50 protein-coding genes and 1 tRNA gene (2 of these 51 running past the window's edge) are annotated in these 57,671 nt (G+C 56.0%); 26 read left to right on the top strand and 25 right to left on the bottom strand.

Annotated elements, in window-relative coordinates; genetic code table 11:
- The 5 genes from dppA to ABLU78_RS08170 all read right to left on the bottom strand — a co-directional run.
- Positions 1 to 475: the beginning of a dipeptide ABC transporter periplasmic-binding protein DppA gene (dppA, locus tag ABLU78_RS08150; protein WP_015369230.1), read on the bottom strand. Its footprint begins 1,133 nt before the window's first position; only the first 475 of its 1,608 coding nucleotides appear in the window; the start codon lies at positions 473 to 475; its stop codon lies off the left edge, out of view.
- A 756-nt stretch (positions 476 to 1,231) separates the two neighbouring features.
- A tRNA-Pro gene (locus tag ABLU78_RS08155) sits at positions 1,232 to 1,308 on the bottom strand.
- A gap of 91 nt (positions 1,309 to 1,399) precedes the next feature.
- Positions 1,400 to 3,091 (bottom strand): kdo(2)-lipid A phosphoethanolamine 7''-transferase, encoded by a 1,692-nt coding sequence (gene eptB / locus ABLU78_RS08160; protein ID WP_048229906.1) that lies wholly within the window; start codon positions 3,089 to 3,091, stop codon positions 1,400 to 1,402.
- A 222-nt stretch (positions 3,092 to 3,313) separates the two neighbouring features.
- Entirely contained in the window at positions 3,314 to 4,519 is a 1,206-nt protein-coding gene (locus ABLU78_RS08165) for an MFS transporter (protein ID WP_020077719.1), read from the bottom strand.
- Positions 4,520 to 4,759: 240 nt separating this feature from the next.
- Positions 4,760 to 5,344: an autotransporter outer membrane beta-barrel domain-containing protein gene (locus ABLU78_RS08170; RefSeq protein ID WP_161799885.1), complete on the bottom strand. Its 585-nt coding sequence runs from the start codon at positions 5,342 to 5,344 to the stop codon at positions 4,760 to 4,762.
- 257 nt (positions 5,345 to 5,601) lie between these two features.
- Between ABLU78_RS08170 and tag the strand changes: the two genes are divergently transcribed.
- Positions 5,602 to 6,165: a DNA-3-methyladenine glycosylase I gene (gene tag, locus ABLU78_RS08175; RefSeq protein ID WP_015703770.1), complete on the top strand. Its 564-nt coding sequence runs from the start codon at positions 5,602 to 5,604 to the stop codon at positions 6,163 to 6,165.
- Entirely contained in the window at positions 6,162 to 6,602 is a 441-nt protein-coding gene (locus ABLU78_RS08180) for an N-acetyltransferase (protein WP_015369224.1), read from the top strand. The genes tag and ABLU78_RS08180 overlap by 4 nt, the downstream gene beginning before the upstream one ends.
- Here ABLU78_RS08180 and ABLU78_RS08185 read toward each other — a convergent pair.
- Positions 6,571 to 8,901, bottom strand: coding sequence for a molybdopterin guanine dinucleotide-containing S/N-oxide reductase (locus ABLU78_RS08185; protein ID WP_032715297.1), 2,331 nt, complete (start codon positions 8,899 to 8,901; stop codon positions 6,571 to 6,573). The two genes, ABLU78_RS08180 and ABLU78_RS08185, sit on opposite strands and share 32 nt — an antisense overlap.
- A 168-nt stretch (positions 8,902 to 9,069) precedes the next feature.
- Here ABLU78_RS08185 and ABLU78_RS08190 point away from each other — a divergent pair, with 168 nt between their 5' ends.
- The 6 genes from ABLU78_RS08190 to ghrB all read left to right on the top strand — a co-directional run bounded on the left by ABLU78_RS08190 (position 9,070) and on the right by ghrB (position 15,026).
- Positions 9,070 to 9,732: an OmpA family lipoprotein gene (locus tag ABLU78_RS08190; protein ID WP_015369222.1), complete on the top strand. Its 663-nt coding sequence runs from the start codon at positions 9,070 to 9,072 to the stop codon at positions 9,730 to 9,732.
- Positions 9,733 to 9,834: 102 nt separating this feature from the next.
- Positions 9,835 to 10,851, top strand: a complete 1,017-nt coding sequence (locus ABLU78_RS08195; protein WP_015369221.1) for a LacI family DNA-binding transcriptional regulator — start codon at positions 9,835 to 9,837, stop codon at positions 10,849 to 10,851.
- Between the two features lie 109 nt (positions 10,852 to 10,960).
- Positions 10,961 to 11,710, top strand: a complete 750-nt coding sequence (locus ABLU78_RS08200; protein WP_020077714.1) for a hypothetical protein — start codon at positions 10,961 to 10,963, stop codon at positions 11,708 to 11,710.
- Positions 11,711 to 11,713: 3 nt separating this feature from the next.
- A complete protein-coding gene (locus ABLU78_RS08205; protein WP_032715299.1) occupies positions 11,714 to 12,649 on the top strand; it encodes a sugar kinase in 936 nt (311 codons plus the stop codon).
- Between the two features lie 100 nt (positions 12,650 to 12,749).
- Positions 12,750 to 14,030, top strand: a complete 1,281-nt coding sequence (locus ABLU78_RS08210) for an MFS transporter (RefSeq protein WP_015369218.1) — start codon at positions 12,750 to 12,752, stop codon at positions 14,028 to 14,030.
- 24 nt (positions 14,031 to 14,054) lie between these two features.
- Positions 14,055 to 15,026, top strand: coding sequence for a glyoxylate/hydroxypyruvate reductase GhrB (gene ghrB, locus ABLU78_RS08215; protein WP_015369217.1), 972 nt, complete (start codon positions 14,055 to 14,057; stop codon positions 15,024 to 15,026).
- A gap of 66 nt (positions 15,027 to 15,092) precedes the next feature.
- Here the strand turns inward: ghrB and ABLU78_RS08220 are convergent, their stop codons facing one another.
- Positions 15,093 to 15,803 (bottom strand): DUF3053 domain-containing protein, encoded by a 711-nt coding sequence (locus ABLU78_RS08220; protein WP_015369216.1) that lies wholly within the window; start codon positions 15,801 to 15,803, stop codon positions 15,093 to 15,095.
- 436 nt (positions 15,804 to 16,239) lie between these two features.
- On the opposite strand from ABLU78_RS08220, the gene ABLU78_RS08225 reads away from it, so the two are divergent.
- From ABLU78_RS08225 to cspA, 3 genes are all read left to right on the top strand, one after another.
- Complete coding sequence (locus ABLU78_RS08225) at positions 16,240 to 17,598, top strand: aromatic acid/H+ symport family MFS transporter (RefSeq protein WP_015703774.1); 1,359 nt, start codon at positions 16,240 to 16,242, stop codon at positions 17,596 to 17,598.
- Positions 17,599 to 17,844: 246 nt separating this feature from the next.
- The gene (locus tag ABLU78_RS08230) at positions 17,845 to 18,135 is read left to right on the top strand and encodes an HTH-type transcriptional regulator (protein WP_015369214.1); all 291 of its coding nucleotides are present in this window, start codon (positions 17,845 to 17,847) and stop codon (positions 18,133 to 18,135) included.
- A 264-nt stretch (positions 18,136 to 18,399) separates the two neighbouring features.
- Positions 18,400 to 18,612 (top strand): RNA chaperone/antiterminator CspA, encoded by a 213-nt coding sequence (cspA, locus tag ABLU78_RS08235; RefSeq protein ID WP_000014594.1) that lies wholly within the window; start codon positions 18,400 to 18,402, stop codon positions 18,610 to 18,612.
- A 97-nt stretch (positions 18,613 to 18,709) separates the two neighbouring features.
- Here the strand turns inward: cspA and ABLU78_RS08240 are convergent, their stop codons facing one another.
- From ABLU78_RS08240 to ABLU78_RS08255, 4 genes are all read right to left on the bottom strand, one after another.
- Positions 18,710 to 20,329 (bottom strand): ABC-F family ATP-binding cassette domain-containing protein, encoded by a 1,620-nt coding sequence (locus ABLU78_RS08240; protein WP_048229903.1) that lies wholly within the window; start codon positions 20,327 to 20,329, stop codon positions 18,710 to 18,712.
- Positions 20,330 to 20,561: 232 nt separating this feature from the next.
- Positions 20,562 to 22,631, bottom strand: a complete 2,070-nt coding sequence (gene glyS, locus ABLU78_RS08245; RefSeq protein WP_015703776.1) for a glycine--tRNA ligase subunit beta — start codon at positions 22,629 to 22,631, stop codon at positions 20,562 to 20,564.
- 9 nt (positions 22,632 to 22,640) lie between these two features.
- On the bottom strand, positions 22,641 to 23,552 hold the full coding sequence (glyQ, locus tag ABLU78_RS08250) for a glycine--tRNA ligase subunit alpha (protein WP_015369211.1): 912 nt from the start codon (positions 23,550 to 23,552) through the stop codon (positions 22,641 to 22,643).
- 138 nt (positions 23,553 to 23,690) lie between these two features.
- Positions 23,691 to 23,996, bottom strand: a complete 306-nt coding sequence (locus ABLU78_RS08255; protein ID WP_015369210.1) for a YsaB family lipoprotein — start codon at positions 23,994 to 23,996, stop codon at positions 23,691 to 23,693.
- 179 nt (positions 23,997 to 24,175) lie between these two features.
- On the opposite strand from ABLU78_RS08255, the gene ABLU78_RS08260 reads away from it, so the two are divergent.
- Positions 24,176 to 25,171, top strand: a complete 996-nt coding sequence (locus tag ABLU78_RS08260; RefSeq protein WP_048229900.1) for an acyltransferase — start codon at positions 24,176 to 24,178, stop codon at positions 25,169 to 25,171.
- A 105-nt stretch (positions 25,172 to 25,276) separates the two neighbouring features.
- On the opposite strand, the gene yiaB is transcribed toward ABLU78_RS08260, so the two are convergent.
- The 3 genes from yiaB to xylA form a co-directional block, all read right to left on the bottom strand.
- The gene (gene yiaB / locus ABLU78_RS08265) at positions 25,277 to 25,654 is read right to left on the bottom strand and encodes an inner membrane protein YiaB (RefSeq protein WP_015703778.1); all 378 of its coding nucleotides are present in this window, start codon (positions 25,652 to 25,654) and stop codon (positions 25,277 to 25,279) included.
- 169 nt (positions 25,655 to 25,823) lie between these two features.
- On the bottom strand, positions 25,824 to 27,278 hold the full coding sequence (xylB, locus tag ABLU78_RS08270) for a xylulokinase (protein ID WP_048229899.1): 1,455 nt from the start codon (positions 27,276 to 27,278) through the stop codon (positions 25,824 to 25,826).
- A 95-nt stretch (positions 27,279 to 27,373) separates the two neighbouring features.
- A complete protein-coding gene (gene xylA, locus ABLU78_RS08275) occupies positions 27,374 to 28,696 on the bottom strand; it encodes a xylose isomerase (protein WP_045386531.1) in 1,323 nt (440 codons plus the stop codon).
- A 372-nt stretch (positions 28,697 to 29,068) separates the two neighbouring features.
- On the opposite strand from xylA, the gene xylF reads away from it, so the two are divergent.
- The 4 genes from xylF (at position 29,069) to xylR (ending at position 34,131) form a co-directional block, all read left to right on the top strand.
- Positions 29,069 to 30,064 carry a D-xylose ABC transporter substrate-binding protein gene (gene xylF, locus ABLU78_RS08280; RefSeq protein WP_015703782.1) on the top strand — a complete coding sequence of 332 codons (996 nt, stop codon included), beginning with the start codon at positions 29,069 to 29,071 and terminating at the stop codon, positions 30,062 to 30,064.
- A gap of 64 nt (positions 30,065 to 30,128) precedes the next feature.
- Entirely contained in the window at positions 30,129 to 31,670 is a 1,542-nt protein-coding gene (locus tag ABLU78_RS08285) for a xylose ABC transporter ATP-binding protein (RefSeq protein ID WP_048229898.1), read from the top strand.
- The gene (xylH, locus tag ABLU78_RS08290) at positions 31,648 to 32,829 is read left to right on the top strand and encodes a xylose ABC transporter permease XylH (RefSeq protein WP_015369203.1); all 1,182 of its coding nucleotides are present in this window, start codon (positions 31,648 to 31,650) and stop codon (positions 32,827 to 32,829) included. Before ABLU78_RS08285 ends, xylH begins: the two co-directional genes overlap by 23 nt.
- A gap of 123 nt (positions 32,830 to 32,952) precedes the next feature.
- The gene (gene xylR, locus ABLU78_RS08295; protein WP_048229897.1) at positions 32,953 to 34,131 is read left to right on the top strand and encodes a D-xylose utilization transcriptional activator XylR; all 1,179 of its coding nucleotides are present in this window, start codon (positions 32,953 to 32,955) and stop codon (positions 34,129 to 34,131) included.
- Between the two features lie 43 nt (positions 34,132 to 34,174).
- Here xylR and ABLU78_RS08300 read toward each other — a convergent pair whose 3' ends face one another.
- Complete coding sequence (locus ABLU78_RS08300) at positions 34,175 to 35,002, bottom strand: protein bax (RefSeq protein WP_020077703.1); 828 nt, start codon at positions 35,000 to 35,002, stop codon at positions 34,175 to 34,177.
- Between the two features lie 315 nt (positions 35,003 to 35,317).
- On the opposite strand from ABLU78_RS08300, the gene ABLU78_RS08305 reads away from it, so the two are divergent.
- The gene (locus tag ABLU78_RS08305; protein ID WP_048229895.1) at positions 35,318 to 37,348 is read left to right on the top strand and encodes an alpha-amylase; all 2,031 of its coding nucleotides are present in this window, start codon (positions 35,318 to 35,320) and stop codon (positions 37,346 to 37,348) included.
- A 172-nt stretch (positions 37,349 to 37,520) separates the two neighbouring features.
- Positions 37,521 to 38,777 carry a valine--pyruvate transaminase gene (avtA, locus tag ABLU78_RS08310; RefSeq protein WP_048229893.1) on the top strand — a complete coding sequence of 419 codons (1,257 nt, stop codon included), beginning with the start codon at positions 37,521 to 37,523 and terminating at the stop codon, positions 38,775 to 38,777.
- A 37-nt stretch (positions 38,778 to 38,814) separates the two neighbouring features.
- Here avtA and ABLU78_RS08315 read toward each other — a convergent pair whose 3' ends face one another.
- The 7 genes from ABLU78_RS08315 to ABLU78_RS08345 form a co-directional block, all read right to left on the bottom strand.
- On the bottom strand, positions 38,815 to 39,303 hold the full coding sequence (locus tag ABLU78_RS08315) for a 4Fe-4S binding protein (RefSeq protein WP_015369198.1): 489 nt from the start codon (positions 39,301 to 39,303) through the stop codon (positions 38,815 to 38,817).
- A 170-nt stretch (positions 39,304 to 39,473) separates the two neighbouring features.
- Positions 39,474 to 40,625 (bottom strand): L-threonine dehydrogenase, encoded by a 1,152-nt coding sequence (gene yiaY, locus ABLU78_RS08320; RefSeq protein ID WP_015369197.1) that lies wholly within the window; start codon positions 40,623 to 40,625, stop codon positions 39,474 to 39,476.
- Between the two features lie 169 nt (positions 40,626 to 40,794).
- Positions 40,795 to 42,654: a selenocysteine-specific translation elongation factor gene (gene selB / locus ABLU78_RS08325; protein ID WP_323806278.1), complete on the bottom strand. Its 1,860-nt coding sequence runs from the start codon at positions 42,652 to 42,654 to the stop codon at positions 40,795 to 40,797.
- Positions 42,651 to 44,039, bottom strand: a complete 1,389-nt coding sequence (selA, locus tag ABLU78_RS08330) for an L-seryl-tRNA(Sec) selenium transferase (protein ID WP_048229889.1) — start codon at positions 44,037 to 44,039, stop codon at positions 42,651 to 42,653. The genes selB and selA overlap by 4 nt, the downstream gene beginning before the upstream one ends.
- A 105-nt stretch (positions 44,040 to 44,144) precedes the next feature.
- On the bottom strand, positions 44,145 to 44,753 hold the full coding sequence (locus ABLU78_RS08335; protein WP_015369194.1) for a glutathione S-transferase: 609 nt from the start codon (positions 44,751 to 44,753) through the stop codon (positions 44,145 to 44,147).
- A gap of 91 nt (positions 44,754 to 44,844) precedes the next feature.
- Positions 44,845 to 45,981 (bottom strand): HlyD family secretion protein, encoded by a 1,137-nt coding sequence (locus ABLU78_RS08340; protein ID WP_015369193.1) that lies wholly within the window; start codon positions 45,979 to 45,981, stop codon positions 44,845 to 44,847.
- A gap of 2 nt (positions 45,982 to 45,983) precedes the next feature.
- On the bottom strand, positions 45,984 to 46,349 hold the full coding sequence (locus tag ABLU78_RS08345; RefSeq protein ID WP_015369192.1) for a DUF3302 domain-containing protein: 366 nt from the start codon (positions 46,347 to 46,349) through the stop codon (positions 45,984 to 45,986).
- A gap of 538 nt (positions 46,350 to 46,887) precedes the next feature.
- On the opposite strand from ABLU78_RS08345, the gene mtlA reads away from it, so the two are divergent.
- The 3 genes from mtlA (at position 46,888) to mtlR (ending at position 50,644) form a co-directional block, all read left to right on the top strand.
- The gene (mtlA, locus tag ABLU78_RS08350; RefSeq protein WP_015369190.1) at positions 46,888 to 48,798 is read left to right on the top strand and encodes a PTS mannitol transporter subunit IICBA; all 1,911 of its coding nucleotides are present in this window, start codon (positions 46,888 to 46,890) and stop codon (positions 48,796 to 48,798) included.
- A 101-nt stretch (positions 48,799 to 48,899) separates the two neighbouring features.
- Complete coding sequence (mtlD, locus tag ABLU78_RS08355; RefSeq protein WP_015703789.1) at positions 48,900 to 50,048, top strand: mannitol-1-phosphate 5-dehydrogenase; 1,149 nt, start codon at positions 48,900 to 48,902, stop codon at positions 50,046 to 50,048.
- On the top strand, positions 50,048 to 50,644 hold the full coding sequence (gene mtlR / locus ABLU78_RS08360) for a mannitol operon repressor MtlR (RefSeq protein WP_020077694.1): 597 nt from the start codon (positions 50,048 to 50,050) through the stop codon (positions 50,642 to 50,644). Before mtlD ends, mtlR begins: the two co-directional genes overlap by 1 nt.
- Here mtlR and ABLU78_RS08365 read toward each other — a convergent pair.
- Positions 50,633 to 50,857, bottom strand: coding sequence for a hypothetical protein (locus ABLU78_RS08365; protein WP_015369187.1), 225 nt, complete (start codon positions 50,855 to 50,857; stop codon positions 50,633 to 50,635). The two genes, mtlR and ABLU78_RS08365, sit on opposite strands and share 12 nt — an antisense overlap.
- 275 nt (positions 50,858 to 51,132) lie before the next feature.
- Between ABLU78_RS08365 and ABLU78_RS08370 the strand changes: the two genes are divergently transcribed.
- From ABLU78_RS08370 to trmL, 5 genes are all read left to right on the top strand, one after another.
- Positions 51,133 to 51,495: a YibL family ribosome-associated protein gene (locus ABLU78_RS08370; protein ID WP_015369186.1), complete on the top strand. Its 363-nt coding sequence runs from the start codon at positions 51,133 to 51,135 to the stop codon at positions 51,493 to 51,495.
- A 299-nt stretch (positions 51,496 to 51,794) separates the two neighbouring features.
- The gene (gene lldP / locus ABLU78_RS08375) at positions 51,795 to 53,450 is read left to right on the top strand and encodes an L-lactate permease (protein WP_048229887.1); all 1,656 of its coding nucleotides are present in this window, start codon (positions 51,795 to 51,797) and stop codon (positions 53,448 to 53,450) included.
- Entirely contained in the window at positions 53,447 to 54,220 is a 774-nt protein-coding gene (gene lldR / locus ABLU78_RS08380; protein ID WP_015369184.1) for a transcriptional regulator LldR, read from the top strand. Before lldP ends, lldR begins: the two co-directional genes overlap by 4 nt.
- On the top strand, positions 54,220 to 55,404 hold the full coding sequence (gene lldD / locus ABLU78_RS08385; protein ID WP_015369183.1) for an FMN-dependent L-lactate dehydrogenase LldD: 1,185 nt from the start codon (positions 54,220 to 54,222) through the stop codon (positions 55,402 to 55,404). Before lldR ends, lldD begins: the two co-directional genes overlap by 1 nt.
- Positions 55,405 to 55,555: 151 nt before the next feature.
- On the top strand, positions 55,556 to 56,029 hold the full coding sequence (trmL, locus tag ABLU78_RS08390; RefSeq protein ID WP_045359275.1) for a tRNA (uridine(34)/cytosine(34)/5-carboxymethylaminomethyluridine(34)-2'-O)-methyltransferase TrmL: 474 nt from the start codon (positions 55,556 to 55,558) through the stop codon (positions 56,027 to 56,029).
- Positions 56,030 to 56,109: 80 nt separating this feature from the next.
- Here trmL and cysE read toward each other — a convergent pair whose 3' ends face one another.
- Together cysE and gpsA are read right to left on the bottom strand one after the other, a co-directional pair.
- Positions 56,110 to 56,931 carry a serine O-acetyltransferase gene (gene cysE, locus ABLU78_RS08395; protein ID WP_004106845.1) on the bottom strand — a complete coding sequence of 274 codons (822 nt, stop codon included), beginning with the start codon at positions 56,929 to 56,931 and terminating at the stop codon, positions 56,110 to 56,112.
- Positions 56,932 to 57,011: 80 nt separating this feature from the next.
- Positions 57,012 to 57,671 carry the 3' portion of an NAD(P)H-dependent glycerol-3-phosphate dehydrogenase gene (gpsA, locus tag ABLU78_RS08400; RefSeq protein WP_015369181.1) on the bottom strand. The gene runs 360 nt beyond the window's last position, so only the last 660 of its 1,020 coding nucleotides appear in the window; the start codon falls outside the window, past its right edge; its stop codon occupies positions 57,012 to 57,014.

Consider the following 57,671-nt stretch of genomic DNA (forward strand, 5'->3'; position numbering starts at 1 on the left):
CCACTTTCTTCACTTCGCTAATCAGGTCCTGCAGACCCATCCCTTCGAAGTACTCATAGCTGCCGCCAGAGACTTTATGGTACGGGTTTTTGTCATTTTTCTGGCGGTCGAAGGAGAACACCACGTCGTCGGCATTCAGCTCGCGCGTTGGTTTAAAGTCTTTATTATCCTGCCACTTCACACCTTTACGCAGGTGGAAGGTATAGGTTTTACCGTCCTCGCTGACATCCCACTTCTCAGCAAGACCAGGAATAACTTCAGTCGTACCGGTTTTGAATTCAACCAGACGGTTATAAATAGGCACCGAACTGGCGTCATAGGTGGTACCCGAGGTGAATAGCTGTGGGTTAAAGCCTTCCGGCGAACCTTCAGAACAATAAACCAGGGTTTTAGCTTGTACGCTTGCGGCAACGGTCATGGCGACCAGGCTCAGACCAAGCTTCAGCATCCCTGACTTTTTCAAGGAAATACTCATTATTCTGCTCCAAAACTGTGATGTTGTTTGCATATAGCCGCCAGACCTTTATTTATTTTTTACCCGGTCTGGTCGGTGGTGCCCGAAGGCGTTGAGAGAGATGGGGATTCCGTTCGCTAAAACGACTGAGTTGCAGTACGGATTCTCCATGAAATGCCCCTCATGCCGTACAATCTGTCAACAGAATGGTTAAACGTCAATACAGCTAACCGGGTTTTGCGTCAGGGGTGAGAATCGGTGGGCAAAGATTAAAAAAACTTGGTGGCGCTATTTTCAGCAGAGAAATTTATGCTAGCGGCCATAAGCCAGAATAAACCCCTTAATAGTTTGCAACATCTGGTGATAAACAATTCTTAAAAATGGTGAAAATTTCTTCCTATGTGACCATTATGTGAGCGATTAATAGCGCGAACGTTAAAACGCACAGCGGAAAATGCTGTAGTTAGCCATAAGCTTCGCGAAAAAAGATCTGTTCATCGATAAAAAAATGCAATGGAAGATGTCACAAAACAGCGAACAGCTGGCGAGATACGCGGGGAAATGCGATTTTTGTGATTATGGCGGGGTTTTCGCCCCGGCTTGCGCTGCGCTGAGCCGGGCTACCGGGTTCGTCAAACGCTGTACGGACGTAGCCCTGATAAGGCGCTTGCGCCGCAATCAGGGGAACCGCTCGAGTCGAACCTCCCCCCGGAGGTTCTCATCCTCTTCGGGCCGCAGATGCAAAAAAGCCTGCTCATTGAGCAGGCTTTTCGAATTTGGTCGGTGATAGAGGATTCGAACCTCCGACCCCTTCGTCCCGAACGAAGTGCGCTACCAGGCTGCGCCAATCACCGAATGCGGGGCGCATCTTACTGCTGGTATGCACCCCCGTCAATGCCTTATTAGCAAAAAATCAATCAAGCGGCGAGAATCTCGCCACTACTGCTATTCCTTCGCCGCTTTCGCCGCTGCCGGCACGCGACACCAGTTGTTGTTCTCATTAATCCCACCATCCGGCGAGGTATAACCAAGACAACCCATAATAGTGTCATACAGCTCAACGTGACGGTGCGGAACCTTCATTGCCGCCTGCTGCTTAAGGCGCGCAAAGGAGGCGGCGTGATCCGGGTTCTCCAGATATTTATCCGACATCCAGACCATCATCGGCACGCGGAACTGCTCCGGCGGCGCCATCATGCGCGGCGTGCCGTGCAGATGTTCGTGTTCATTAATCGACTCGCCGTGATCGGCGGCGTAGAACACGATAGCCTTTTTATCCCGCAGTTGGTCCAGCACGCTGACGATAAAGTGATCCACATAAGTGACGCTGTTATCGTAGGAGTTAATCAACTCGGCCTTCGAACATTTGCTGTCCACGCCCACACATTCCGGTTTCCACTGCGCAAAGCTGCGTGGGTATCGCTGGGTATAGTTAAAATGCGACCCCTTGGTATGGAGAATGATCAAACGCTTGCCGCTCGGGTTTTGCTCCATGCCGCGCTTCATTTCATCGACCAGCAGCATATCATCCACGTTCTTGCCGCGGTTGCGCGGCTCGGCGCCGATCTGCTCACGATAGGCGATATTGTTGGCCATCGTATTGCTGTAGAACCACATCTCGCTCTGCATCGCGTACAGGTCGCCGGCAAAGCCTAACTGGTGCAGAACAGCAAACACATTCTGCTCTTTCAGCGTTCGCTGCGGATTATCATCCGCCCCGCCCTCGCGCACGAACATACAACGCAACGACAGCTTGGTGGCGGTATCGCAAGAGGTGCCGCGGAAGGCGACAAGATTCTTCTCCTGCGCCAGCTTCGGCGTGGTATTGCGGTTATAGCCGAGTATACCCATATGATCCCAGCGGGTGGTCTCGCCGATAATAAACACCACGTACGTATCATCAAGATCCTGTGGCGCCACATAGGTAAATTTTTTCGCTGGATTAATCAGCGACTTATTATCAGACGATTCATCCACCTGCGCCCACGCGTACAGCCCGAGCGCCGACAGCCAGTTAGAAGGCAGATACGAGTTGGCAATCACGCCGCCGTAGCTTGGCATATCGACTTCTGAATTGCGCTCAACATTCTTCTGACGGACTTCCAGCAGGCGAATTGGCCCCCAGACCATCAGCCCGGCCAGCACGACTATCAGGATATTTTTCGCCCGCTGCCCCGGCGTTTTAACCTGTTGCAGCAGCGTCTTACGACAGCGGTTGCTCCAGATAAGCAGCAGCGGCAACGCACTAACAACCGCCAGCCACAAGATCAGATGCCAGCCGATAACCTCTTTCGACAGGTCAATATCGGTAGTCATCACCGAAGCGATAATGCCGTAGCCAATGACCACATTAAGGAAAGTCATGTAATAACTTGCCCCTGCGGAAAACAGCACCACCAGCGTGGCTAAGATGCGCCAGACTCGACGACCAAATAACGAGAGCAAACGCAGCAGGAAGAAGGTGACCAGCACCGTCGCCACCAGTTCCACCGCTCCGGACAACCCTTTCCAGACGGTAAACTCTTGAGCGTAACCATCGAAACGACGGAAAAACACCGCGGCGTTCATAAACCAGCCGATGTACAGCGCAAGCCAAAAGCTTAGCTTCTGCTGCGACATCGTTTTAATGTATTTCATGCAAGCAAACCTGGGAAACGAAGAGATGAAACCGCCCTGAATAAAACGATATAAACAGGAAGATTAATAAAGTGCGTCTGGGTTGGTTATCGGAAACCTCTACAAAGCGCGCTAAGTAGACCACAGCAAATGGGAAAAGTATCCGCGAGGAATGTGATTCAGCCAGATATTTACAAAATATCTGGCTGGTAAGGCATTATTAGCTTAGGAAGGGCGACGCTATCAGGCGTGGGCCTGGTGGTAAATTTCGCTTTTCGGCTGACGAATAGTGGTGGAGAGCGCCAGCGACAAAATCAGCAGAGCGAAGATGACGCAGAAGGTGACATAGAAGCCGCCGAACACGGAGGCAATCAGCGAACCGCAAATACTACCGATACCGAAGCCAAGATAAATTACACCATAGTTTTTCGCCAGGTTATTGAGGCCAAAGAACTCGCTTACCAGCGACGGGAAGACGGTAATAGTGCCGCCGAAGTTAAAGGCCACGCAGGCAATCGCCGCAAAGAAGGTCATTGCATTCAGCGGGGCGAACAGCAGGGCCGCCATACCGACCAGAGAGACCACCTGACCGATAGTAATCACGCGGATACGGGAGATCTTATCAGACAGGATGCCCAGAACCAGACGGCCGCTCAGGTTGGCGATAGAAATCACGGTAACCGCATTCGCCGCCGTCGCCACGTCGAGATGTACCATGCCCTGCGCGATATCTTTGGCGACGCCAATCACATACAGGCCGCTCATGCAGGCCGTCAGGAACATCACCGCCAGCATCCAGTACTGCGGTTTACGCATGGATTCAGCAAGGGTGAAATCATTTTCGACGACGCCGTTAGCGGTAGTGGTCGCAGGATGATTCGGCGCATCTTTCATTAGGGTGGCGCCAAAGACGATCATCACCAGTACGATAGCGCCCCAGATAACAAATGTTTTTTCCAGCCCAACCGTCGCCAGCAGGTGGCTATCGATAAATTTAAAACCGAGGCTGCCAAGGCCATAAGCGCCGATTGAGAAGGCGGAAATCAGACCTTTACGCTCCGGGAACCACTTCACGCAGTTCGATAACGTCAGTAAATATCCCGCGCCGTCCGCCAGACCGACCAGCAGGCCGGCGCTCAGCCACAGCATCATCAGGCTGTTAGCATGGGCAGTGAGGAAAAAACCGACGCCAAGCAGGATGCCGGATGCCATGGTGACGCGTTTCACGCCAAAACGTTCCTGCAATTTACCGGCAACGGAAGAGGATAACGCCAGCCCAAGACTTAACAGGCCGAAGGAAAATGCCACCTGGCTTACTGGCTCGTCCAGTTTGCTGGCCAGAGAACTATTAAACAAACTCCATGTATAAACCGATCCCAGCGCGAATTGCGTAATGATCGTGCCAATCAGCGTAAGCCAGCGGGTATATTGAGTGTTTGCAGCGTTCATAGCAGATGTCCTGAAGGATTAACTGCCGCCACAATAACCAAACCCCCATATCCGGTGGGGAAAAAAGGCATGAACTGCCATCAACGAGGAATGAAATGCATTTATGGCGGAATGAATGGCATTGCAAAACATTCATTCCCTAAATTTTCACCAACAAGTTAGTGTGCGCTATCTCACAGAAACGCGCCGTTACTGAGATTTAACAATAACGACTGCGTTTCAAATGCGTAACAAAATCATTTAGAAATTGGCGCTGACCCCCATCAGATACAGCGTATTTTCACCCGATGGCACATTATCTGCCTGCGAAAGCGTGGCCCATGCCGCCAGATGCGAACCCAGCGGCATATCGGCGCCCAACGTGACGTCGCCCCAGCTACCGTCTTTTCCGCGGCTAATCGACGCATTGTTATCGACAGAAATAGACTGGTTATAGCTTACCTGCGCCCATGGATGCACGCCCCACAGTTGCTGATAATCCATACGCCAGCCAAGCGTGTTGACATAAATACTTTCGCCCGCGCGACGCGTCGCTGGCGGCGGATTGAGATCGCTACGCAAGCTGGCGACCGGCCCGGAGGTCACGCCGCTGGCCAGTGAATAGTTCCATCCCACGCTCATGCCGTGACCTAAATCGGGCGGCGACAGCGCCTGATTTAACGCCAGCCCTGCGGGCGCTTCTGACGCTCTCATACGCTCGGCGAGAATATCTTCATAACGCGGTTGGTGATCGCTATCCCATGTATAGCGTTCGGACGTATTACTTTTTGTATCGTTAGCGATATATTCCTGTTGCCAGGCATTAGCGCCTGAAACACACGACATCCAGATAGTGATGCACGCCGGGATCAACCCACCCCGGAGGCCATTGCATTTCTTTATTATCATTAATGCGACTCCAAAAGAGCCGAATCGGCAATGTTGCTGTGTTTTTATACTCAAAATAATTCGAGCTGCCGCCCACTTCTACGCAACTTGAAGTATAAGAGTTGATGGGAAGTGGTTTCCCTGTATTAACTATTATCTTTATCTTTCAGCCGTCAAGGCGGATGAAAAAGTTTTCTGACGAAAGGGAGAGAAACATGCAACGTTGCGGATGGGTAAGCCAGGATCCTCTTTATATCCAGTATCACGATAAAGAATGGGGAGTCGCCGAGAGAACACCGCAAAAGCTGTTTGAAATGATCTGCCTGGAAGGCCAACAGGCGGGGCTCTCGTGGATAACCGTTCTGAAAAAACGTGAAAACTATCGTCAGGCCTTTCACCAGTTTGACCCGGTTCGCGTAGCGGCCATGGATGAAGCAGACGTCGAGCGCCTGCTACAGAATGCGGGCATTATCCGCCATCGGGGAAAGATCCAGGCCATCATCGGCAATGCGCGGGCGTTTCTCGCCATGGAAGCCAACGGTGAAGCATTCAGCGATTTCGTCTGGTCGTTTGTCGATAATCAGCCGCAAATTACCCATGCGGCGACACTCGCCGAAATCCCCACCACCACACCAGCCTCCGATGCGCTATCTAAGGCGCTAAAAAAGCGCGGCTTTAAATTTGTCGGCTCCACTATCTGTTATTCATTTATGCAGGCCTGCGGGTTAGTCAACGATCATGTGACCGGCTGCTGTTGCTACCCCGGGAGACCAGCATGATCCAAAAATGGGATGCCACGGAGACCGGCCCGCTACTCGAGTTATGGCTGGAAAGCACGATTTACGCGCATCCGTTCATTGCTGAAAGCTACTGGCGGGAAAGCCTGGAAGTTGTGCGCGATGTCTATCTTCCCGCCGCCGCCACCTGGGTGTGGCAGGAGAATGACGCACTGAAAGGGTTTATCAGCGTGATGGATTCGCGCTTCGTCGGGGCGCTTTTCGTCGCCCCGCAAGCGATCCGCCACGGTATCGGCCGCGCGCTGCTTGATGAGGTCAAGCAGCACTACGACTGGTTAAGCCTGGAGGTCTATCAGAAAAACGTGCGGGCGGTAAATTTCTACCACGCGCAAGGTTTCCGTATAGAAGACTGCGCATGGCAGGACGATACTCAGCACCCAACCTGGATTATGCATTGGCCGGCGGATCAAATGCGCTAAGCGCCAGCGCGGGTCCATCGTATTTTTCCAGCCATGCCAGCGCCGTATTCCCGGCGCAACCATTGCCCAGACGCGAGGTCGGAATATCTTTCGTCAGCACGTTCACCGCGCCGTTTTTGCATATGCCGGCATCGGGGTCGATATCCGGCCACGCGCCTTCATGCAGGCAAATCACCCCCGGACGAATGCCTTCCGTGACCACCGCGCCAGCCAGTACCTGACCGCGCGAATTCCACACCCGCACCAGATCGCCGTCGGCGATATTGCGCGCCTGAGCGTCCAGCGGATGGATAGTCAGCGGTTCGCGCCCGGCGACGGCATAGCGTTCACGCAGCGAAGTCTGGTTCAACTGGCTATGCAGGCGGTGCGCCGGATGGGCGGAAAGTATCTGCAGCTGACCCACCTCGGCGTTGCCGTGCCACTCGTCAGGTTCGAGCCACATCGGGTGCGGCGGACAATCGGCATAGCCAAACCCGGCAATGGTCGGCGAGTGAATTTCAATTTTTCCGCTCGCGGTTTTTAACGGGTTAGCCTGCGGGTCTGCGCGAAATGCCGCGAAGCGGGAGAAACGGGCGTTATTCGGGTTTTCCGGCATTTCAATTAGCTGGTTCGCTTGCCAGAATTCGGTAAACGGCGGCAGCGTCACTTGCTGCTGCGCCCCACGCTGGGCGGCAATCTGGTAGAAGGTCTCCAGCCATTGCAAATCGTTTTTTCCTTCGGTGAAGCGTTCGCGGCCGCCCGCCTCCCAGCGTTCGCTCAGATCGGCAAAAACATCGAAATCGTCGCGCGCTTCATCGCGCGGCGCGACCACCCGCTTCATCGGCACCAGATGCTGATTGCTGTAGTCGCCGGTCATGGTCAGATCGTTACGCTCAAACGAAGTGGTCGCCGGTAAGACGATATCAGCATGGCGCGCGGCGGCGGTCCAGAAGCATTCGGAAATCACAATCAGCTCCGGCTTCTGCCAGGCCTGAATCAGGCGGTTGGTATCCTGATGATGGGTAAAGTTGGCGCCGCCCGCCCACCAGATAAAGCGGATGTCGGGAAAGCGCCGCGTCATCCCGTTGTGCTGATAGCTTGCGCCGGGGTTTTCCAGGGCCTCAACGATGCGGGCAACCGGGATTTTTTCCACCGCGTCTACGCCGCCCGCTACACTGCCCTGCATGGAGGCCAGCACTGCGGCGCGGCGCGTGGGATTGCCGCCGTTGGCAAAGTGGTAAGAAAGACCAAAACCGCCGCCGGGCGTGCCAATCTGCCCCAGCATCGCCGCCAGCGTCACCAGCATCCAGTGTTTTTGCTCGCCAAACTGCTGGCGCTGCATGCCCCAGCCGGACATCAGCATAGTGGTGTTTTCGTGGAAAAGTTTCGCCAGTTCGCGGATTTTATCCGCCGCTACGCCGCAGATTGCCGCCGCCCATTCGGCGGTTTTGGCGACGCCGTCGCTTTCACCACTCAAATAGCGGGCGAAAATGTCATAACCGCTGGTACAGCGGGCGAGGAATTCATCGTCCTGCCAGCCATGCTCTACCAGGGTATGGGCGATCCCCAGCATCAACGCGACGTCAGTGCCCATATGTGGCGCGATCCATTCCATCGATTCGCCAAAGAAATCAACGCTTTCCGATCGCATAGGATCGATACAGATCAGCCGCTTGCCGCTCTGGCGCAGGCGATCAAACCAGGGGATCCCCTGTTCATCCGAGGCGTTCCAGGCGATTTTCAGCGTATTCAGCGGATTAGCGCTCCACAGCACCACCACCTCGCTGTGCTCCAGGATAAGCGGCCAGCTGGTTTGCTGTTGATAAACTTCATTACCGCCAACCACATAAGGCATGATCGCCTGCGCCGCGCCGGTTGAATAATCGCCGAGGTGTCCGGTATAGCCCCCGGCAAGACTCATATAGCGCTGCAGCAGGGTTGCCGCCTTATGCAACACGCCGTTAGAACGCCAGCCATAGGAACCGGCGAAAATCGACTGCGGGCCGTAGCTTTCGCGGATCCGTCGATGCTGGGCATCAATCAGATCAAGTGCCTGCTCCCAGCTTACCCGCACGAATTCATCCTGCCCGCGTACGCCCTGCGGCTGTTGCGGCGAGGCGAGATAGCCTTTTCGCACCATCGGATAGCGAACGCGAGTTTTACTATGCACCTGTTCGCGCACCGCCGTTTGCAGCGAGTTGGCGAAGGGGGTGTCCAGCGCGCCGCGGGACGAAATCACATTTTCACCATCCGTCTCCACCAGCATTGGCCCCCAGTGGGCCGCGGTTAAGATGGTTTTAGTTGCAGATGAAGTTGGCAAAGCAGGCTCCTGGGTCAGCGAATGCAGGTGTTGTGACGGTTTGTTAGTCAACCGTTCAATATTACTTACAAAAAGAGATACCCTACGGGGAATTTTCTCCGTATTCGGACGTCATAATCAACCGTCACGCTTGCGGTGGCAAAGAATAAAAAGGATTAAGGAAATAAGATGAAAAAACGCGTACTCATGATTGCTGCTATCGTTAGCGGCACACTGGCTATTTCTGGTTGTACTACCAACCCTTATACCGGCGAACGCGAAGCGGGAAAATCCGGCATCGGCGCGGGTATCGGCTCCTTAGTAGGCGCAGGCGTCGGCGCGCTCTCCTCTTCCAAGCATGACCGCGGCAAAGGCGCGCTGATTGGCGCAGCGGCAGGCGCGGCGCTAGGCGGCGGCATCGGTTACTACATGGACGTGCAGGAAGCGAAACTGCGCGAAAAAATGCAGGGAACCGGAGTCAGCGTGACGCGAAATGGCGATAACATCGTGCTCAACATGCCGAATAACGTCACCTTTGACAGCAGCAGCGCCAACCTGAAACCTGCAGGCGCCAACACCCTGACCGGCGTCGCGATGGTACTGAAAGAGTACGAGAAAACTGCCGTTAACGTCGTCGGCTACACCGACAGCACCGGCAGCAACGATCTGAACATGCGTCTGTCGCAACAGCGTGCCGACAGCGTCGCCAGCGCGCTCATCACTCAGGGCGTAGCGGCCAACCGTATTCGCACTACCGGCATGGGCCCGGCGAACCCGATCGCCAGCAACAGCACGGCGGAAGGCAAAGCGCAGAACCGTCGCGTGGAAATTACCCTCAGCCCGCTGCAGTAATCTTCTCGTTTCCGGCCCGGCAGCCTCCCTGCCGGGCAAAATGCTTGATATCGCTATTTTTCGCGCTAAGGTGTTGGCAGATTTTCAGCAAAGGAAGCCATCATGGCGAAAGCGGCGCGAGCAACCATCAGCGACGTGGCGAAAGCCGCGAAGACCGGTAAAACCAGCATTTCACGCTATCTCAACGGCGAAAAGCATCTGCTTTCCGACGATCTGCTGGCGCGGATTGAAAAAGCGATTGCCGAGCTCAACTACCGTCCCAGCCTGATGGCCCGTGGTCTCAAACATGGCCGTACCCGCCTGATTGGCCTGATCATCGCCGATATCACCAACCCTTACTCCGTGAACGTGTTAAGCGGGATTGAAGCCGCCTGCCGCGAAAAAGGCTTCACCTTGCTGGTATGTAATACCAACAACGAGGTCGATCAGGAGCTGCATTACCTTGACCTGCTGCGTAGCTATCAGGTTGAAGGGATTGTGGTTAATGCAGTCGGCATGCGCGAAGAAGGCCTCAACCGCCTGCAGCAATCCTCGCTACCGATGGTGCTTATCGACCGTAAAATCCCCGATTTCGCCTGTGATGTCGTGGGGCTGGATAACACTCAGGCCGCCACCACCGCCACCGAACATCTGGTGGAAAAGGGTTTTGAAGCGCTGTTGTTTTTAAGCGAGCCAATCGGCTCCGTAAACACCCGCCGCGAGCGCCTGGACGCCTTTCGCGCGACCCTACAGCGCTATGCTGGCGTGGTGGCGGAAAACGCCGAGGTGCCGCTCAACGACGGCGCCATGATGGATAACGTCCTGCGCCAGTTCCACGCCCGCCACCGCGGAATGCGCAAAGCGGTGATTTCCGCCAATGGCGCCCTGACGTTACAGGTCGCCCGTTCACTGAAGCGCGTTGACCTCATCTGGGGCAGCGATATCGGCCTGCTGGGCTTCGATGAGCTGGAATGGGCGGAGCTGGCGGGCGTCGGTATTACCACCCTCAAACAGCCAACCTGGCAGATTGGCTATGCTTCGGTCGAACAGGTCGTCAGGCGTATCGAAGGCGGCAGCGACCCCATCTGCGAGCGGGTCTTCTCCGGCGAGCTTATTGTCCGGGGATCAACGTCTCGTTAACGATTCATCGTGATGACGATCATAAATTAAACATCCTGGCCTTTCCTTTGGAACCGGTACCATCTAGCGTAATAGGGAGTTTAGCCCCACCACGCCAGGAGTTTGTTCAATGGCCAGAAAAATCATTGTCGTCACCGCCGCTTATGGCAACGACCACGTTAAAGCGCTTGGCGGGCAGTCCGCCGTATTACCCTTTATCGCCGGTTCCGGCGCCGATGGCGTGGAAATTCGCCGCGAGCTGTTCAGCGCGGCGGAACTGAAGCAGTTGCCGACGCTGGCGGCCGACATTGAAAAACAGGGGCTGCTGGCCTGCTACTCCGCGCCACAAGCGCTGTTCACCGACAACGGCGAGCTCAATCCCCATCTCCCGTCGTTACTTGAAGAAGCGCAAACCCTCAACGCTCTGTGGCTGAAGCTCTCCCTCGGTCATTTCATCCATAACCAACAGCTGGAGACGCTGCGCGACATTCTGAGCGCCAGCGGCATGGCGCTGGTGGTGGAAAATGACCAGACCGATTGCGGCCAACTGGCGCCGATGCAGCGCTTCAAAGCCGCCTGCCGGGTCCATCAGATGCCGGTGACGCTGACTTTCGACATGGGAAACTGGCTGTGGGTCGGCGATTCGCCGGAAGAAGCCGCGCGCCATCTCGCCCCCGCTGTCAGCTATATTCATGTGAAGGCGGCGGAGCCTCATCATGAGAAGTATCGCGCCGTCCCACCGGACCAGGCGGACGCTCGCTGGCTGGCGCTGCTCGATAACCTGCCCGCCGACGCGCCGCGCGGTATTGAATTCCCGCTGGTCGGCGACGACCTGACCGCCGTCACCCGCCATTACGTTGATCTGTTACGCGAGGATTAAGCCATGGAAAACTTAGATGTCATTACCATTGGCGAAGCCATGGCGATGTTTGTCGCCACCGAAACCGGCGAACTGGCGGAGGTTGAACGCTTTATCAAACGCGTCGCCGGCGCTGAACTGAACGTGGCGACCGGCCTGGCGCGCCTGGGGCTGAAGGTGGGCTGGGTGAGCCGCGTCGGCAACGATAGCTTTGGCCGCTTCGTGCTGAATTCGCTGGCCAAAGAAGGCATCGACGCGCGCGGCGTAGCCGTTGACGAGCGCTACGCTACCGGCTTCCAGATGAAATCTAAAGTCGAAAATGGAACCGATCCCATCGTGGAATATTTCCGTAAAGGATCGGCTGCCAGCCATCTGTCGACGGAAGATTTCCGCGCTGATTACTTCACCAGCGCCCGCCATTTGCACTTAAGCGGCGTCGCCGCCGCGCTGTCCGACAGCTCGTATGCATTGCTGGAACATGCGGCCAGGGTGATGAAAGCCGAAGGGAAAACCCTCTCATTTGATCCAAACCTGCGCCCGGTACTGTGGAAAAGCGAAGCCGAGATGGTGGAGAAACTGAACCGCCTCGCCTTCCAGGCTGACTGGGTTTTGCCAGGCTTAAAAGAGGGCGTGATTCTTACCGGCCAGCAGACGCCGGAAGGTATCGCTGATTTCTATCTGTCGCGCGGCGTTAAGGCGGTGGTGATTAAAACCGGCTGCGACGGCGCATGGTTCAAGACCGCCAACGGCGAACAGGGCGCCATCGCAGCCATTAAAGTCGACAACGTGGTGGACACCGTCGGCGCGGGTGATGGCTTTGCCGTTGGCGTAATCAGCGCGCTGCTGGAAGGCAAAACGCTGACGCAAGCCGTGAACCGCGGTAACAAAATTGGCTCGCTGGCCATTCAGGTACAGGGCGATAGCGAAGGGCTGCCCACCCGCGAAGCGCTGGGCGAATAATCTTTTCACCTAAAACAGCCGTCCTGTACCCTACATGCAGCGCGGCACAGCAGCGCCCGTTCCGGCGGGCGTATGTCACCTCATTGACAGAGGCAAGCCTATGAACAGTTCAACAAATGCAGCAAAACGTTGGTGGTACATCATGCCTATCGTGTTTATCACGTATAGCCTGGCGTACCTTGACCGCGCCAACTTCAGCTTTGCATCGGCCGCGGGCATTACCGAAGACCTTGGCATCACCAAAGGCATCTCATCGCTGCTTGGCGCCCTTTTCTTTCTTGGATACTTCTTCTTCCAGATCCCAGGAGCGATTTACGCTGAACGCCGCAGCGTGCGTAAACTTATCTTTATCTGCCTTATCCTGTGGGGCGGCTGCGCCTCGCTAACCGGCGTGGTGCATAACATCCCGGCGCTGGCGGCCATCCGCTTTATCCTTGGCGTGGTGGAAGCGGCGGTCATGCCGGCGATGCTGATTTACATCAGTAACTGGTTCACCAAATCAGAGCGTTCACGCGCTAACACTTTCCTGATCCTCGGTAACCCGGTCACCGTACTGTGGATGTCGGTCGTATCGGGTTATCTGATCCAGGCCTTTGGCTGGCGTGAAATGTTTATCATTGAAGGGATCCCTGCTGTGATTTGGGCCTTCTGCTGGTGGGTACTGGTGAAAGACAAACCGTCGCAGGTGAACTGGCTGGCGGAAAGTGAAAAAGCGGCGCTGCAGGAACAACTGGAGCGCGAACAGCAGGGCATCAAAGCGGTACGTAACTATGGCGAAGCCTTCCGTTCACGCAACGTGGTGCTGCTGTGTATGCAATATTTCGCCTGGAGCATCGGCGTGTACGGTTTCGTACTGTGGCTGCCGTCAATCATCCGCAGCGGCGGCGAAAACATGGGGATGGTCGAAGTAGGCTGGCTCTCTTCAGTACCCTATCTGGCGGCAACGATTGCGATGATTGCCGTCTCCTGGGCTTCCGATAAGATGCAGAACCGTAAGCTGTTTGTCTGGCCGCTGCTGCTCATTGGCGGGCTGGCGTTCATCGGCTCCTGGGCCGTCGGCGCCAACCATTTCTGGGTCTCTTATACCCTGCTGGTGATCGCTGGCGCGGCCATGTACGCCCCGTATGGCCCGTTCTTTGCGATTATCCCGGAGATGCTGCCACGCAACGTCGCCGGCGGCGCGATGGCGCTGATCAACAGTATGGGAGCGCTGGGTTCTTTCTTTGGTTCGTGGTTCGTCGGCTATCTCAACGGCGCAACCGGCAGCCCGTCCGCCTCGTACATTTTCATGGGTGTGGCGCTTTTCGCCTCGGTATGGCTTACTTTAATTGTTAAGCCTGCTAAGAATCAAAAACTTCCGCTTGGCGCTCATCACGCCTGAACTACTTACGCTACGGAGATTCGCATGAAGCCGTCTGTCATTCTCTATAAAACGCTCCCCGACGATCTGTTACACCGTCTGGAGGAACACTTTTCCGTCACCCAGGTGAAAAACCTGCGTCCGGAAACCGTTTCGCAGCACGCGGAGGCTTTCGCCCAGGCGGAAGGTTTACTGGGTTCGAGTGAAAAGGTTGACGCCGCGTTACTGGAGAAAATGCCGAAGCTGCGTGCGACCTCTACCGTGTCTGTCGGCTACGACAATTTTGATGTCGATGCATTGAACGCGCGCAAGATTTTGCTGATGCATACGCCGACCGTGCTGACCGAAACCGTCGCCGATACGGTGATGGCTCTGGTGCTGAGCACCGCGCGTCGGGTGGTTGAGGTCGCTGAACGCGTGAAAGCGGGCGAATGGACCAAGAGCATCGGGCCGGACTGGTTCGGCTGCGATGTACACCATAAAACCCTGGGCATCGTCGGCATGGGCCGCATTGGCATGGCGCTGGCGCAGCGCGCCCACTTCGGTTTCGGCATGCCGATTCTGTATAACGCGCGCCGGCAGCATCCACAGGCGGAAGAGCGCTTCAATGCGCGCTACTGCGATCTCGATACCCTGTTACAGGAAGCGGATTTCGTCTGCCTCATTCTGCCGCTGAGCGAAGAGACCCACCACCTGTTCGGCGAAGCGCAGTTTGCCAAAATGAAATCTTCCGCCATCTTCATTAACGCCGGGCGCGGTCCGGTCGTTGACGAGCAGGCGCTGATTGCGGCGCTGCAGGCCGGTGAGATCCACGCTGCCGGTCTTGACGTCTTTGAACATGAACCACTGGCAAAAGATTCGCCGCTGCTGACGCTGCCGAACGTGGTCGCGCTACCGCACATTGGTTCCGCCACCCACGAGACCCGCTATAACATGGCGGCCTGCGCGGTAGATAACCTGATTGACGCATTGAACGGCAAGGTTGAGAAGAACTGCGTGAACCCGCAGGTGAAGTAAGCGAGGAAAGCAGAAGCCCGGCCGGCGGCGCTTACGCCGTCAGCCGGGAGAACAGTGATATACCGATTAACGCGTGGCGTTAACCGCCGCCGTCCAGGCCTGATTAAAGGCCTGATGCTGAGCGGCCAGCGGAGCAATCAGCGCATTGTACTGGCTTGCCTGCTGAGACGTCGGGAACTGAATACCGTTAGCCACGAAGCTCACCTGCGTCCCCTGCTGAGCGACAAAATCACCCACCTGCACCAGCTGCTGAGTAAAGACCTGCGCGGCCGGAATCAGCGGCTGCAGCGCATTCGCCGGCGCCGTCACGACTTTATTAAACACCTGGTCATAAACCGGCTTAAGATCATCAGCCTGCTTCAGCGCGCCATGCGCGGCATCCGCCTGCATTTTAGCGTTTTCCAGCTGCTGGCTCAGCACGCCCAGCGCACCGTTAGCCTGCCGCAGCGGCTCACGCTGAGTGGTATAATCCTGCGCCACGCGAATGGCGTTAACGCTATCAACCACCGGGCGCAGACCCGCATCCATCGCCTGGCTGACCTGCTGTGAATAAGCGTAAATCACCGCATAATCGGACACGAAGGGGCCGAACTGTTTTTTCTGATCGGCGGTCAGCGTAGGCAGACGTTCGCCGCTACGCATTGCCGTATTCTGCAGGAAGTCGATGAACGCTTTGCGCTGATCGCCTTCTTTATCAAAACACCCACTCAGGCTAACCACCATTAATATGGCCGCAACGGCCGCAAACCAGCGAGAGCAGGACTTTCCTGTCGCCATTTTTTTACTCCTTCAGCCAAAAAAAGCGCAAACAGGCACACGCGTGCCAGACGCTGACAAGGATAGTCCAGGACGGCCTTGCAGGATACCCTTTCCTGATAATCTTACCGCGGAAAATATCCTTTTTCGCCTTCCCGGCGCCAGCCAGGCCCGCTGTTAAGTTCATCACATTTAACGCGATAACTTAAGCCAAAAAAATAGTAAATATCTTTTTGATTTAATTAAAATTAATAAAATTAACGGCGAAGGAATTACGCAAAGCGGACGATAATCGCACGCTTCCTGAAGGCGGCACATTGTCTACAGGCAGGTTCAATGGTTTGATTAATGAGCGATTAACGGCGTTATGTTCGATTATCGCACAAACAACATCAATGACAGCGAGGGAGACTATAACAATACCTCTGTCCCCCGCTCAGCCTGCCAGGAATGCCGTATGAAGAAAACAACCATCGATATTCAGGCTTTTATCAACGAACATCCATTCACGAAGTACCAATGGATGATTCTCGCCTTATGTTTTATTACCGTCGCGATGGACGGATTTGATACCGCGATTATTGGTTTTATCGCCTCAGACCTGGTACAGGAATGGGGTGTTGAGAAATCCGCGCTGGGCCCGGTAATGAGCGCCGCTCTGGTCGGGCTCGCCGTCGGCGCGCTGACGGCCGGGCCGCTCGCCGATCGTATTGGCCGCAAGAAAGTGCTGATTATGTCGATCCTGGTTTTCGGCGGCTTTAGTTTGTTAACCGCATTTGCCAGTAGCCTTAACCAACTGACATTATTGCGCTTCCTCACCGGATTGGGCTTAGGCGCGGCAATGCCGAATGCCGCGACGCTAATGAGCGAATATGCTCCGGAACGCCGCCGCGCGCTGATGGTAAACCTGATGTTCGTCGGCTTCCCAATGGGGTCGTCGCTGGGAGGCTTTCTGTCGGCCTGGATGATCCCGCATTATGGCTGGCAAAGCGTGCTGGTGCTTGGCGGCGTGATGCCGCTGCTGCTGGCCGTGGCGTTAATGTTCCTGCTACCGGAATCCGCACGCTATATGGTCGTGAAACGGCAGCCGGCGCAGCGGATCGCCGCCATCCTGAAGCGTATCGCGCCGTTGCCGGATGCGGTTGAATTTGAGCTACGTGAAGCAGGCCAGGTGAAGGAAAAGTCAGCCATTGGCGTGATTTTCTCCCCGCGCTACGCCGTGGGCACCGTGATGCTGTGCCTGACCTATTTTATGGGATTGCTGATTTTCTATCTGCTGACCAGTTGGCTGCCGCTGCTTATCCGCGAGACCGGCGCCTCGATGAGCCAGGCTTCTATCATCACCGCCCTGTTCCCGCTCGGCGGCGGGATTGGCGTGCTGATCCTCGGCGCGCTAATGGATAAGATCAACCCTAACAAGGTGGTTGCCGTCGGCTGGCTGCTCACCGGCGTCTTTGTTTGCCTGGTCGGTTTCTCAACCAGCAATCTGCTGCTGATGGGAGTGATGGTGTTTATCGCTGGCAGCATTATGAACGGCGCGCAATCATCAATGCCGGCGCTGGCTGCCGGGTTCTATCCAACCCAGGGCCGCGCCACCGGCGTTGCCTGGATGCTCGGTATCGGCCGCTTCGGCGGGATCCTCGGCGCCTTCAGCGGCGCTTTCCTGATGCAGGCACAATTGTCGTTTGAAACCATCTTCACCATGCTGGCGATCCCGGCGTTTTTATCCGCCATCGCCCTGGTAGTGAAATACAAACTGAGCCAGCGCCAACCTGCCGTTAAGCCAAATGACGGTAAAAACCTACAGAAAGCCTAATCAATCCAGCCAGCGCTCTGCGCTGGCTTTTTCTTGCCGCTAACCATCATTTACATAAATTTTCCAAAGCTGCTGACACTCTTAGTAATCATCCCCTTAGCTTTTACGCACGCCGCTTTTCCAGGTGATTAACGAAACCACGCCGACAAATAATCACTTCGGTTATTATTTTCCTTGCTTTTGCGACTATTCTTAAATGGCTCGATGTATTTTCCTCTCCGCAGTGAGACAGAATAGGAGCTCTCAATGGAATATAAAGATCCCGTATTTGATTTGTTGAGTAACCTGGAACAGATTGTTTTTAAAGACCAGCCGCAAACGGCTACGCACGCCCGTACCCCAAGCGTTTTTAATGAATTCGAACGGCTGCGTAAGGGCACAGGCCTTAAGACAGATGATTTCGCCAATGCTATGGGCGTCAGCGTCGCGATGGTTGAAGAGTGGGAATCGCGACGGGTAAAACCTTCATCCACGGAGCTCAAATTGATGCGCCTGATGATGGCCAATCCCCAGCTCTCAAGGCAGCTAATAGATTGAAAAACTGGTTTACTATCTTCTTTTGGTAACGGTCCTGATGCAGGGCCGTTTTATATCCTGATGAAAAAAAGTTTGCTATCCGACTGAGAACATGCGTTAATGCTCGCAGGTTTGATGTACAGACCACAGAGCAGTCGAATAGAGCAGTCCTTCAAAGGTTATCCATTAGATATCCCCGTAGTGAACTTTCCCTTTATCGCTTTAAATCTGTAGTCCAGACCACTACGCCGCAAGGCTCACTAATTTTTTTAAAGGTAATTCACTATGTCCGGTAAAATGACTGGTATCGTAAAATGGTTCAACGCTGACAAAGGCTTCGGCTTCATCACTCCTGACGATGGCTCTAAAGACGTGTTCGTACACTTCTCTGCTATCCAGAACGATGGCTACAAATCCCTGGACGAAGGTCAGAAAGTTTCCTTCACCATCGAAAGCGGCGCTAAAGGCCCGGCAGCTGGCAACGTAACTTCTCTGTAAGTTCAAGCCGCTAAGAATAATAAATCCCTGCCTTATGGCGGGGATTTTTTTTATCTGTCGTCAACAGGCGCCATCAGCAGATGGCGCCTGTTGTCATTCAGAGGGCGGAAAAATGCCAGCCCGTTTCCCTCCACTCCAGACAATGGGTCAGCTTCAGACCCTGTAAAAATGCCTCGTCATGCGATACCACCAGCATCGCGCCGGGAAACGTCGCCAGCGCGCTTTCAATTGCCTGGGTCGACGCCAGATCGAGGTGATTGGTTGGCTCATCCAGCAGCAGCAATTGAGTTGAGTCCCGCCGCCAGAGCACGCAGGCAAGCGCCGCTTTCAGGCGTTCGCCGCCGCTTAACGCCGCCAGCGGAAGGCTGACCTTGTCAGCTCCCAACTGGAGCTGCGCCAGACGGCTACGCAGTACTCCCTCATCCAGTGGGGTATCGCCCAGGTTAAGGTGCGCCATCACCGACAATGATAAATCCAGCTGCGTCAGATGCTGATCGAGATACGCCGCACTCACCGACAGCCGGACGTCGCCAGCGGTTGCCTGCTCCAGCCCCATCAGGGTTTTCAATAATGTTGTTTTGCCACAGCCGTTTGGTCCCTTTAGCGCGATGCGCATCGGGCCATCCACCCGCCAGTCGAGCGGCGCGGGGGATGAGTGAGCCAACTGCAGCGATTCCAGCACCAGTACCTGCTTGCCGGCGGCCACTTCACTGCCAGGCAGTGTGAACATCACCGGATTATCTTCTTCTACCCGCTCCCGTGCCTGGTGCACAGCGGCATTCAGACTACAGTTCTGTTCGCGATGCTGACGGCGCAGCGTGCCAGGACGCTCTTTTGCCGCCCCTTTGTACTTCACACGCTCGAAAGAGGCGATATTCAGCGTATCGACGGTACGCAGCGTCTGCGCCGAACGCCGCTGGGCCGCATCATGCTCCTTTTGCATCCGCGCCCGGGCGCGCCGCCGTTCGATTGCGGCATGTTCCAGCGCCGAGCGGGCAGCCTGTTGCTCCGCTTCACGTTGCTGCTGATATTCAGCATAATTGCCGCCGTAATTGCGCAGCGCCGCCGGCGTCAGCTCAATAATTCTCGGCATCAGGGCCAGCAATTCACGGTCATGGCTGGCGATTAAGGCCCCGCCCCGCCAGAGTTTCAGCTGTTGATACAGCCACTCCCGACCCTGACGATCGAGATGGTTGGTGGGTTCATCCAACAGCAGATAGTCCGCGCCAGAAACGAATGCGCCGCACAGTAGCGCCTTCATTCGTTCGCCACCGCTGAGCGAAAAGGCAGGACGATCGGCGGCGAATGCCGGGAGCCCGGCATCGCAGAAGGCTGAACTCAGGCGGTCGGGCAGATCCCAACGGCCATCCAACAGTTCGAAGTCATTTGCCAGCCCTTTTCCCTGTTCAAGGCGGGACAGGGCGTCGAATAGGGACGCATAACCCAATAGCGAGGCGACGGTTGTCCCGGCGGTGAGGGTCGGCTGCTGCGCCACCCAGGCAACGGTGGCTGACCGTTCGATATGCCCGCCGGAAGGAGAATCAAGGCCCGCCAGCAGACGCAACAGGCGTGTCTTGCCAACGCCATTTCGCCCGACAAGGCCACAAAGCAACGGTTCCAGCGATAAATTCAGCGGGCCAAAAAGCGTCTGTCCCGTCGCGAACTGACAGGTGACCTGATGTAAAACAAAAGAGGGGGTGTGGGCACAATGAGCCATAAGCACTCCTGAATGAAATCAATACTCCCCTACCCGCAGCGTTTGCGAGGTAAGGCGTGAAATTCATCAGTCGTGTTTGTTCATTTGTCGTGTGCGCTCCAGTGAGACGAGGGATTCGTCGGGGCATAGGATAGCCAGGCCCGAGCCTGGATTTCAAGATTATTTTTTCACCATTGCGATAAGGCAAAAAAAAGCCTGCCGGATGGCAGGCTTTTGACCTTTCTCGAGATAGTTACTGCAGCAGTGAAATATCCGCAACCTGCAGGAACAGCTCGCGCAGTTTGGACAGCAGCGTCAGACGGTTGATGCGGACATCTTTGTCTTCAGCGTTAACCATCACATTTTCGAAGAACTCATCAACCGGCTCGCGCAGCGCAGCCAGCTCAATCAGCGCATCCTGATAACGGCCTTCGGCGAAGTAAGGCTGGAGTTTATCACGCAGCACCACCAGATTACCGGCCAGCTTGATTTCCGCCGCTTCTTTCAGCACCGAGGCATGAACGATATCGTTCAGGGTCTCGTCGGATTTCGCCAGGATGTTGGATACGCGCTTGTTTGCCGCCGCCAGGGCGGAGGACTCTTCCAGCGTACGGAAGTGCGACACGGCCTTCATGCGCGCATCGAAATCCGCCGGGCGGGTCGGACGACGCGCCAGTACCGCCTGAATAGTATCAACACCGTAGCCTTCGTCCTGATACCAGGCGCGGAAGCGGCCCAGCATGAAGTCGATGACGTCATCAACGACGTTGGCGTTAGTCAGCTTCTCACCATACAGACGCACCGCTTCTTCGGTCAGCGTTTGCAAATCAAGATTCAGGTTCTTCTCAACGATGATACGCAGTACGCCCAGCGCGGCGCGGCGCAGCGCAAACGGGTCTTTATCGCCTTTCGGATGCTGACCGATACCGAAGATACCCGCCAGAGTGTCCATCTTGTCGGCAATAGCCACCGCGCAGGCAACAGGGTTAGACGGCAGCGCATCGCCGGCAAAACGCGGCTGATACTGCTCGTTCAGCGCGACCGCAACATCTTCCGCTTCGCCGTCATGGCGCGCGTAGTGCATACCCATCACGCCCTGCGTGTCGGTGAACTCGAAGACCATGTTGGTCATCAGGTCGCACTTGGACAGCAGGCCCGCGCGGGTCGCATGGTTAACGTCAGCGCCAATTTGTTCGGCAATCCAGCCCGCCAGCGCCTGAATACGATCGGTCTTATCGCGCAGGGTACCCAGCTGCTGTTGGAACAGCACGGTTTCCAGACGCGGCAGGTTATCTTCCAGACGTTTTTTACGGTCGGTATTGAAGAAGAACTCGGCATCGGCCAGACGCGGACGAACGACCTTCTCGTTACCGGAGATGATCTGCTGTGGATCTTTGGACTCGATATTCGCCACGAAGATGAAGTTCGGCAGCAGTTTGCCGTCGTTTGCATAGACCGGGAAGTACTTCTGGTCGCCCTTCATGGTGTAAACCAGCGCTTCGGATGGCACCGCGAGGAATTTCTCTTCAAACTTCGCCGTCAGCACTACCGGCCATTCGACCAGCGAGGTCACTTCTTCCAGCAGACTTTCGCTCAGGTCAGCATTACCGCCAATCTTACGCGCCGCCGCTTCAGCATCCGCTTTGATTTTGGCTTTACGCTCGGCGTAGTCGGCCATCACTTTACCGCGCTCCAGCAGAATCTGCGGATACTGGTCGGCATTGTCGATGGTGAATTCCGGCTCGCCCATAAAACGGTGCCCGCGGATGATACGGTCGGAAGCGATACCCAGAATGGTCGCCGGGACAACCTGATCGCCCAACAGCAGGGTCACGGTGTGAACCGGACGCACAAAGTGAACGTCAGAAGCGCCCCAGCGCATCAGTTTCGGGATCGGCAGCTTAGCCAGCGAGGTCGCAACCATGTTCGGCAGCAGCGTTTGCGCGCTTTCCCCCTTAACGTGGGCGCGATACAACAGCCATTCGCCTTTATCGGTGGTCAAACGTTCAGCCTGATCGACGGTAATACCACAGCCGCGCGCCCAGCCTTCGGCCGCTTTGCTTGGTTTACCTTCAGCGTCAAACGCCTGGGCAATGGCCGGGCCGCGTTTTTCGACTTCACGATCCGGCTGCGAGGCGGCCAGATTCGCCACTTTCAGCGCCAGACGGCGCGGCGCGGCAAACCATTCGACGGCGCCGTGCGCGAGGCCAGCGTTGTCCAGTTCCGCAGTAAAGTTGGCAGCGAAGGATTCAGCCAGGCTGCGCAGTGCTTTTGGTGGCAGCTCTTCGGTGCCGATCTCCACCAGGAAAGTTTTCTCAGACATGGCCGCCTCTTATTTGTCTTTGTTGCACATCGGGAAGCCAAGGGCCTCACGGGAAGCATAGTAAGCTTCTGCCACTGCTTTAGTCAGGGTGCGGATACGCAGAATATAGCGCTGACGCTCGGTGACGGAGATGGCTTTACGCGCATCCAGCAGGTTAAAGCTATGGGCGGCTTTCAGAATACGCTCGTAGGCTGGCAGCGGCAGCGGAGTTTCCAGCGCCAGCAGTTGCTGCGCTTCTTTCTCGTACTGCTCGAAGCAGGTGAACAGGAAGTCTACGTCCGCATATTCAAAGTTATAGGTGGACTGTTCCACTTCGTTCTGGTGGAAAACGTCGCCGTAAGTGGTTTTACCCAGCGGGCCATCGCTCCAGACCAGATCGTATACGCTGTCCACGCCCTGGATGTACATCGCCAGACGCTCCAGGCCGTAGGTAATTTCGCCGGTGACCGGTTTACACTCCAGCCCGCCAACCTGCTGGAAGTAAGTAAACTGCGTCACTTCCATACCGTTAAGCCACACTTCCCAACCCAATCCCCAGGCGCCCAGAGTCGGGTTTTCCCAGTTATCTTCAACGAAGCGGATGTCGTGGATAGTCGGATCCATACCCAGCTCTTTCAGAGATCCGAGATACAGTTCCTGAATGTTGTCCGGGGACGGCTTAATCACCACCTGGAACTGGTAATAGTGCTGTAAGCGGTTCGGGTTTTCGCCATAGCGGCCATCGGTCGGGCGACGAGAAGGCTGTACGTAGGCGGTCGCCATCGGCTCTGGCCCCAACGCGCGTAAGCAGGTCATTGGGTGGGATGTGCCGGCGCCGACTTCCATGTCCAGTGGTTGAACAATGGTGCAGCCCTGACGAGCCCAGTAATCCTGTAAGGTCAGGATCAGGCCCTGGAAGGTCCTGGTATCAAACTTTTGCATATTATTTCGTGCTGGATACGTGTGGATTTAAAGGAAGGGATCAGTATACCCGCTGGCTGCGAGATATACAGTATGAAACGGCCTTTGTTTAGCGAAATTTGAGCAAAGCGGCGCCATCGTGCGGCGTTTAAGCCGCATTTAGCGCATAGAAAGATGTAAAAACTGGCCGTCTGGATCAAAAGAACAGACAAAGCGTTCATTCCGCGAAGTCAGACCGGAAAGCTCATAGCTTGCCTGGAACTGCTCGAAATGATTGACGTCGACGCGACGGGTGTCGGTGCTGTAACGTAACGCCGCCTGATCCTTGCATAATTTTTCCATATTCAGCGTAGTTTGCGGCGTAATACGTGCTTTTTGCGCTTTTTGAACGGGTTGAGCAGGTGTCTGGCTGCAGCCGACCAGCAGCAGCGCCGCCAGGGCAGATACGAAATATTTCATCACCATTTTTCTCAACCGCCTTGTTAGCCAATTGTTATCGTGCAGACCATGTAAAACTAGCCAAACATTTTGCGAATCTCACTGATGCTCTACAAGAGTGTGGCGAAAAACTCAGAATATTCCATTGTGATGACGACAAACGACGGGAGTCAGACTCTTTTTACGCAGGGGCCAATGAGGTACAGATGCAGGAAAAAATAAGCTGGATTACCAACTTGCGCGGCATAGCATGCCTGATGGTAGTAATGATTCACAGTACCACCTGGTACATTACCCATCCTCATAGCATCAGCTTGTTCGAATGGGATATCGCGAATCTGCTTAACTCGGCATCACGGGTCAGCGTCCCGCTTTTTTTCATGATTTCAGGATATCTGTTTTTTGGCGAACGCAGCGCCCAGCCCCGCCATTATCTGCGCATCGCGCTGTGTATTCTGTTCTATAGCGCGCTGGCGCTGCTCTATATCACCCTTTTTACCCACATCAACGTTGAGCTGTCATTAAAAAATTTACTGCAGAAGCCGGTGTTTTATCACCTGTGGTTTTTCTTTGCCATTGTGGTGATTTATCTGCTCTCGCCGCTGATTCAGGTGAAGCAGGTCAGCGGCAAAATGCTGCTGGCGCTGATGCTGGTGATTGGCCTCATCGCCAACCCCAATATGGTAAGCATCAAGGCGGACGGCATTGAATGGCTACCGATAAACCTCTATATCAACGGCGATACCTTTTACTACGTACTGTACGGGATACTGGGCCGGGCGATCGGCGCCATGAATACCGACAGAAGAAGACTGACCCTGATGTGCGCGCTACTGTTTACCGCCGCGGTGTGGGTCATTTCACGCGGCACGCTGCATGAACTGCAATGGCGAGGCGATTTTGGCGATACCTGGTATCTGTATTGCGGGCCGGCTGTGTTTATCTGTGCAATCTCGTTATTCACCCTGGGCAAAAACATCCTCAATAGCCGTGAGCTCCCGGGTATCGCGTTAATCTCCAGACATTCATTAGGCATTTATGGCTTTCACGCATTGTTTATTCACGCTCTGCGCGCCAGCGGCCTTGAGCTAAGCCGCTGGCCCTTGCTGGATATTGTGTGGATTTTCGCCGCCGCGCTGTTGGGTAGCCTGGCGCTGTCTACGCTGGTTCAGCGAATTGATCGCCGTCGGTTGGTGAGCTGAAAATCGCCAATCAGCGCAATCCATGAGATCAGATGAAACGCGGGTGAATAGGTCGTCGCTTTTGTTTCCATTGCCGACGACCTCTCTTCACCGTCGGTTGACAGTTTATTCCACTGAGTTATTGCGCGCTTTATCCGCGACTTTAGCGGGATAAGACGTTGCTGACGCACCGTACATACAGACAAACCATGCCATCACGTAAATACTTTTTTCGCGCCACGGCGCCGGAACAAACCAGGCGCCGACCAGCAGCAATCCTGCCGATAGCAACAGAACCAACCGGCACAGGGAGATAAAATCATCATCTCGCTGCGCTTCCTGCTCCGTTCGTTGATGGGTGAGGACAGCAAACATCCCCATCACCAGCACGCCAAGAAAATAGCCTTTACCGCTGAATAGCGGGCACGTTCGCCAGATACCGATGAGGTAAACCAGCGAGCCCAGCAGCATGACTAATCTTGCCGTCGTACGTTTTAATTTCATTGCGCCTCCCTGGCCATGGTAACCCTCATTATGACCGGGGAATCGCCGGTTGCGGCGGTTTCAGCAAGTTGGAATCAACAATTCGGAATAAATAAATATGTGAATTAAATCAATGCGAAGCGAATCATTCAGGAAGGGAATTCGCCCCAATAGATGGGGCGAGAACAGCTTATGACATCAGCGGCTTAAGCTGCTGATAAATCTGGCGGAACGTTTCACGACGCGGCGCATAACGGGCAAACCGTTGAGCATCAGGCAGATGCGCCTGCTCCAGCGGTAGCTGCGGCAGGAGGTCAGAGAAAGCCGCATCATGATGAACGGCCAGTTGCGCCAATCTTGCCGCGCCTAACGCCGGGCCGACATCGCCGCCGGTGCGGAAATCCAGCTGTTGTCCGCTGATATCGGCGAGCATTTGCCGCCAGTATGCGCTGCGCGCGCCGCCGCCGATAAGGGTGACGCTGTCTGGCTTCACACCACAGGAGTGCACAACATCCATGCCGTCGGCCAGCGCGTAACCCACCCCCTCAAGCACCGCCCGCGCCAGTTCGGCGGGACCATGTTGATGGGTAAGGCCGAAGAACACGCCTTTAGCCTGCGGGTTGTTGTGCGGCGTACGCTCGCCGGAAAGATAAGGCAAGAACCACACCGGGTCGGCATTGTCATCCGCCGACTGCGCCGCGGCGATCAGCGCCGGTACGCTGCCAAGGCCGGTTAACTTCGCCGCCCAATCCAGACAAGACGCGGCGCTGAGCATCACCGACATCAGGTGCCAGCGGCCCGGCAGGGCGTGGCAGAAACTATGCACCGCGCTTTCCGGTTTACTCAGAAAACCATTGCTGACGGCGAAATAAACGCCGGAGGTCCCCAGCGATAACATCGCCTGCCCCGCATCGGCCATGCCAACGCCGACAGCGCCTGCCGCGTTATCGCCGCCGCCCGCTACCACCAGCGCCCGCGGCATATTCCACGCCTGAGCGACCTCTGCGCGGAGTTGGCCGGTCACCTCGCAGCCTTCAAAGAGGGCCGGCATATTGTCGCGGCTGAGCCCGCAGGCGGCGAGCATTTCATCACTCCAGTCACGACGCGCGACGTTCATCCACATCGTGCCGGCGGCGTCGGACATATCGCTGGCGTACTCACCGCTCATGCGCAGCCGCAGGTAATCCTTCGGCAACAGGACCTTATCGACCTGTTTAAAGATTTCGGCTTCGTGACGCTGTACCCACAGCAGCTTCGGCGCCGTAAAACCCGGCATCATCAGGTTGCCGGTGATTTGCCGCGAAGTGCCGACTTTTTCTTCCAGCAGCATGCACTCTTCGCCGCAGCGGCCGTCATTCCACAAAATCGCCGGACGCAGGACCCGCTGCTGTTTATCGAGCAGCGTGGCGCCATGCATCTGCCCGGCGATGCCTAAAGCTTTTACCTCGCGCAGGGAGTGTTGCGCGCCCAGCGCTTGCATCGCGGTATTCGTCGCCTGCCACCACTGTTCGGGATCTTGTTCGGACCAGAGCGGATGCGGGCGCGAGACGGTCAGTTTTTCGGTATGCGTCGCCAGTACGTCGCCCTGTTCATTGAGCAGAATGGCTTTTACACCCGAGGTCCCTAAATCAATCCCGATATACATGCAGCGTCTCCTTAACGCGAACGCCACGGCAAAGCGTGGCGCAGCACAAATGGTTTACAGCCAGTGCCCGGTTTTAGCGGGCACTTTTGTCGGCATTACTTATCGAACAGATAATGGTTTACCAGGTTTTCCAGCAGTTCCTGATGCCCGCTGTGGTGCTGCGGCGCCAGGTTATGCTGAGTCGCATAGTGCGCGATGTCGGTCAGGGTCATCTGGCCTGTGAGGATCTGCTGGCCCAATTCGCCGTTCCAGCCGGCGTAGCGTTTCGCCACGCGTTTATCCAGCTCGCCGTCTTCAATCATGCGCGCCGCAACTTTCAGCGACAGCGCCATAGTGTCCATCGCGCCGATATGGCCGTAGAACAGATCGTATTTGTCGATGCTCTGGCGACGAACTTTAGCATCAAAGTTCAGGCCGCCGGTGGTGAAGCCGCCCGCCTTGAGGATCTCATACATCACCAGGGCGTTCTCTTCTACGCTGTTCGGGAACTGGTCGGTATCCCAGCCCAGTTGCGCATCGCCGCGGTTCGCGTCCACCGAACCGAACAGGCCCAGCGCAATAGCCGTGGCGATCTCGTGGTGGAAAGAGTGGCCGGCAAGGGTGGCGTGGTTGGCTTCAATATTCAGTTTAATCTCTTTTTCCAGACCAAACTGCTTCAGGAACCCGTAAACCGTGGAGGCATCATAATCATATTGGTGCTTGGTCGGCTCCTGCGGCTTCGGCTCGATCAGCAGGGTGCCCTGGAAACCAATTTTGTGTTTGTGTTCAACCACCAGTTGCATAAAGCGGCCAATCTGCTCGCGCTCCTGACGCAGATCGGTATTAAGCAGGGTTTCGTAGCCTTCGCGACCGCCCCACAGAACGTAGTTTTCACCGCCCAACTTGTGGGTCGCATTCATTGCGGTGACTACCTGAGTCGCCGCCCAACTAAAGACTTCCGGATCGGGGTTTGTCGCCGCCCCTGCGCCATAACGCGGGTTGGTAAAGCAGTTTGCCGTCCCCCACAGCAGTTTAACGCCGCTCTGCTGCTGTTTTTCCGCCAGTACGTCCACCATCTGCGCGAAGTTGTTGCTGTACTCTTTCAGCGAAGCGCCTTCCGGAGAAACGTCGACATCATGGAAGCAGTAATACGGCACATTCAACTTATGGAAAAACTCAAATGCCACTTCGGCTTTACGTTTCGCCATTTCCAGCGCTTCGCCCGGCTGCTGCCATGGACGATCGAAGGACCCCACGCCAAACATATCCGCGCCATTCCAGCAGAAAGTGTGCCAGTAGCAGGCAGCGAAACGCAGGTGGTCTTCCATGCGTTTACCCAGTACTAATTCATCCGGATTGTAGTGACGGAAAGCCAGTGGGTTAGTCGATTTCGGGCCTTCATAACGAACGCGATCGAGTTGATCGAAATAGGTCTGCATAGAGAACTCCATATTCAGGGGTGCGGCGAGTAACAAGTTATACGTCAATATAGAATTCCACTTTCGCCTTCCTCAATTACGTTATTTCACACCGCCATTGAGAGAATCCACAAACGTGCGCCAGCTCGCAAAAATAATTCCTCTCCACATCATTTATGGAATCCTATGATGGATGTGAAATGAAATAACCTGCATACTCTTGAATAAAATACGATCGCGGTCATAAATTACAAAACAAACTAAATTTCATAATGCGAAAATAAGAACAGGTAATTGCCAGTCCTCGCTTCCCCGTTAAGAATCTGCAACGTATCTGCAACCTGAAGTTTATTCCTGTACGCCTTACCTACCCTTTGAAAAGGTATCGTTATTATGAAGATAAAGAACCTTTGCCTTACGCTCTGCGCCTCATCGCTCCTTCTCGCCAGCATGGCGGGCATGGCTAAAGAAGTTAAGATTGGGATGGCCATCGACGACCTTCGTCTGGAACGCTGGCAAAAAGATCGCGATATTTTCGTCAATAAAGCGGAATCATTAGGTGCCAAAGTATTTGTGCAATCCGCCAATGGCAACGAAGAAACGCAAATGTCGCAAATTGAAAATATGATCAATCGCGGCGTCGATGTTTTAGTAATTATTCCTTACAACGGCCAGGTGCTCAGCAACGTTATTAAAGAAGCGAAGCAGGAGGGAATTAAAGTCCTCGCCTACGATCGCATGATTAATAATGCTGACATCGATTTTTATATTTCTTTCGACAATGAAAAAGTCGGTGAAATGCAGGCCCAGAGCCTGGTCGACAAAGTGCCGCAGGGTAATTATTTCCTGATGGGCGGCTCGCCGGTGGATAATAACGCCAAGCTGTTCCGCGCCGGCCAGATGAAGGTGCTCAAACCTTATGTCGATGACGGCAAAATTAAGATCGTCGGCGATCAGTGGGTCGACGGCTGGCTGCCGGAAAATGCGTTAAAAATCATGGAAAACGCGCTGACGGCGAATAACAACAAAATTGACGCGGTAGTGGCTTCCAATGATGCGACCGCCGGCGGCGCTATCCAGGCGCTAAGCGCCCAGGGGCTGGCGGGTAAAGTCGCCATTTCCGGGCAGGATGCCGATCTGGCTGGCGTGAAACGTATTATTTCCGGCACCCAGACAATGACCGTTTATAAACCGATTACCACGCTTGCCACTAGCGCTGCCGAAATCGCCGTTGAATTAGGCAATGACCAGCAACCCAAGGCTGACGCCACGTTGAATAACGGCTTAAAAGATGTCCCCTCGCGCCTGTTAACGCCAATTGAAGTCAATAAAGAGAATATTGACGCCACGGTGATTAAAGACGGTTTCCACAAAAAGAGTGAACTGTAATGGCTGACGCCCCGCCTCGGGGCGTCATTTTCGTCCTGCCGGATATCGCTTTTGCGGAGTCTCTATGTCCTGGTTACTCGAAATGAAGAACATCACCAAAGCCTTCGGCGCGGTTAAGGCCGTGGATAACGTCAGCCTGCGGCTGAATGCCGGGGAAGTGGTGTCGTTATGCGGTGAAAATGGTTCGGGGAAATCAACGCTGATGAAAGTGCTGTGCGGGATCTATCCTCACGGCAGCTACGAAGGTGAAATTATTTTCGCTGGCGAGACGTTACAGGCGAATCATATTCGCGATACCGAGCGTAAAGGTATCGCCATTATTCACCAGGAGCTGGCGTTGGTGAAACATCTCACGGTGCTGGAAAATATCTTTCTCGGCGCCGAGGTCTCACGCCATGGCCTGCTGGATTACGAAACCATGACCCTGCGCTGCCAGAAGCTATTGGCGCAGGTGAATTTATCGATCTCGCCCGATACCCGCGTTGGCGATTTAGGCCTGGGCCAGCAACAGCTGGTCGAGATCGCCAAGGCGCTAAATAAACAGGTACGTTTGCTGATCCTCGATGAACCCACGGCATCATTAACCGAACAAGAAACCGCGACGCTGCTGGCGATTATTCGCGATCTGCAAAACCACGGCATCGCCTGTATTTATATTTCGCACAAGCTCAATGAAGTTAAAGCTATCTCCGACACTATCTGCGTAATACGTGACGGCCAGCATATTGGCACCCGCGACGCCAGCGGGATGAATGAAGATGACATCATCACTATGATGGTCGGGCGCGAGCTCACTGCGCTGTACCCAAATGAACCACATAGTCATGGCGATGAGATCTTGCGGGTCGAGCATCTCACCGCCTGGCACCCGGTTAACCGTCATATCAAGCGCGTCAACGACGTGTCGTTTTCCCTCCGCCGCGGCGAAATCCTTGGCATCGCCGGGTTAGTCGGCGCCGGGCGCACCGAGGCGGTACAGTGTCTGTTTGGCGTCTGGCCGGGGCGCTGGCAGGGAAGCATCTTTATCGACGGACAGCCGGTGACGATTAACAACTGCCAACAGGCGATTGCCCATGGCATCGCCATGGTGCCGGAAGACCGCAAAAAAGACGGCATCGTGCCGGTGATGGCTGTCGGCAAGAACATCACTCTCGCGGCGTTAAACCAGTTCACCGGCCCGGCAAGCAGCCTCGATGACGCCGCGGAGCAGCATTGCATTCAGCAGTCGATTCAGCGGCTGAAAATCAAAACGTCATCGCCGGATCTGGCGATTGGCCGCCTGAGCGGCGGCAATCAACAAAAGGCGATTCTGGCCCGCTGCCTGCTGCTCAATCCGCGCATTTTAATCCTCGATGAACCAACCCGCGGCATCGATATCGGTGCGAAATACGAAATCTACAAGCTTATCAATCAACTGGTGCAGCAAGGCATCGCCGTCATCGTGATCTCATCCGAACTGCCTGAAGTGCTCGGGCTGAGCGATAGGGTGCTGGTGATGCACGAAGGCAAGCTTAAGGCCGATTTGCATAATCAAAGTCTGACCCAGGAACAGGTGATGGAAGCCGCACTGAGGAGCGAACGCCATGTCGAAAAACACGTCGTCTGAAATCAAACTTACGCCATCCGCCCCTGCCGTTTTTCCGGCGCTGAAAGGGCTCAATCTCCAGGTTTTCGTGATGATCGCCGCGATTATCGCCATTATGCTGTTCTTTACCTGGGTTACCGACGGCGCCTATCTGAGCGCGCGTAATATCTCCAACCTCCTGCGGCAAACCGCCATCACCGGCATCCTCGCCGTCGGCATGGTGTTCGTGATCATTTCGGCGGAAATCGATCTGTCTGTCGGCTCGATGATGGGGCTGCTCGGCGGCGCGGCGGCGATTTTCGACGTCTGGCTCGGCTGGCCGCTGCCGCTCACCATCCTCGTTACGTTGGTCATGGGGCTGCTGCTCGGCGCGTGGAACGGATGGTGGGTCGCCTATCGCAAGGTGCCCTCTTTCATTGTTACCCTTGCCGGCATGCTGGCGTTTCGCGGAATTCTGATCGGTATTACCAACGGTACCACCGTCTCGCCCACCACGCCGGCGATGTCGCAAATCGGCCAAAGTTATTTACCGGACGGCATCGGCTTTGGTATCGGCGTTATTGGCATGGCGGCCTTTATCATCTGGCAATGGCGCGGGCGGATGCGCCGGCAGGCGTTAGGGCTGGCGACCACCAGTTCTGGCGGCGCCGTTGGCCGTCAGACCATCACCGCAGTTATCGTGCTGGGCGCTATCTGGTTGCTCAATGATTATCGCGGCGTGCCGACGCCGGTGCTCATACTCGCCGCCCTGCTGCTGGCGGGCATGTTTATGGCGACCCGCACCGCTTTTGGCCGTCGTATCTATGCCATTGGCGGCAATCTGGAAGCGGCCCGCCTCTCCGGGATTAACGTCGAGCGCACCAAGCTGGCAGTCTTCGCTATTAACGGCCTGATGGTCGCCATCGCCGGGTTGATCCTCAGTTCGCGACTGGGAGCGGGTTCGCCTTCCGCCGGCAATATCGCCGAACTGGACGCCATCGCCGCCTGCGTGATTGGCGGCACCAGCCTGGCGGGCGGTATCGGCAGCGTGGCAGGGGCCGTAATGGGGGCGTTTATTATGTCGGCACTGGATAATGGCATGAGCATGATGGACGTCGCCACCTTCTGGCAATACATCGTCAAAGGCGCCATTTTACTGTTGGCGGTCTGGATGGATTCGGCTACCAAGCGGAGAACATAACGGTATCACTATGAAAAATGCCCGAATAACTTGCGCCACCGCCAAACTTCGCCAAAAGGCGCTTGAAATAATTCGGGCATTAGCCGGTATTGTATGACCGGGGTAAGAGCAGGAATATCATCTATGTTTGAAAAGCGTCACCGCATTACGCTGTTATTCAACGCCAACAAAGCCTATGACCGTCAGGTGGTTGAAGGCGTTGGCGAATATCTGCAGGCATCACAGCTGGAATGGGATATTTTTATCGAAGAGGATTTTCGCGCGCGTATCGAAAACATCAAAGAGTGGTTGGGCGATGGCGTTATCGCCGATTACGACGACCCGGAGATAGAAAAGCTGCTGGCGGATGTCAAAGTGCCAATTATCGGCGTCGGCGGCTCCTACCATAAGCCAGAATGCTATCCGCCTGTTCACTATATCGCCACCGATAATGCCGCGCTGGTCGAAAGCGCATTCCTGCATCTGAAAGAAAAAGGCGTGAACCGTTTCGCTTTTTACGGGCTACCGACCTCCAGCGGCAAGCGGTGGGCGATGGAGCGCGAACACGCCTTCAGCCAGCTAGTCGCCAAAGAGAAATACCGTGGCGTGGTCTATCAGGGGCTGGAGACCGCGCCGGAGAACTGGCAGCATGCGCAAAATCGGCTCGCCGACTGGCTACAAACGCTGCCGCCGCAAACCGGCATTATCGCCGTGACCGATGCCCGGGCACGTCACGTCCTGCAGGCCTGTGAGCTGCTGCATATTCCGGTGCCGGAAAAATTGTGCGTCATTGGCATCGATAACGAAGAACTGACCCGCTACCTCTCCCGCGTCGCGCTCTCTTCCGTGGCGCAGGGGACCCGGCAGATGGGCTACCAGGCGGCGAAACTTCTGCATCGATTACTGGAAAACGAAGCGCTACCGCTACAGCGGCTGCTGGTGCCGCCGACGCGCGTTATTGAGCGGCGCTCCACCGATTATCGCTCGCTCACCGACCCTGCGGTGATTCAGGCGATGCATTATATCCGCAATCACGCCTGCAAAGGCATCAAGGTTGAGCAGGTGCTCGACGCCGTCGGCATCTCTCGCTCTAATCTGGAGAAACGCTTTAAAGAAGAGGTCGGCGAGACCATCCACACGGTGATCCACAGCGAAAAGCTGGAAAAAGCGCGCAGCCTGCTGGTCTCCACCACGCTATCGATAAACGAAATTTCGCAGATGTGCGGTTATCCGTCGCTGCAGTATTTCTATTCAGTGTTTAAGAAAGAGTACGACGTGACGCCGAAAGAATACCGCGATCGGCACAGTGAAGTGATGATGTAGCAGAAAAGAAAAATGCCCGGGCTTACGCACCGGGCATTGATGATTACATATGAGCGGCAATTAAGCGCTGATTGTCCTGATACATAGCGAAGAGATAGTTGTTATAGCTCGACCCTTTCGTCGAGTACCCCTTCAACTTGTGGATCATCGCGCTGGCAGTCACTTCCTGGTCCGTCTTACGCAGCTGTGCGCGAGACTTACGGAAGGATGAATAAGCCGGATGCGTGTTAAGGTTTCTCACGTAAGCCTGAACCGACTGCTCGACCGATTCAAACTGGGAGTAGCCTTTCATCGCACCGCGACAATTGCCGCCGCCGCACTTCATACCAAACAGGTTGTTGTTCACGCGCGCCAGCTTCGAGGTGCCCCAACCGCTTTCCGCCGCCGCCATGGTCGCCACCATGCTGTTTGGAATAATGTCGACGCGCTCAAGCAACGAGTTCCATGGTATACGGCGAGTATTGCCAGACCACTTCACTTTATAACGTGAGGCGATATCTTTCAGACGCGCCTGCTCGCTCGGCGACCAACGGCCGTCGTATTGCTTAGAGACAAGCCAGTTACGATCTGCCGTGATCGCTTGATTTTGCTTTGTAATGTAAGGCATAACCGTCCGGAGAAACGCTTTTTTCCTTGGTGTCCCGGAAGGGTATTTTCGCAAATCAGGAAGTGAACTGCTCTTTACACTATTGCGAGAATACTCTTGTTTACTGCTAACCTTGATACTACTGGGCTTCTTTACTTTCTTAACTACTGAGGCTTTATGACTCTTTGTTGCTGTGTGCGTTGTCGCCAACACACTACCTGAAAATATACAGGTAAGTAACATGAGTATCGCAGCCCCATATCGTCGCATGGGAATCGATATCATTAGGTCTCCTGGTCGGATTTACTCATTCCAACACCTTGTTTTTCGCAAAAAATCGATAGTTGAATCGCGAATAGTATCAAAAATACCCAGAGAGAGCATCAAGAGAAATAGTCCAATTCCGAATTGCTGTCACCTGAAATCGGTTTCTGCACCGTAGCGAATGCGCAGAAATGCTATCTCCGTCTCATTTATAGCTCATTTTTTGAGCTAAATCACTCACCCCTTTTCATCCTCCCCGCAAAATTACCGGCGGGATGATTTCAACCTTATGGCGCGCAGACACACTGTGATAAAAACCACTAACAGGACTCCAGCATGAAACTCGCTGCGCTTGCCTCGCTACTGCTGCCCGGGATGGCCTTTGCCGCCTGGACAACCGCTGACTTCCCCGCCTTCACTGAACAGGATGCAGGCCGTTTCACGACGCAAAATGAGGTGACGAAGGGTACCCGCCCTTTGCGGATAAGTTTTGACCAACAGTGCTGGCAGCCTGCGGGGGCGATAAAACTCAATCAGATGCTGTCGCTGGAACCCTGCCGGGATACGCCGCCGCAGTGGCGCGTGTTCCGCGACGGGCGCTATACGCTGGAAGTCGATACCCGCTCCGGTACGCCAACGCTGATGCTGTCGCTGGCGGAACAGGAAACAGCCAGCACGCAGCCGCTGCTGCGCCAGTGTCCCAAATGGGATGGTAAACCGCTGACGCTCGACGTCGGCCAAACGTTCGCTGAAGGAAGCCAGGTCCGCGATTTTTATAGCGGTAATATCGCCACGGTGAAAGCGGGCAAAGTCACGCTGCGGCCCGCCGCTGGTAGTAATGGGCTCCTGCTGCTTGAACAAGCGAATAGCGCCGCCAGCGCGCCGTTTAACTGGCACAACGCCACGATCTATTTTGTCCTGACCGATCGCTTCGTCAACGGCAATCCGGCCAACGACAACAGCTACGGGCGCCATAAAGACGGTATGCAGGAGATAGGCACCTTCCACGGCGGCGATTTACAAGGGCTGACCAGCAAGCTGGATTATCTTCAACAGCTTGGCGTCAACGCGCTATGGATAAGTTCACCGCTGGAGCAAATTCACGGCTGGGTCGGCGGCGGCACCAAAGGCGACTTTCCCCACTACGCCTATCACGGTTACTACACCCAGGACTGGACCCGTCTTGACGCCAACATGGGCGACGAAGCCGACCTTCGACAACTGGTTGATGAGGCCCATCGGCGCGGTATACGCGTGCTGTTTGATATCGTCATGAATCACGCCGGTTACGCCACGCTCGCCGATATGCAGGAATTTCACTTCGGCTCGCTGTATCTGAAAGGCGATGAACTGAAAAAAACGCTTGGCGAGCGCTGGACCGACTGGAAACCGGCGTCGGGGCAAAGTTGGCACAGCTTCAATGATTACATCAACTTCAGCGATAAAGCAGGCTGGGAACAATGGTGGGGGAAAAAATGGATCCGCACCGATATCGGCGACTACGATAATCCGGGTTTCGACGATTTCACCATGTCGCTGGCGTTCCTGCCGGACCTGAAAACCGAATCGACGATCCCTTCTGGCCTGCCAAATTTCTATCGTCACAAACCAGATACCGCCGCCAAAGAGATAGCCGGCTACACGCCGCGCGACTATCTGACCCACTGGCTTAGCCAATGGGTACGCGACTACGGGATTGACGGTTTCCGCGTCGATACTGCGAAACACGTCGAACTGGACGCCTGGCAGCAGCTCAAAACGCAGGCCACGGCCGCGCTGGCAGACTGGAAAAAAGCGAATCCGCAGAAAGCGCTGGATGACGCGCCATTCTGGATGACCGGCGAGGCCTGGGGCCACGGCGTGATGCAGAGCGACTACTATCGCCACGGTTTCGACGCGATGATTAATTTCGATTATCAGGATCAAGCGGCGAAAGCAGCAAACTGTCTTGCAAACATGGACGCCACCTGGCAGCAGATGGCGGACAAGCTGCAGGATTTCAACGTGCTGAGCTATCTCTCCTCGCACGATACCCGCCTGTTCCGCGAAGGCGGCAGCCGGGCGGCGGAACTGCTATTACTCGCGCCAGGCGCCGTACAACTCTTCTATGGCGATGAATCTTCACGCCCGTTCGGCCCCACGGGTTCCGACCCGCTGCAGGGTACTCGCTCCGATATGAACTGGCAGGATGTGGTCGGTAGCGCATCCGATAACGTCGCGCACTGGCAAAAAATCGCCCAATTCCGTGCCCGCCATCCGGCCATTGGTATGGGTAAACAACAGACGCTGACGCTAGAGCAGGGCTATGGTTTCGTGCGTGAAAGCAGCGCTGATAAAGTGATGGTTGTCTGGGCCGGACAGCAATAGCAGTCGCTTACCGGGCTCCTTGCCGCTGGCGGGAGCCTTTTCAGCACAAATTACTAATATCTCCCCTATTAGCAGAACAAAAAATAAATCGCTCCCTCCTGTGCCGATTTGCACCGCGTTGACGCTGGCGTTATGGTAATTCCCTTTCCAGAAGACCAACAGAATATCCGCGATGACATTTTCACTTTTCGGCGACAAATTCACCCGTCATTCAGGCATCACCCGCCTGATGGAAGACCTCAATGACGGCCTGCGCACACCGGGCGCGATCATGCTGGGCGGCGGCAACCCCGCGCAAATCCCGGAGATGAATGAATACTTCAATAGCCTGCTGGCCGATATGCTGGATAACGGCAAAGCCCTTGATGCGCTTTGCAATTATGATGGTCCGCAAGGGAAAAGCGAGCTTCTGACCCTGCTTGCGCAAATGCTGCGCGAAGAATTAGGTTGGGAGATCGAACCACAGAATATTGCTCTAACAAATGGCAGCCAGAGTGCATTTTTCTACTTATTTAACCTGTTTGCCGGCCGCCGTGCCGACGGCACCACCCGCAAAGTGCTGTTCCCGCTGACGCCAGAATATATCGGCTACGCCGATTCCGGGCTGGAAGAGGATCTGTTTGTCGCCACCCGTCCCAACATTGAGCTGCTGCCGGAAGGCCAGTTTAAGTATCACGTGGACTTCGAACATCTGCAGATCACCGAAGAGACGGGGATGATCTGCGTCTCCCGGCCAACCAACCCGACCGGCAACGTCATTACCGACGAAGAGCTTATTAAGCTGGATGCCCTCGCCAATCAGCACGGCGTCCCGCTGGTTATTGATAACGCCTATGGCGTGCCTTTCCCGGGTATTATTTTTAGCGAAGCGCGCCCGCTGTGGAATCCGAACATCGTGCTGTGCATGAGCTTATCCAAGCTCGGCCTGCCGGGCACGCGCTGCGGCATTATCATCGCCAACGAGAAAATCATTACCGCCATCAGCAATATGAACGGCATTATCAGCCTCGCTCCGGGCGGCATTGGTCCGGCAATGATGTGCGAAATGATTAAGCGTAAAGACCTGCTGCGTCTGTCGGAGACGGTGATTAAACCGTTCTATTATCAGCGTGTTCAGGAAACTATCGCTACCATTCGCCGCTATTTGCCGGAAGAACGCTGCCAGATTCATAAACCGGAAGGGGCGATTTTCCTCTGGCTGTGGTTTAAGGATCTGCCGATCTCCACCGAGCTGCTGTATCAGCGCCTGAAACAACGCGGTGTGCTGATGGTGCCGGGCGATTACTTCTTCCCGGGGCTGGACAAGCCGTGGCCGCATACGCATCAGTGCATGCGCATGAACTACGTGCCGGACCCGGAGAAAATCGAGGCGGGAGTGAAAATTCTTGCCGAAGAGATTGAGCGCGCCTGGCAGGAGCAAGACGCCTGATGGTGTTTCCCGGCCATGACTGACCGGGAACATCCGATTACATTGCCTGCGCCGCCCAACGGCGGCGCTCGGCGCTTAATCTTTCCAGCTCGGCGGGCTCAATACAGCGCAGCGCCTGAGTCGGACAGGCCGCTACGCACGCCGGCCCCGTTTGCCGGTGCGCGCACAGATCGCACTTCAGCGCCTGCACGCCTTCGTCGGTCAACATCACCGTCATCGCCCCATAAGGGCACGCCACCATACAGCTTTTACAACCAATGCATAGCCGTTGATCGACTCGCCAGACGTCGCCTTCATGGCGTATTGCCCCTTCCGGGCAGACGTTCGCGCAGGGCGCATCCTCGCACTGACGGCACAGCGTCGCCGTTGATAGCTCATCGCTCTTAACCACCCGAATCCGCGGCGCAAAGCGTCTTGCAGAAACGGTAGAACAATCTTGATCCTGCTGATGCGACACCACGCAGGCCACCTCGCAGGTTCGGCAGCCGATACACTTTTGCGTATCGGCGATAATAAACCGGTTCATCCTCAACTCCATTCGGGATAAAAACGCAGCGTGCCAGAAAAGCCCCGCTACGCGCTTTGATCCTGAATGGAATCAGCAACGTTTTAGGCAAATGCGACATCAAATTTGGGTAAAACCGGGGAGAATGGCGCTTCACCCGGCGGCGTATCGCCGCCGGGGAGTTTTTAGGATTACATCGCGGCGCGGAAAATCGCCATGATTTCTTCGTGAGTCGCCTGAATCGGATTGGTTAAACCGCAGGCATCTTTCAGCGCGTTGCTGGCCAGCAGCGGGATATCCTCTTCTTTAACGTTCAGATCGCGCAGACCGGCCGGGATGCCAACTTTACGCGCCAGCTCGCGGATGGCCGCGATGCAGGCTTCCGCGCCCTGCTTATCGTTCAGCCCGGCAACGTTCACGCCCATCGCCTGCGCGCAGTCACGCAGACGCGCGGCGGCGACGCTGCAGTTGTACTCCTGCACAAACGGCAGCAGTACGGCGTTGCAGACGCCGTGCGGCAGATCGTAGAAGCCGCCCAGCTGGTGCGCCATCGCGTGGACGTAGCCCAGCGACGCGTTGTTGAAGGCCATACCGGCAAGGAACTGCGCATAGGCCATCGCTTCACGCGCCTGTTCATTGCCGCCATCTTCCACTGCGTGAGTTAAATTCTGTGAAATCATGGTCATCGCTTTCAATGCGCAGGCATCGGTGATCGGCGTCGCCGCGATAGAAACATAGGCTTCGATAGCGTGAGTCAACGCGTCCATACCGGTGGCGGCGGTCAGCGATTTCGGCATCCCCATCATCAGCGAGGAGTCGTTAACCGACAGAACCGGCGTCACGTGCTTATCGACAATCGCCATTTTGATGTGGCGATCGACATCGGTAATGATGCAGAAGCGGGTCATTTCGGAAGCCGTACCGGCGGTGGTATTGATAGCGATCATCGGCAATTGCGGTTTTGCCGAACGGTCCACCCCTTCATAGTCACGGATGTTTCCGCCATTTGCCGCGACCAGCGCGATACCTTTCGCGCAATCGTGCGGGGAACCGCCGCCCAGGGAAATCACGCAGTCGCAGTTATTCTCTTTCAGCAGCGCCAGACCGCTTTCGACGTTCAGAGTCGTCGGGTTCGGGTGCACGCCGTCATACACCACGCTGAAAATATCCCGCTCCTGTAACGCCTTTTGTACTTCACCCGCCATACCTAATTTATTCAGCATCGCGTCGGTGACAATTAATGCCCGACGATATCCGTATTGCTGGATAGTATTCATCGCTTCAGTAACAGAACCAGCGCCAATAACGTTTACTGGCGGAATATAAAAAGTCGATGCAGCCATGATGATTCCTTCATTTAGGTGAATATCATGGAAGGGTACGAGGATGTCGAAATAAAAAACATGACCTGAACGCCATTTATGGCAAGAAATTTGATGAAAAACAGTACGTTAATATTTTCATTTTTAACGTACTGTTAAACATTACCGGCTTAATTTTTCATTTGCGTGATTATTCGCCGTTTTTATTTTCAGGGAATAACAGCGCATCGCGAAGTAGATGATCGTTGCCCCGACGGCGGGTAAAGCCAATGCGGTCGAAATATTCGAGAATTTGAATCGCCAGTTTACGGCCAATATTCAGCGTATCGCGAAAATCCGCCGCACAGGTGGAACCACGCTGCAGATCCAGGCGGCGGATCAATTGCGCAAATTCAACAATCCGATCGTTGCGATAATAACGATCTTTCACGATCGCCGTAATCATCCCCTGCTGCGCCGCCTGGCGCAGCACCGCGCGCATCAACGACTCTTCGACGTTCAGATCGCGCGCCAGATCGCGCACCCACCATGGCTCATCGGCGAAGAGCGAGTCCGCACGCTGCCAGATGGCCTGCTGCTCATCGGTAAACCCGGCTTTATGTTCCGGCAGGTGCAGCCAGCCGTGATGGCTTTGAATGACGCCGCTGCTGCGCATCTGTTCAATCAATAACAGCACCAGCGCTTCATCTTCCATCGGCAGCGCAATCCGCCGCAGACGTTCACGCCCCGGCCCCGGCTCATCGCGATGCTGGTCGTGATAACGGGCCAGCGCGTCGAGCAGTTTTTTCTGCCAGCGGGCGGCCAGCGGCGCACTAAGCAGGCTATTCCCGGCCTGCAGGTAGTCCGGACGGTTAATTAATGCCGTCAGGCCGTCGGCGCTCAGCTGCCGCGCCCAGGCAAACTCGTCAAGACGCACCGCATCGCGCTGCAGATGAATATCCAACGCCTGCGCATCGTCGCCCTGCGCTGCCGCCAGCGCGTAAAGCCACTGCAGATACTCCGGCTTGCGTTTACCGCGGCGCGGCGGATTCAGCGTCACCACCCGCGCGCCGGCCAGCGTCAAACGGGCGGAGATATCGCGCAACACCAGGCGATCGTTATCCGCCAGCCACAGCGGCGTATCCAGCACCAGCTCGGCCAGATTGCCTTCCAGTAACGAAACGCGGCCGGTGATATGGCTGGCGGCATGGTGGATATGCAGCGACTGCCACTGGCTGAGCGGCGCGTGACAGATGAGTTCGACGATCGCCCGCTCGCAAGGTTCTGCGGGCTGCGCCGAGAGTAGCCAGTCGCCGCGGCTGAGATCCTCTTTTTGCGCGTCGCCAACGATGTTCAGCGCGATACGCTGCCCGGCCTGCGCCTGTTCAACCGGCTGATTCTGCGCATGCAGCCCGCGGACACGCATCGGTTTATTGGCCCCGGTCAGCCAGAGGGTATCGCCGATTTTTACCTCGCCGGATAACGCCGTCCCGGTCACCACCAGCCCCGCGCCCTTAACGGTAAAGGCGCGATCCAGCGCCAGACGAAAACGCTGCTGTTGCGGATGCGCGCGCTCGGTCAGCTGGAGCAAATGGCTGCGCAGTTCGGTAATGCCGAGGTTTTCCGTCGCCGCGGTGGCGAAGAAAGCCACGTCGTCGAACCCCAGCTCGCTCAGCGTGGATTCCACCTGTGCCCGGACTTCGGCAACCCGCGCCGCGTCCACGCGGTCCGTTTTGGTCAACGCAACGGTTAACGTCGGTTTTCCCGTTAACTGCAGAATTGCCAGGTGCTCGCGGGTTTGCGCCATCACGCCGTCATCGCAGGCCACCACCAGCAGCGCGTGATCGATCCCGCCCACGCCGGCCAACATGTTGGACAAAAACTTTTCATGCCCCGGCACATCGATAAAACCCAACACCCGGCCATCAGGCTGCGGCCAATAGGCGTAGCCGAGATCGATAGTCATACCGCGTGATTTCTCTTCCGGCAGACGATCGGCGTTGACGCCGGTAATCGCCTGCAGCAGCGTGGTTTTGCCGTGGTCCACATGTCCGGCGGTGGCAATAATCATCTCAATAACATCTCCATAAACCGGGGTTCATCTTCAAGACAGCGCAGATCCAGCCATAAGCGGCCATCATAAATTCTGCCGATCGTCGGTATCGGCAAGGCGCGCCAGCGGGCGGCCAGCGCTTCCAGCTGGCTGCCGCGACCATCGCGCGGCGTAAAGGTTAACGCGGCGCTGGGCAGTCGGTCGACCGGCAACGAACCGCTGCCGATTTGCGATAAACACGCTTCGACGCGCACGTCAAAATCGCTATAGTGCGCCGCCAGCCCAGGCTGAATGCGCTCGCCCTGCTGACGAATATCTTCGGCGCGGCGGGTTAGCAGGCGTAGTGTCGGCAGCTCGTCGGCCAGCGCCTCCGTATGCAGATACAGGCGCAGAGTCGCCTCCAGCGCCGCCAACGTCATTTTATCCGCCCGCAGCGCGCGCTTAAGCGGATGACTCTGTAACTTCGCGATCAGCGCCCGATCGCCGACGATAATCCCCGCCTGCGGTCCGCCGAGCAGCTTATCGCCGGAAAAGCTCACCAGGTTCACGCCCGCCGCAATCAATTCCTGCGGCATCGGTTCTTTCGGCAAACCGTACTGGCTCAAATCCACCAGCGAGCCGCTGCCGAGATCGGCCACCACCGGCACGCCATGTTCGCGGCCAATTTCCGCCAGCTCCGCCTCATCGACCGCTTTGGTAAAGCCTTCAATGCTGTAGTTGCTGGTATGCACTTTCATCAGCAGCGCAGTCTGCTCATTGATAGCCTGACAATAATCTTTGGCGTGGGTGCGATTAGTGGTGCCCACTTCATGCAGCAAACAACCGGCCTGGCGCATGACGTCGGGGATGCGAAATGCGCCGCCGATCTCGACCAGTTCGCCGCGCGAGACCACCACTTCTTTCCCGCTGGCCGTCGCCGCCAGCATCAGCAGCACCGCCGCCGCGTTGTTATTGACGATACAGGCATCTTCCGCGCCGGTGATCCGGCACAGCAGATCGGCCAGCGCCCGGTCGCGATGACCGCGCCCGGCATCGTCGAGATCGTATTCCAGCGTGACCGGCGCGCGCATCGCCTGCGCCACCGCCTGCACCGCGGCTTCCGCCTGGATAGCGCGCCCCAGATTGGTATGCAGCACGGTGCCCGTCAGGTTGAATACCGGACGCAGCGCGCTCTGCTGACTATGGTTCAGCCGGCTGGCGGTCTCCTGCGGCCAGTCGTCGCACCACTCTGGCAATGCCTGCGCCTGGCGGATATGTTCCCGCGCCTCATCCAACATCTGGCGCAGAAGCGCCACGATTTGCGAATGGCCATGGCGATCGAGCAGTAAAGCAAAAGCGGGATCGCGAAGTAAACGGTCAATGGCCGGAAGCCGGGTATAAAGCGCGCGAGTATCGGTAGACATGAGTGAACCTGACGATAAGTTATTTTCCCCCCTCCCGACGGGAGAGGGAGTCAACAATGAGTGGCGATTGTAACGCCTGCGCGAGGAAACTGTTACCTGCCTGGGTCAACTCCCTGGCGGTTCGGTACGGGCAAAACTGGATCGCTGAAACAACGTCTCGACCAGTTTGACCAGTTTTGGCCGCGTCGCGCACCAGCCGGGCGCCACGCGACGAAAATTCAGATAAGCAATAGCGCAGGCGGCAGTAATGGTCGCCAGATTCAGCTCACCGTGACGCAAGGTACCGTCGGCGGCGTACCCTTCCAACATATCAAGGCCGCGAGCGATTTTTTCCCGCTGGCGGAGCAGTTCGGTTTCTGACTGCTGGGCCGCCGGACGCGCTTTTTCCCGCACCAGTGCGATCGCCGCCTCCATGATGCCGTCAGACAAGGCTTCCAGTTGGCGCATCTTCAGCGCCGCCAGAGGTTCCGCGGGCAGCATCGCCGGCGCGACGTTTAGCAGTTCCAGATATTGCGCAATAATGGGCGAATCAAACCAGCACGCGCCGTCATCGGTCAGCAAAGCCGGGACTTTTCCCAGCGGGTTGTACTGCGCCACACCGTTGACATCGTTATAGGGGAATTCGTTCACAAACTCGAAGGGGATCGCCTTTTCCAGCAAGATAACGGAAATTTTGCGTACAAAAGGACTGGTATAGCTGCCGATCAGTTTCATTGCCTGCTCCTTTCGCCAACGAAAAGATCAGTATGGTTCAGGCGCAGGCAAATGGCAGGCGCGACGTTGTCTCAACCTGCCGCCGATCGCATTAATGATCGAGATAGAGGTAGTGCATCCAACTGGTCATGCGCAGCAGCACTTTTCTCATCACCGACACGTGGGTGAAATGGTCGGAATAGACCGCCACCTGGGCGTAGATGCCGTCGGGCAGCGCATCGACCTGCGCATCGGGATCCAGTTCAATTGTCGCCAGCACGCCATCGCTACCCGGCGTGACGCTCAGCGACTGCAGCGAACCCTGCGCCTGATAAGTCCCGCCCGGCACCACCGGCAATACGTTGACCAGTTTACCGTGGAATACTTGGCCTGGCAGGGCGTTAAACACCGCTTCGGCATCATCGCCGGCCTCCAGCCTGAGCAACGAGTTCTGGCGGAACTGGGCGACAATTAGCCGTTTCTGTTGCGGAATAAAGACCATCACCGGGCGCAGCGGCAGCGACGCGGCGTAGGTTCCCGGGCGAATCAGCACCTGGGTAATGTAACCATCGCTCGGCGCCCGGACGGTGGTCTGATCGAGGTTATATTTCGCTTCCGCCAACTGCGCGCGCAGGCTCACCACCTGCGACTGTTCGCCATTCAGCGTGCTATCCAGCTGGCTCTGAATCTGCGCCTGCTCGGCAACCGAGGCTTTCACCAACGCATCCTGGGCAAGATAGTTTTGCCGCGCATTATCGATATCGCTTTCCGAAAATGGGTTGACCCGCGCCTGGCTGCCTTTCAAATAGCGCTGATAATCTTTATACAGCCGGTCGCGCTCGGCGGAGACGCGCACAGTATTAGCCTGCGCTTCCTGCAGTTGGGCTTTCAGGGTATTGATACTGTGCAGAGCGGTGACCAGATCGGCCTGCAGCCTGTCGACACGCGCCTGGTAGCGCGCCGGGTCGATAGTAAATAGTACCTCGCCCTTTTTCACCCGCTGGTTGGCTTTATCGGTCACGCTGCTAACAATGCCGGTAACCTGCGGCGTAATAGGAATGGAAATAACCGCTTTCTGCGCAGTAAAAGTATAAGGGTGGTTATAGTTCATTAATAAAATAAGCGCGCTAACAATAAATACGCCGCCCAGGGCCGCGGTCGGGACCGTCCATTTATTTACCGGAATACGGAATATTTTAAATACCGACCACGCAATGGCCACGTACGTCAAAATGATCAACAGGTCCATGATTATTTCTCCGTTGAGGATGGCGGCGCTGTCGGCTGCAGATGCGCGATTTTATGTTCGAGTTCAGCGATACGCTGATTGAGTTGCGCCAGCTCGCTGTCAGCGCCATCAGTCCCTGCTTCATTCGGCTTATGCTGCATTCCCCAGCCGCGCGCCGGCTGATAGAGAGTGGCCCAGATCCATAAAAATGGCCATATTACGTGCAGCGTAAACAGGCTGACCCACCCCGCGACGTGAATCGCATCGGAGTGCGGATGATTACGTTTCTTCGCAATCAGGTACGGAATATCATGCAAAATAATAATCCCGTAAAAAATAACCAGGAAAACGAAGATTAGAACGCCCAGCGCAAAATAATTGAGAAACATAATTTCCTCGATTCACGCTAATAGATTATTGGAATTGTGAGCGCCGACGAAGCGGCGGCTGGCTGACAATTTGAGCATAATTCACCGTTTTCATTTCCGCCATCAGCGGCAAAAAATGTTCTTCGCGCAGGCTGGTTGCAAAGTTACATCGTTGGCCGCTGGGGAAAGCAGAACCTGCGGCAGATCACACCTGGCGGAATTGAGCGCAAAATATTTTGTGATGACCATCACAAACAAATAACAAAATCGCAAAGTTATAATGTGACGAATATCACATAAATATGCGATTCATGGGCTTCCATCGCCTGTTGTTGTTTTTTTACACATCATTTTTGTGATGACGATCACTACATATAAGTACCAGACACCTATATTTATGTGACCAAGATCACATAAAAAGCCACTCGCTGGACAGCTTAACGATTCAGTGCCAGATTTCGCACTATCAATCAGGGTCCGGCTACCTCTGCCGCCACATTAACAACAAACCTCGGGCGTTCAGCCTGCGCGATAAGCAAAACAGAAGAAGGGGTGTTTTATGTCATCCGATATCAAGATCAAGGTGCAAAGCTTTGGTCGTTTCCTCAGCAATATGGTGATGCCGAATATCGGCGCGTTTATCGCGTGGGGGATTATCACCGCGTTATTTATCCCAACAGGGTGGTTGCCGAACGAGACGCTGGCGAAGCTGGTCGGCCCGATGATCACCTACCTGCTGCCGCTACTGATCGGTTATACCGGCGGTAAGTTGGTTGGCGGTGAACGCGGCGGCGTCGTCGGCGCTATCACCACCATGGGCGTTATCGTCGGCGCGGATATGCCGATGTTCCTCGGCTCAATGATCGCCGGCCCGCTCGGTGGCTACTGCATTAAGAAATTTGACGCCTGGGTAGACGGTAAGATCAAATCCGGTTTCGAAATGCTGGTGAATAACTTCTCCGCCGGCATCATCGGGATGATCCTTGCCATTCTGGCGTTCCTCGGCATCGGCCCGGCGGTTGAAGTGCTGTCAAAACTGCTGGCGGCTGGCGTTAACTTCATGGTGGCGCACGACATGCTGCCGCTGGCGTCTATCTTTGTTGAACCGGCGAAAATCCTGTTCCTCAATAACGCGATTAACCACGGTATCTTCTCGCCGCTGGGTATTCAGCAGTCCCATGAGCTTGGCAAATCCATCTTCTTCCTGATTGAAGCTAACCCGGGTCCGGGGATGGGCGTTCTGCTGGCGTACATGTTCTTTGGCCGCGGCAGCGCGAAGCAGTCTGCGGGCGGTGCGGCAATCATCCACTTCCTGGGCGGTATCCACGAAATTTACTTCCCGTACGTGCTGATGAATCCGCGTCTGATTCTGGCCGTTATCCTCGGCGGTATGACCGGTGTCTTCACCCTGACTATCCTCAACGGCGGCCTGGTTTCCCCGGCTTCCCCGGGTTCCATTCTGGCGGTACTGGCGATGACGCCAAAAGGCGCCTACTTCGCTAACATCGCGGCCATTATTGCGGCGATGGCGGTCTCCTTTATTGTCTCCGCCATCCTGCTGAAAACCAGCAAAGTGAAAGAAGAAGACGATATCGAAGCCGCAACCCGTCGCATGCACGACATGAAAGCCGAGTCCAAAGGCGCGGCGACGCCGTTGGCGGCGGGCGACGTGGCTAACGACCTTAGCCACGTGCGTAAAATCATCGTTGCCTGCGACGCCGGTATGGGTTCCAGCGCCATGGGCGCCGGGGTACTGCGTAAGAAAGTCCAGGATGCCGGACTGAGCAATATCTCTGTCACTAACAGCGCGATTAACAACCTGCCGCCGGATGTCGACCTGGTGATCACCCACCGCGACCTGACCGAGCGCGCCATGCGCCAGGTACCGCAGGCACAGCATATTTCGCTGACCAACTTCCTCGACAGCGGTCTGTATACCAGCCTGACCGAGCGTCTGGTAGCGGCGCAGCGCCACATCGACAACGAAGTAAAAGTCACCGATAGCCTGAAAGATAGCTTTGATAATACTGACAAAAACCTGTTCCAGCTGGGTGCGGATAACATCTTCCTCGGGCGCAAAGCGGCGACCAAAGAAGAGGCCATTCGCTTCGCCGGTGAACAATTGGTGAAAGGCGGATACGTTGAGCCGGAATACGTGCAGGCGATGCTCGACCGCGAGAAGCTGACCTCAACCTATCTTGGCGAATCTATCGCGGTACCGCACGGTACCATTGAAGCGAAAGACCGGGTACTGAAAACCGGCGTCGTCTTCTGCCAGTATCCGGAAGGCGTGCGCTTCGGCGAAGAAGAAGATGAAGTCGCGCGTCTGGTCATCGGTATCGCCGCCCGCAACAACGAACACATTCACGTTATCACCAGCCTGACCAACGCACTGGATGATGAAACCGTGATTGAGCGGCTGGCGAAAACCACCAGCGTCGAAGAAGTCCTATCGTTGCTGAATAAATAACCACAACGCTCCATACCCTCTCCCTTTGGGAGAGGGTTGGGGTGAGGGAAAAGCCTCACCCCAGCCCTCTCAGGTAAAAACATTAATTGAAGGTTAATACTATGAAAGCATTACATTTTGGCGCAGGTAATATCGGACGTGGCTTCATTGGCAAACTGCTGGCTGACGCCGGTATCTCCCTTACGTTCGCCGATGTTAATCAGGTGGTCCTTGATGCCCTGAATGCCCGTCATAGCTATCAGGTCCACGTGGTGGGTGAAAACGAACAGGTTGATACCGTCTCCGGCGTGAATGCCGTCAGCAGCATTGGCGATGAGGTGGTGGATCTGATCGCCGATGTCGACCTGGTGACCACCGCGGTCGGCCCCGTCGTTCTGGAGCGTATCGCCCCTGCCATCGCCAAAGGCCTGGTGAAACGTAAAGCGCAGGGTATTGAACGCCCGCTGAATATCATCGCCTGCGAAAACATGGTACGCGGCACCAGCCAGCTGAAAGGCCATGTGTTTAACGCGCTGGCGGAAGAGGACAAAGCGTGGGTTGAAGCGCATATCGGCTTCGTCGACTCCGCCGTAGACCGCATCGTGCCGCCGTCGGCTTCCGCCACCCACGATCCGCTGGAAGTCACCGTTGAAACCTTCAGCGAATGGATTGTGGATAAAACCCAGTTTAAGGGCGAGCTGCCGAACATCCCAGGAATGGAATTAACCGATAACCTGATGGCATTTGTCGAGCGTAAGCTATTCACCTTAAACACCGGGCATGCTATAACCGCCTACCTCGGGAAACTGGCGGGCCATCAAACGATTCGCGACGCGATTCTCGATGAGCACATTCGCGCCGTCGTGAAAGGCGCAATGGAAGAGAGCGGCGCGGTGCTGATTAAACGCTACAGCTTTGATGCGCAGAAACACGCGGCTTATATCCAGAAGATCCTCGGTCGCTTTGAGAACCCGTATCTGAAAGATGATGTGGAGCGCGTCGGCCGCCAGCCGCTGCGTAAATTGAGCGCGGGCGATCGTTTGATCAAGCCGCTGCTTGGCACGCTGGAATACGGCCTGCCGCACCGGAACCTGGTAAAAGGGATTGCCGCGGCCATGCATTTCCGCAGCGAAGACGATCCGCAGGCTCAGGAACTGGCGGCGCTGATTGCCGAAAAAGGGCCACAGGCCGCGCTGGCGCAGATTTCCGGTCTGGATGCGGCAAGCGCTGTAGTGGCGGAAGCCGTTAACGACTACAACGCGGTAAAATGATGTACAACCTGGCGCGGCCGATGCCGCGCCCAATACCACTCCTGTCAGATATGCAGGCAATAATGGAAGAAACACAGGCATTTGAAAACCGCGTACTTGAGCGTTTAAATGCTGGTAAGACCGTAAGAAGTTTCCTGATAGCCGCCGTCGAACTCCTGACGGAGGCGGTCAATATTCTGGTGCTTCAGGTATTCCGCAAAGACGATTACGCGGTGAAATACGCAGTGGAGCCATTGCTGGACGGCAGTGGGCCGCTGGGCGATCTTTCCGTACGCCTGAAGCTTATCTACGGCCTTGGGGTGATAAGCCGCGCCGAATACGAAGATGCCGAGCTATTGATGGCCTTGCGTGAAGAGCTCAATCATGACGGCAATGAGTACGCTTTCACCGACGATGAAATTCTCGGGCCGTTAGGCGAGCTGCACTGCGTCGCCGCGCTTCCGCCAACGCCGCTGTTTGATGAGAGCGATAAGGAACTGCTGGCAATGCAGAAACTGCGCTACCAGCAGATGGTACGTTCTACAATGGTGTTGTCTCTGACTGAGCTGATTTCCCGAATCAGCTTAAAAAAAGCCTTCCAGAAATCAACGCTCTGACTCCGCTTCTTGCTGGTCGCACGTCGGCCGGTACAGCTGCCGGTAATACTCCAGACGACTCAGAAATAGCGCTTTTTTATCCTCAGGAATATCGCGCGGTATCCGCTGTAAACGCGGGCATTTTTTCAGATATTCCATAAACGCCTGGCTCGAGGCCATGAAATCTACCGTTTTATCGATGATACGTGGTACGCCGTCGCCGATTTTCGCCATCACGCTCTCCTCTGTTCAGGGGGATCTGATTAAGGATTGGCGAAAAAAAGGGAGCAAGTTGAGGAAAACGTGCTGAATGGTCGTCAGGCTTCACAAAAATGATAAACAGCTTAATTAAAATTACAATATCGCTACTATTCAGATAGTTATAATATATCAGGTCTCATGCTTACGGCGGTGAAGCCACGAGTATTTCGATAAAAAACTATCAACAAAGGCCCGCCCGGCCCATACTATGTAACGTCGAAGCCCCTTTATTCACAGATAAAATTACCATGAAAGAAGTCGAAAAGAATGAAATCAAGCGTTTGAGCGACCGTCTCGACGCCATCCGCCACCAGCAGGCCGACCTGTCGCTGGTCGAAGCCGCCGATAAATACGCGGAGCTGGAAAAAGAAAAAGCGACCCTGGAAACGGAAATCGAGCGCCTGCGTTCCGTTCAGTCGCAGAAGCTGAGCAAAGAAGCGCAGAAGCTGATGAGCATGCCGCACCGTCGCGCCATTACCAAGAAAGAGCAGGCCGATATGGGCAAGCTGAAGAAAAGCGTGCGCGGACTGGTTGTCGTCCATCCGATGACCGCGCTGGGCCGCGAAATGGGCCTTAAAGAGATGACCGGCTTCGCGAAGAGCGAGTTTTAATCTTTTGCCGCTGTGAGTTCGTCGTCTATAACCCGGTAGCCCTACCGGGCCGTGAACTCACAGCCAATTTCCCCTTTCTCGCCAAATTGGCCCAACCAATTATTTCTTAAACCGTCAATCGGTTCACATATCCATCACCTTGCATCACAAACGCGTTGCCATGCCATAACATTTGGTTAACCATCAATTGTCGTTAACCCTACAATCGCAATTTGGCTGGGCCAATTTTACAAACAGTGTGATCGGCAATGGGCGCAGACCCAACCTGACGCATTGGATGTGGCCCGATGGAGACCTGCATGAACCTCTGGCAACAAAATTACGATCCGGCTGGTAATATCTGGCTATCGAGCCTTATCGCCTCACTACCGATTCTGTTTTTCTTTTTCGCCTTGATTAAGCTCAAGCTTAAAGGCTATGTCGCCGCCACCTGGACCGTAGCCATCGCGCTGCTTGTCGCCCTGCTGTTCTACAAAATGCCGGTCGATCGCGCCTTATCGTCGGTGGTATACGGCTTCTTCTACGGCCTGTGGCCTATCGCGTGGATTATTATCGCCGCGGTCTTCGTCTATAAAATCTCGGTAAAGACCGGGCAGTTCGACATTATCCGCTCGTCGATTCTTTCGATTACACCGGATCAGCGCCTGCAGATGCTGATTGTCGGCTTCTCCTTCGGCGCCTTCCTCGAAGGGGCCGCCGGTTTCGGCGCGCCGGTGGCGATCACCGCCGCGCTGCTGGTCGGGCTCGGCTTCAATCCGCTATACGCCGCCGGACTGTGCCTGATTGTAAACACCGCGCCGGTGGCCTTCGGCGCCATGGGGATCCCGATTCTGGTCGCCGGCCAGGTGACCGGCATCGATAGCTTCGCCATCGGCCAGATGGTTGGCCGCCAACTGCCGTTCCTGACCATTATCGTGCTGTTCTGGATCATGGCGATTATGGACGGCTGGCGCGGGGTGAAAGAGACGTGGCCTGCGGTGATGGTCGCAGGCGGCTCGTTCGCTATCGCGCAGTACCTCAGCTCTAACTTCCTCGGCCCGGAACTGCCGGACATCATCTCTTCGCTGGTGTCGCTGGTATGCCTGACGCTGTTCCTCAAGCGCTGGCAGCCGGTACGTATCTTCCGCTTTGGCGATATGGGCGCCGCGCAGGTTGATCAAACGCTGGCGCGCACGCATTACACCGCCGGTCAGGTCATGCGCGCCTGGTCGCCGTTCCTGTTCCTCACCGCCACCGTCACCCTGTGGAGCGTACCGCCGTTTAAAGCGCTGTTTGCGCCGGGCGGGGCGATGTATGACTTCGTGGTTAACATCCCGGTACCGTTCCTCGACAAAATGGTCGCCCGTATGCCGCCGGTGGTAAGCGCCGCGACGCCGTACGCCGCGGTGTATAAATTCGACTGGCTGTCGGCGACCGGCACCGCCATTCTGTTCGCCGCTATACTGTCTATCGTCTGGCTGCGTATGAAGCCAAAGGATGCGCTGACCACTTTCGCCGGGACGTTGAAAGAGCTGGCGCTGCCGATTTACTCCATCGGCATGGTGCTGGCGTTCGCCTTTATTTCAAACTACTCCGGGCTGTCATCGACGCTGGCGTTGGCGCTGGCGCATACCGGCCACGCGTTTACCTTCTTCTCGCCGTTCCTCGGCTGGCTGGGGGTTTTCCTGACCGGTTCGGATACCTCGTCTAACGCGCTATTCGCCGCGCTGCAGGCGACGGCAGCCCAGCAAATCGGCGTCTCCGATATTCTGCTGGTCGCCGCGAATACCACCGGTGGGGTGACAGGCAAGATGATTTCGCCCCAGTCGATCGCCATTGCCTGCGCCGCGGTAGGCCTAGTGGGTAAAGAGTCGGACCTGTTCCGCTTTACCGTCAAGCACAGCCTGATATTCACCTGCATGGTGGGCCTGATTACCACCCTGCAGGCTTATGTCTTAACCTGGATGATTCCGTGAAAGTGATGCCAAAACGCCTGGCTGACGACGTCGCAAATCGCGTCCGGGCGCTGATAGAAGAACAACAGCTGGAGGCGGGCATGCGTTTGCCCGCCGAGCGCCAGCTTGCCGTCCAGCTCGGTGTTTCACGCAATTCGCTGCGTGAAGCGCTGGCGATGCTGGTCAACGAAGGGGTGCTGCTTAGCCGTCGCGGCGGCGGCACCTTCGTGCGCTGGCAGCACGAGCCCTGGTCGGAGCAAAACATCGTCCAGCCGCTGAAAACGCTGCTCGCCGACGACCCCGACTACAGTTTTGATATTCTCGAAGCCCGCCACGCTATTGAAGCCAGCACCGCCTGGCATGCGGCGATGCGGGCCACCGACGCCGAAAAAGAAAAAATCCGCCTCTGTTTTGAAGCCACCCTCAGCGATGACCCGGATCTCGCCTCACAGGCGGATGTTCGCTTCCACCTGGCGATCGCTGAAGCCTCACATAATGTGGTGCTGCTGCAAACCATGCGCGGTTTCTTCGAGCTTCTGCAATCCTCGGTGAAGCAGAGCCGCCAGCGCATGTATCTGGTGCCGCCGGTGTTCGCGCGTCTGACCGAACAACATCAGGCGGTAATGGAAGCGATCTTCGCCGGCGACGCGGAAGGCGCCCGCCAGGCGATGATGGCCCACCTCGGTTTTGTCCACGCCACCATTAAACGTTTTGATGAAGACCAGGCCCGCCAGGCGCGTATTACCCGCCTGCCCGGTGACCACAATGAAAATTCCAGGGAGAACTCGTGATGATTATTTCCGCCGCCAGCGACTATCGCGCCGCCGCACAGCGTATCCTGCCACCATTTCTGTTCCACTATATCGACGGCGGCGCCTACGCCGAACATACCCTGCGCCGCAACGTTGAAGACCTCTCCGACGTGGCGCTCCGCCAGCGCATTCTGCGCAATATGTCGGATCTGAGCCTGGAGACCACGTTATTCAACGAAAAGCTGGCGATGCCAACGGCGCTGGCGCCGGTCGGGCTGTGCGGCATGTACGCGCGCCGCGGCGAAGTGCAGGCAGCGGGCGCGGCGGACGACAAAGGCATCCCGTTTACCCTCTCTACCGTTTCCGTTTGCCCGATTGAAGAGGTCGCCCCGACCATCAAACGCCCGATGTGGTTCCAGCTGTATGTCCTGCGCGATCGCGGATTTATGCGCAATGCACTGGAGCGCGCCAAAGCCGCAGGCTGCTCCACGCTGGTCTTTACCGTGGATATGCCGACCCCCGGCGCGCGCTATCGCGACGCCCATTCTGGCATGAGCGGCCCAAACGCCGCCATGCGCCGCTACTGGCAGGCCGTCACTCATCCGCAGTGGGCATGGGACGTCGGTCTCAACGGCCGCCCGCACGACCTGGGCAATATCTCCGCCTACCTCGGCAAACCGACCGGGCTTGAGGATTACATCGGCTGGCTGGCGAATAATTTCGATCCGTCGATTTCATGGAAAGACCTGGAGTGGATCCGCGACTTCTGGGACGGCCCAATGGTGATCAAAGGGATCCTCGACCCGGAGGACGCCCGCGATGCGGTGCGCTTCGGCGCTGACGGCATTGTCGTCTCCAACCACGGCGGCCGCCAGCTTGACGGCGTGCTCTCTTCCGCCCGCGCCCTGCCCGCCATTGCCGATGCGGTTAAAGGCGACATCACTATTCTCGCCGACAGCGGTATCCGCAACGGTCTCGACGTGGTGCGGATGATCGCCCTGGGCGCCGACAGCGTGCTGCTGGGCCGCGCGTATCTGTACGCGCTGGCGACCCACGGCAAGCAGGGGGTGGCGAATCTGCTCAACCTTATCGAGAAAGAGATGAAAGTGGCGATGACGCTGACCGGGGCGAAATCCATCAGCGAAATCAGCCGCGATTCGCTGGTGCAGAATGCCGAAGCGCTGCAGACCTTTGATGCGCTCAAGCAGGGTAACGCCGCGTAATTCCCCGCGTTTTCCCTTACGCCGCCCCTCTCCCTCAGGGTGAGGGGCCCGTCCGGCTGGAATCGGTTTTCTCCCTCTCCCTCTGGGAGAGGGTCGGGGTGAGGGTTCAACAAATATCTGCTATCCTGCCCCCCGCTATTAAGGGGGCAGTATGCTGAACATCGTGTTATTCGAACCAGAAATCCCGCCGAACACCGGCAATATCATCCGCCTGTGCGCCAACACCGGCTTCAATTTACATATCATTGAGCCAATGGGCTTTACCTGGGACGATAAACGCCTGAGACGCGCCGGGTTGGATTATCACGAGTTCACCGCCGTACAGCGCCACGCGGATTATGCGGCGTTTATCGCCAGCGCGAAGCCGCAGCGCCTGTTCGCCCTCACCACCAAAGGCACGCCCGCCCACAGCGCGGTAAGCTATCAGGATGGTGATTTCTTGATGTTTGGTCCGGAAACGCGCGGCCTGCCGGCCAGCATCCTCGATGCCCTGCCGGCGGAGCAAAAAATCCGTATTCCGATGATGCCGGACAGCCGCAGCATGAACCTGTCAAACGCGGTGTCGGTGGTGGTGTATGAAGCCTGGCGTCAGTTGGGATACCCCGGCGCCGTGTTGCGCAGCTAACCTGAGCGGTTCCCGGATTGCGGCGCGCTGCGCCTTATCCGGGCTACTTTCTGAGCTTCGCGGCGGCAAATGGCAATACATCAAATCCCGTCGCCGTACTCGAAGGTATGGTGAATCCCATTAAAATGCTGATCCATATCCATCGCTGGCTTGTCGCTCTCCGGCTTGCCGACGATGCGCGCCGGTACGCCTGCGGCAGTGGTATGCGGCGGCACAGGTTGTAGCACCACAGAGCCGGCGCCAATCTTCGCCCCGCGCCCGACTTCGATATTGCCGAGGATCTTCGCCCCGGCGCCAATCATCACGCCTTCGCGAATTTTCGGGTGACGGTCGCCGCTGGTTTTACCGGTACCGCCGAGGGTCACGGACTGCAGGATGGATACGTCGTCTTCAATCACCGCCGTTTCACCGACCACGATACCGGTGGCGTGGTCGAGCATGATCCCACGGCCAATCTTCGCCGCCGGATGAATATCGACCTGGAACGAGACGGAAACCTGGTTCTGCAGGAAAATAGCCAGCGCGCGGCGACCCTGATTCCACAGCCAGTGGCCGATACGATAGGCCTGCAGCGCATGGAAGCCTTTCAGGTACAACAGCGGCGTTGAGTATTTATCGACCGCAGGGTCACGGGTACGTACCGCCTGGATATCACAGGCGGCGGAAGCGATCATCTCCGGGTCTGCGGCATAGGCCTCTTCCACCACTTCGCGAATAGCGATAGCAGGCATAATCGGCGAGGCCAGCTTATTCGCCAGCATATAGCTCAGGGCGCTGCCCAGATTTTCGTGCTTGAGTAGCGTTGCATGGTAAAAACTGGCGAGCATCGGCTCACAGTCGGCCAAAGCCCGGGCTTCGGCTTTAATATTGTTCCAGACGATATCCAGTTCTTCACACGGCATTGCATACTCCAGACGATAAGAATTATGACCGGTCAGTTCTTCGCTGACCGGGTCATACAGGTAACAGACTTTCCCTGCGGCTAGTTGGCGCTGCGTTCGTCCTTGCGTGCGCGACCCAATAAGGTCAATGCTGCCTCGCGCGCAATTTTTCCGCAATACAATACCTGATAAATTTCCTCGGTTATTGGCATTTCGACGCCTAAACGCTGCGCCAGAACGCGAACCTCTTTGGTATTGCGATAGCCTTCAACCACCTGGCCAATCTTGTCCTGCGCGCTTTGCACGTCCATGCCCTGTCCGAGCATCATGCCAAAACGGCGGTTTCGCGATTGGTTATCGGTACAAGTCAGTACCAGATCGCCCAACCCGGCCATGCCCATGAAGGTTTCCGGATCGGCGCCTAGCGCCGCGCCGAGACGGGACATTTCCACCAGCCCACGGGTGATCAACGCCGTACGTGCATTCGCGCCAAAGCCGATGCCGTCAGACATCCCGGCGCCGATGGCGATAACGTTTTTCACCGCGCCGCCCAACTGCACGCCGATAAAATCCGGGTTGATGTAGACGCGGAAGCTTTTACCGCAGTGCAGCAAGCGCTGAAGGTCTTCTGCAAACTGCGGATCCGTCGCCGCCAGCGAAATCGCCGTCGGTAGGCCGGCGGCCAGCTCTTTGGCAAAAGTCGGACCGGAGATGACCGCTAATGGGATGTCATCGCCTAGCGCTTCACGCGCCACGTCCTG

Origin of the sequence: Klebsiella sp. JN_Kp122, from assembly GCF_040062085.1 — a bacterium.
Taxonomy (GTDB): Bacteria; Pseudomonadota; Gammaproteobacteria; order Enterobacterales; family Enterobacteriaceae; genus Klebsiella; species Klebsiella aerogenes.

Bases quoted from the DNA above. Each gene is read 5' to 3' on its own strand.
- eptB (WP_048229906.1), bottom strand. From the start codon at position 3,091: ATGAAATACATTAAAACGATGTCGCAGCAGAAGCTAAGCTTTTGGCTT.
- ABLU78_RS08165 (WP_020077719.1), bottom strand. From the start codon at position 4,519: ATGAACGCTGCAAACACTCAATATACCCGCTGGCTTACGCTGATTGGC.
- ABLU78_RS08170 (WP_161799885.1), bottom strand. From the start codon at position 5,344: ATGTCGTGTGTTTCAGGCGCTAATGCCTGGCAACAGGAATATATCGCT.
- tag (WP_015703770.1), top strand. From the start codon at position 5,602: ATGCAACGTTGCGGATGGGTAAGCCAGGATCCTCTTTATATCCAGTAT.
- ABLU78_RS08180 (WP_015369224.1), top strand. From the start codon at position 6,162: ATGATCCAAAAATGGGATGCCACGGAGACCGGCCCGCTACTCGAGTTA.
- ABLU78_RS08190 (WP_015369222.1), top strand. From the start codon at position 9,070: ATGAAAAAACGCGTACTCATGATTGCTGCTATCGTTAGCGGCACACTG.
- ABLU78_RS08195 (WP_015369221.1), top strand. From the start codon at position 9,835: ATGGCGAAAGCGGCGCGAGCAACCATCAGCGACGTGGCGAAAGCCGCG.
- ABLU78_RS08200 (WP_020077714.1), top strand. From the start codon at position 10,961: ATGGCCAGAAAAATCATTGTCGTCACCGCCGCTTATGGCAACGACCAC.
- ABLU78_RS08205 (WP_032715299.1), top strand. From the start codon at position 11,714: ATGGAAAACTTAGATGTCATTACCATTGGCGAAGCCATGGCGATGTTT.
- ABLU78_RS08210 (WP_015369218.1), top strand. From the start codon at position 12,750: ATGAACAGTTCAACAAATGCAGCAAAACGTTGGTGGTACATCATGCCT.
- ghrB (WP_015369217.1), top strand. From the start codon at position 14,055: ATGAAGCCGTCTGTCATTCTCTATAAAACGCTCCCCGACGATCTGTTA.
- ABLU78_RS08220 (WP_015369216.1), bottom strand. From the start codon at position 15,803: ATGGCGACAGGAAAGTCCTGCTCTCGCTGGTTTGCGGCCGTTGCGGCC.
- ABLU78_RS08225 (WP_015703774.1), top strand. From the start codon at position 16,240: ATGAAGAAAACAACCATCGATATTCAGGCTTTTATCAACGAACATCCA.
- ABLU78_RS08230 (WP_015369214.1), top strand. From the start codon at position 17,845: ATGGAATATAAAGATCCCGTATTTGATTTGTTGAGTAACCTGGAACAG.
- cspA (WP_000014594.1), top strand. From the start codon at position 18,400: ATGTCCGGTAAAATGACTGGTATCGTAAAATGGTTCAACGCTGACAAA.
- ABLU78_RS08240 (WP_048229903.1), bottom strand. From the start codon at position 20,329: ATGGCTCATTGTGCCCACACCCCCTCTTTTGTTTTACATCAGGTCACC.
- glyS (WP_015703776.1), bottom strand. From the start codon at position 22,631: ATGTCTGAGAAAACTTTCCTGGTGGAGATCGGCACCGAAGAGCTGCCA.
- glyQ (WP_015369211.1), bottom strand. From the start codon at position 23,552: ATGCAAAAGTTTGATACCAGGACCTTCCAGGGCCTGATCCTGACCTTA.
- ABLU78_RS08255 (WP_015369210.1), bottom strand. From the start codon at position 23,996: ATGGTGATGAAATATTTCGTATCTGCCCTGGCGGCGCTGCTGCTGGTC.
- ABLU78_RS08260 (WP_048229900.1), top strand. From the start codon at position 24,176: ATGCAGGAAAAAATAAGCTGGATTACCAACTTGCGCGGCATAGCATGC.
- yiaB (WP_015703778.1), bottom strand. From the start codon at position 25,654: ATGAAATTAAAACGTACGACGGCAAGATTAGTCATGCTGCTGGGCTCG.
- xylB (WP_048229899.1), bottom strand. From the start codon at position 27,278: ATGTATATCGGGATTGATTTAGGGACCTCGGGTGTAAAAGCCATTCTG.
- xylA (WP_045386531.1), bottom strand. From the start codon at position 28,696: ATGCAGACCTATTTCGATCAACTCGATCGCGTTCGTTATGAAGGCCCG.
- xylF (WP_015703782.1), top strand. From the start codon at position 29,069: ATGAAGATAAAGAACCTTTGCCTTACGCTCTGCGCCTCATCGCTCCTT.
- ABLU78_RS08285 (WP_048229898.1), top strand. From the start codon at position 30,129: ATGTCCTGGTTACTCGAAATGAAGAACATCACCAAAGCCTTCGGCGCG.
- xylH (WP_015369203.1), top strand. From the start codon at position 31,648: ATGTCGAAAAACACGTCGTCTGAAATCAAACTTACGCCATCCGCCCCT.
- xylR (WP_048229897.1), top strand. From the start codon at position 32,953: ATGTTTGAAAAGCGTCACCGCATTACGCTGTTATTCAACGCCAACAAA.
- ABLU78_RS08300 (WP_020077703.1), bottom strand. From the start codon at position 35,002: ATGATATCGATTCCCATGCGACGATATGGGGCTGCGATACTCATGTTA.
- ABLU78_RS08305 (WP_048229895.1), top strand. From the start codon at position 35,318: ATGAAACTCGCTGCGCTTGCCTCGCTACTGCTGCCCGGGATGGCCTTT.
- avtA (WP_048229893.1), top strand. From the start codon at position 37,521: ATGACATTTTCACTTTTCGGCGACAAATTCACCCGTCATTCAGGCATC.
- ABLU78_RS08315 (WP_015369198.1), bottom strand. From the start codon at position 39,303: ATGAACCGGTTTATTATCGCCGATACGCAAAAGTGTATCGGCTGCCGA.
- yiaY (WP_015369197.1), bottom strand. From the start codon at position 40,625: ATGGCTGCATCGACTTTTTATATTCCGCCAGTAAACGTTATTGGCGCT.
- selB (WP_323806278.1), bottom strand. From the start codon at position 42,654: ATGATTATTGCCACCGCCGGACATGTGGACCACGGCAAAACCACGCTG.
- selA (WP_048229889.1), bottom strand. From the start codon at position 44,039: ATGTCTACCGATACTCGCGCGCTTTATACCCGGCTTCCGGCCATTGAC.
- ABLU78_RS08335 (WP_015369194.1), bottom strand. From the start codon at position 44,753: ATGAAACTGATCGGCAGCTATACCAGTCCTTTTGTACGCAAAATTTCC.
- ABLU78_RS08340 (WP_015369193.1), bottom strand. From the start codon at position 45,981: ATGGACCTGTTGATCATTTTGACGTACGTGGCCATTGCGTGGTCGGTA.
- ABLU78_RS08345 (WP_015369192.1), bottom strand. From the start codon at position 46,349: ATGTTTCTCAATTATTTTGCGCTGGGCGTTCTAATCTTCGTTTTCCTG.
- mtlA (WP_015369190.1), top strand. From the start codon at position 46,888: ATGTCATCCGATATCAAGATCAAGGTGCAAAGCTTTGGTCGTTTCCTC.
- mtlD (WP_015703789.1), top strand. From the start codon at position 48,900: ATGAAAGCATTACATTTTGGCGCAGGTAATATCGGACGTGGCTTCATT.
- mtlR (WP_020077694.1), top strand. From the start codon at position 50,048: ATGTACAACCTGGCGCGGCCGATGCCGCGCCCAATACCACTCCTGTCA.
- ABLU78_RS08365 (WP_015369187.1), bottom strand. From the start codon at position 50,857: ATGGCGAAAATCGGCGACGGCGTACCACGTATCATCGATAAAACGGTA.
- ABLU78_RS08370 (WP_015369186.1), top strand. From the start codon at position 51,133: ATGAAAGAAGTCGAAAAGAATGAAATCAAGCGTTTGAGCGACCGTCTC.
- lldP (WP_048229887.1), top strand. From the start codon at position 51,795: ATGAACCTCTGGCAACAAAATTACGATCCGGCTGGTAATATCTGGCTA.
- lldD (WP_015369183.1), top strand. From the start codon at position 54,220: ATGATTATTTCCGCCGCCAGCGACTATCGCGCCGCCGCACAGCGTATC.
- trmL (WP_045359275.1), top strand. From the start codon at position 55,556: ATGCTGAACATCGTGTTATTCGAACCAGAAATCCCGCCGAACACCGGC.
- cysE (WP_004106845.1), bottom strand. From the start codon at position 56,931: ATGCCGTGTGAAGAACTGGATATCGTCTGGAACAATATTAAAGCCGAA.